The 56,978-nt window shown below is 68.2% G+C and carries 55 protein-coding genes and 2 pseudogenes (1 of these 57 running past the window's edge); 37 read left to right on the top strand and 20 right to left on the bottom strand.

Translation table 11 applies throughout. From position 1 onward, the window contains the following. The 8 genes from hemL to OG452_RS14360 form a co-directional block, all read left to right on the top strand. A protein-coding gene (gene hemL / locus OG452_RS14395) for a glutamate-1-semialdehyde 2,1-aminomutase (protein WP_327296001.1) crosses the window boundary here: on the top strand, positions 1-1,275 show its 3' portion. The gene continues 48 nt to the left of window position 1, outside the view; 1,275 of the gene's 1,323 nt are visible here — the last part of the coding sequence; its start codon lies beyond the left edge, outside the window; it ends in the stop codon at positions 1,273-1,275. Continuing rightward, a complete protein-coding gene (locus tag OG452_RS14390; protein ID WP_327296000.1) occupies positions 1,272-1,970 on the top strand; it encodes a histidine phosphatase family protein in 699 nt (232 codons plus the stop codon). The genes hemL and OG452_RS14390 overlap by 4 nt, the downstream gene beginning before the upstream one ends. Before the next feature lie 105 nt (positions 1,971-2,075). Further along, complete coding sequence (locus tag OG452_RS14385; RefSeq protein ID WP_327299627.1) at positions 2,076-3,311, top strand: hypothetical protein; 1,236 nt, start codon at positions 2,076-2,078, stop codon at positions 3,309-3,311. A gap of 67 nt (positions 3,312-3,378) precedes the next feature. After that, positions 3,379-3,999, top strand: coding sequence for a TlpA family protein disulfide reductase (locus OG452_RS14380; protein ID WP_327295999.1), 621 nt, complete (start codon positions 3,379-3,381; stop codon positions 3,997-3,999). 4 nt (positions 4,000-4,003) lie between these two features. Next, positions 4,004-4,777, top strand: coding sequence for a cytochrome c biogenesis CcdA family protein (locus tag OG452_RS14375; protein WP_327295998.1), 774 nt, complete (start codon positions 4,004-4,006; stop codon positions 4,775-4,777). A gap of 7 nt (positions 4,778-4,784) precedes the next feature. Beyond that, positions 4,785-6,536, top strand: a complete 1,752-nt coding sequence (gene resB, locus OG452_RS14370; RefSeq protein WP_327295997.1) for a cytochrome c biogenesis protein ResB — start codon at positions 4,785-4,787, stop codon at positions 6,534-6,536. Then, a complete protein-coding gene (gene ccsB / locus OG452_RS14365; RefSeq protein ID WP_327295996.1) occupies positions 6,533-7,609 on the top strand; it encodes a c-type cytochrome biogenesis protein CcsB in 1,077 nt (358 codons plus the stop codon). The genes resB and ccsB overlap by 4 nt, the downstream gene beginning before the upstream one ends. Positions 7,610-7,724: 115 nt before the next feature. Then, positions 7,725-8,243: an SRPBCC domain-containing protein gene (locus tag OG452_RS14360; RefSeq protein ID WP_327295995.1), complete on the top strand. Its 519-nt coding sequence runs from the start codon at positions 7,725-7,727 to the stop codon at positions 8,241-8,243. On the opposite strand, the gene OG452_RS14355 is transcribed toward OG452_RS14360, so the two are convergent. The 4 genes from OG452_RS14355 to OG452_RS14340 all read right to left on the bottom strand — a co-directional run bounded on the left by OG452_RS14355 (position 8,213) and on the right by OG452_RS14340 (position 12,952). Then, a complete protein-coding gene (locus OG452_RS14355) occupies positions 8,213-9,790 on the bottom strand; it encodes an ABC transporter substrate-binding protein (RefSeq protein WP_327295994.1) in 1,578 nt (525 codons plus the stop codon). The genes OG452_RS14360 and OG452_RS14355 overlap by 31 nt on opposite strands. Beyond that, the gene (locus OG452_RS14350) at positions 9,787-11,874 is read right to left on the bottom strand and encodes a hypothetical protein (protein ID WP_327295993.1); all 2,088 of its coding nucleotides are present in this window, start codon (positions 11,872-11,874) and stop codon (positions 9,787-9,789) included. The genes OG452_RS14355 and OG452_RS14350 overlap by 4 nt, the downstream gene beginning before the upstream one ends. A 109-nt stretch (positions 11,875-11,983) precedes the next feature. Then, the gene (locus tag OG452_RS14345) at positions 11,984-12,499 is read right to left on the bottom strand and encodes a nucleoside deaminase (RefSeq protein WP_327299626.1); all 516 of its coding nucleotides are present in this window, start codon (positions 12,497-12,499) and stop codon (positions 11,984-11,986) included. Between the two features lie 60 nt (positions 12,500-12,559). Further along, entirely contained in the window at positions 12,560-12,952 is a 393-nt protein-coding gene (locus tag OG452_RS14340) for a PLD nuclease N-terminal domain-containing protein (protein WP_327295992.1), read from the bottom strand. Between the two features lie 175 nt (positions 12,953-13,127). Here OG452_RS14340 and OG452_RS14335 point away from each other — a divergent pair, with 175 nt between their 5' ends. The 3 genes from OG452_RS14335 (at position 13,128) to OG452_RS14325 (ending at position 16,274) form a co-directional block, all read left to right on the top strand. After that, positions 13,128-14,585, top strand: coding sequence for a menaquinone biosynthesis decarboxylase (locus OG452_RS14335; RefSeq protein WP_327295991.1), 1,458 nt, complete (start codon positions 13,128-13,130; stop codon positions 14,583-14,585). Further along, positions 14,582-15,487, top strand: coding sequence for a menaquinone biosynthesis prenyltransferase MqnP (mqnP, locus tag OG452_RS14330; RefSeq protein ID WP_327295990.1), 906 nt, complete (start codon positions 14,582-14,584; stop codon positions 15,485-15,487). Before OG452_RS14335 ends, mqnP begins: the two co-directional genes overlap by 4 nt. 88 nt (positions 15,488-15,575) lie before the next feature. Then, on the top strand, positions 15,576-16,274 hold the full coding sequence (locus tag OG452_RS14325; protein ID WP_327295989.1) for a UbiX family flavin prenyltransferase: 699 nt from the start codon (positions 15,576-15,578) through the stop codon (positions 16,272-16,274). Positions 16,275-16,306: 32 nt separating this feature from the next. Here OG452_RS14325 and OG452_RS14320 read toward each other — a convergent pair whose 3' ends face one another. Further along, positions 16,307-16,444, bottom strand: coding sequence for a hypothetical protein (locus OG452_RS14320; protein ID WP_327299891.1), 138 nt, complete (start codon positions 16,442-16,444; stop codon positions 16,307-16,309). Between the two features lie 97 nt (positions 16,445-16,541). On the opposite strand from OG452_RS14320, the gene OG452_RS14315 reads away from it, so the two are divergent. The 6 genes from OG452_RS14315 (at position 16,542) to OG452_RS14290 (ending at position 21,888) form a co-directional block, all read left to right on the top strand. Continuing rightward, positions 16,542-16,997, top strand: coding sequence for an Lrp/AsnC family transcriptional regulator (locus OG452_RS14315; RefSeq protein ID WP_164259277.1), 456 nt, complete (start codon positions 16,542-16,544; stop codon positions 16,995-16,997). A gap of 112 nt (positions 16,998-17,109) precedes the next feature. Then, positions 17,110-18,288, top strand: coding sequence for an aminofutalosine synthase MqnE (gene mqnE, locus OG452_RS14310; protein WP_327295988.1), 1,179 nt, complete (start codon positions 17,110-17,112; stop codon positions 18,286-18,288). A gap of 76 nt (positions 18,289-18,364) precedes the next feature. Continuing rightward, the gene (locus tag OG452_RS14305; protein WP_327295987.1) at positions 18,365-18,877 is read left to right on the top strand and encodes a GNAT family N-acetyltransferase; all 513 of its coding nucleotides are present in this window, start codon (positions 18,365-18,367) and stop codon (positions 18,875-18,877) included. A gap of 116 nt (positions 18,878-18,993) precedes the next feature. Then, positions 18,994-19,290 (top strand): DUF4229 domain-containing protein, encoded by a 297-nt coding sequence (locus OG452_RS14300; RefSeq protein WP_327295986.1) that lies wholly within the window; start codon positions 18,994-18,996, stop codon positions 19,288-19,290. Between the two features lie 444 nt (positions 19,291-19,734). Further along, a complete protein-coding gene (locus tag OG452_RS14295) occupies positions 19,735-21,120 on the top strand; it encodes a dicarboxylate/amino acid:cation symporter (RefSeq protein WP_327295985.1) in 1,386 nt (461 codons plus the stop codon). Positions 21,121-21,264: 144 nt separating this feature from the next. Next, complete coding sequence (locus OG452_RS14290) at positions 21,265-21,888, top strand: TetR/AcrR family transcriptional regulator (RefSeq protein ID WP_327299625.1); 624 nt, start codon at positions 21,265-21,267, stop codon at positions 21,886-21,888. Here OG452_RS14290 and OG452_RS35440 read toward each other — a convergent pair. Beyond that, a pseudogene (locus tag OG452_RS35440) lies at positions 21,848-22,733 on the bottom strand (MaoC family dehydratase). The gene OG452_RS14290 and the pseudogene OG452_RS35440 sit on opposite strands and share 41 nt — an antisense overlap. Before the next feature lie 146 nt (positions 22,734-22,879). Between OG452_RS35440 and OG452_RS14280 the strand changes: the two are divergent. Further along, on the top strand, positions 22,880-23,137 hold the full coding sequence (locus OG452_RS14280; RefSeq protein ID WP_327295984.1) for a hypothetical protein: 258 nt from the start codon (positions 22,880-22,882) through the stop codon (positions 23,135-23,137). 70 nt (positions 23,138-23,207) lie between these two features. Here the strand turns inward: OG452_RS14280 and OG452_RS14275 are convergent, their stop codons facing one another. Further along, positions 23,208-23,852, bottom strand: a complete 645-nt coding sequence (locus OG452_RS14275; RefSeq protein WP_327295983.1) for a dihydrofolate reductase family protein — start codon at positions 23,850-23,852, stop codon at positions 23,208-23,210. Between the two features lie 191 nt (positions 23,853-24,043). On the opposite strand from OG452_RS14275, the gene OG452_RS14270 reads away from it, so the two are divergent. After that, a complete protein-coding gene (locus tag OG452_RS14270) occupies positions 24,044-24,691 on the top strand; it encodes a class I SAM-dependent DNA methyltransferase (protein WP_327295982.1) in 648 nt (215 codons plus the stop codon). 309 nt (positions 24,692-25,000) lie between these two features. Beyond that, complete coding sequence (locus tag OG452_RS14265; protein ID WP_327295981.1) at positions 25,001-26,026, top strand: C40 family peptidase; 1,026 nt, start codon at positions 25,001-25,003, stop codon at positions 26,024-26,026. Here the strand turns inward: OG452_RS14265 and OG452_RS14260 are convergent. Continuing rightward, a pseudogene (locus OG452_RS14260) lies at positions 26,027-26,378 on the bottom strand (hypothetical protein); the annotation flags it as partial. Positions 26,379-26,637: 259 nt separating this feature from the next. On the opposite strand from OG452_RS14260, the gene OG452_RS14255 reads away from it, so the two are divergent. Then, the gene (locus OG452_RS14255) at positions 26,638-28,551 is read left to right on the top strand and encodes an AMP-dependent synthetase/ligase (protein WP_405562164.1); all 1,914 of its coding nucleotides are present in this window, start codon (positions 26,638-26,640) and stop codon (positions 28,549-28,551) included. 145 nt (positions 28,552-28,696) lie between these two features. On the opposite strand, the gene OG452_RS14250 is transcribed toward OG452_RS14255, so the two are convergent. After that, a complete protein-coding gene (locus tag OG452_RS14250) occupies positions 28,697-28,900 on the bottom strand; it encodes a cold-shock protein (protein WP_008738468.1) in 204 nt (67 codons plus the stop codon). 389 nt (positions 28,901-29,289) lie between these two features. Between OG452_RS14250 and OG452_RS14245 the strand changes: the two genes are divergently transcribed. The 3 genes from OG452_RS14245 to OG452_RS14235 all read left to right on the top strand — a co-directional run bounded on the left by OG452_RS14245 (position 29,290) and on the right by OG452_RS14235 (position 33,773). Then, positions 29,290-30,102, top strand: a complete 813-nt coding sequence (locus OG452_RS14245; RefSeq protein WP_327299623.1) for a menaquinone biosynthetic enzyme MqnA/MqnD family protein — start codon at positions 29,290-29,292, stop codon at positions 30,100-30,102. 384 nt (positions 30,103-30,486) lie between these two features. Next, positions 30,487-31,218, top strand: coding sequence for a DUF4232 domain-containing protein (locus tag OG452_RS14240; protein WP_327295980.1), 732 nt, complete (start codon positions 30,487-30,489; stop codon positions 31,216-31,218). 302 nt (positions 31,219-31,520) lie between these two features. Continuing rightward, on the top strand, positions 31,521-33,773 hold the full coding sequence (locus OG452_RS14235; protein ID WP_327295979.1) for a serine/threonine-protein kinase: 2,253 nt from the start codon (positions 31,521-31,523) through the stop codon (positions 33,771-33,773). Between the two features lie 67 nt (positions 33,774-33,840). Here the strand turns inward: OG452_RS14235 and OG452_RS14230 are convergent, their stop codons facing one another. After that, positions 33,841-38,388 (bottom strand): FtsK/SpoIIIE domain-containing protein, encoded by a 4,548-nt coding sequence (locus OG452_RS14230; protein WP_327295978.1) that lies wholly within the window; start codon positions 38,386-38,388, stop codon positions 33,841-33,843. Between the two features lie 240 nt (positions 38,389-38,628). Between OG452_RS14230 and OG452_RS14225 the strand changes: the two genes are divergently transcribed. Next, the gene (locus tag OG452_RS14225) at positions 38,629-38,928 is read left to right on the top strand and encodes a WXG100 family type VII secretion target (protein WP_327295977.1); all 300 of its coding nucleotides are present in this window, start codon (positions 38,629-38,631) and stop codon (positions 38,926-38,928) included. Between the two features lie 570 nt (positions 38,929-39,498). Here the strand turns inward: OG452_RS14225 and OG452_RS14215 are convergent. The 6 genes from OG452_RS14215 to OG452_RS14190 all read right to left on the bottom strand — a co-directional run bounded on the left by OG452_RS14215 (position 39,499) and on the right by OG452_RS14190 (position 44,640). After that, on the bottom strand, positions 39,499-40,389 hold the full coding sequence (locus OG452_RS14215; RefSeq protein WP_327295976.1) for a hypothetical protein: 891 nt from the start codon (positions 40,387-40,389) through the stop codon (positions 39,499-39,501). 28 nt (positions 40,390-40,417) lie between these two features. Next, a complete protein-coding gene (locus tag OG452_RS14210) occupies positions 40,418-41,080 on the bottom strand; it encodes a hypothetical protein (RefSeq protein WP_327295975.1) in 663 nt (220 codons plus the stop codon). 11 nt (positions 41,081-41,091) lie between these two features. Then, positions 41,092-42,303 (bottom strand): putative T7SS-secreted protein, encoded by a 1,212-nt coding sequence (locus OG452_RS14205; protein WP_327295974.1) that lies wholly within the window; start codon positions 42,301-42,303, stop codon positions 41,092-41,094. Position 42,304: 1 nt separating this feature from the next. Then, entirely contained in the window at positions 42,305-42,607 is a 303-nt protein-coding gene (locus OG452_RS14200; RefSeq protein WP_327295973.1) for a hypothetical protein, read from the bottom strand. A gap of 336 nt (positions 42,608-42,943) precedes the next feature. Further along, positions 42,944-43,993, bottom strand: a complete 1,050-nt coding sequence (locus OG452_RS14195) for a hypothetical protein (protein ID WP_327299622.1) — start codon at positions 43,991-43,993, stop codon at positions 42,944-42,946. Next, the gene (locus OG452_RS14190; RefSeq protein WP_327295972.1) at positions 43,981-44,640 is read right to left on the bottom strand and encodes a hypothetical protein; all 660 of its coding nucleotides are present in this window, start codon (positions 44,638-44,640) and stop codon (positions 43,981-43,983) included. The genes OG452_RS14195 and OG452_RS14190 overlap by 13 nt, the downstream gene beginning before the upstream one ends. Positions 44,641-45,554: 914 nt before the next feature. Between OG452_RS14190 and OG452_RS14185 the strand changes: the two genes are divergently transcribed. The 12 genes from OG452_RS14185 (at position 45,555) to OG452_RS14130 (ending at position 54,910) form a co-directional block, all read left to right on the top strand. Continuing rightward, complete coding sequence (locus OG452_RS14185; protein WP_327295971.1) at positions 45,555-46,304, top strand: hypothetical protein; 750 nt, start codon at positions 45,555-45,557, stop codon at positions 46,302-46,304. Between the two features lie 40 nt (positions 46,305-46,344). Beyond that, a complete protein-coding gene (locus OG452_RS14180) occupies positions 46,345-47,172 on the top strand; it encodes a hypothetical protein (RefSeq protein ID WP_327295970.1) in 828 nt (275 codons plus the stop codon). Next, positions 47,169-48,479, top strand: coding sequence for a CpaF family protein (locus OG452_RS14175; RefSeq protein ID WP_164259316.1), 1,311 nt, complete (start codon positions 47,169-47,171; stop codon positions 48,477-48,479). The genes OG452_RS14180 and OG452_RS14175 overlap by 4 nt, the downstream gene beginning before the upstream one ends. A gap of 10 nt (positions 48,480-48,489) precedes the next feature. After that, positions 48,490-49,644, top strand: a complete 1,155-nt coding sequence (locus OG452_RS14170) for a type II secretion system F family protein (protein ID WP_327295969.1) — start codon at positions 48,490-48,492, stop codon at positions 49,642-49,644. Continuing rightward, positions 49,641-50,570 carry a type II secretion system F family protein gene (locus tag OG452_RS14165; protein WP_327295968.1) on the top strand — a complete coding sequence of 310 codons (930 nt, stop codon included), beginning with the start codon at positions 49,641-49,643 and terminating at the stop codon, positions 50,568-50,570. Before OG452_RS14170 ends, OG452_RS14165 begins: the two co-directional genes overlap by 4 nt. Positions 50,571-50,605: 35 nt before the next feature. Next, complete coding sequence (locus OG452_RS14160) at positions 50,606-50,851, top strand: hypothetical protein (RefSeq protein ID WP_164259321.1); 246 nt, start codon at positions 50,606-50,608, stop codon at positions 50,849-50,851. Between the two features lie 152 nt (positions 50,852-51,003). Beyond that, the gene (locus OG452_RS14155) at positions 51,004-51,375 is read left to right on the top strand and encodes a TadE family protein (RefSeq protein WP_405562217.1); all 372 of its coding nucleotides are present in this window, start codon (positions 51,004-51,006) and stop codon (positions 51,373-51,375) included. A 158-nt stretch (positions 51,376-51,533) separates the two neighbouring features. Beyond that, positions 51,534-51,944, top strand: coding sequence for a TadE/TadG family type IV pilus assembly protein (locus OG452_RS14150; protein WP_327299621.1), 411 nt, complete (start codon positions 51,534-51,536; stop codon positions 51,942-51,944). After that, positions 51,941-52,399 carry a pilus assembly protein TadG-related protein gene (locus OG452_RS14145; protein WP_327295966.1) on the top strand — a complete coding sequence of 153 codons (459 nt, stop codon included), beginning with the start codon at positions 51,941-51,943 and terminating at the stop codon, positions 52,397-52,399. Before OG452_RS14150 ends, OG452_RS14145 begins: the two co-directional genes overlap by 4 nt. 53 nt (positions 52,400-52,452) lie before the next feature. Beyond that, positions 52,453-53,133, top strand: coding sequence for a hypothetical protein (locus OG452_RS14140; protein ID WP_327295965.1), 681 nt, complete (start codon positions 52,453-52,455; stop codon positions 53,131-53,133). Then, positions 53,130-54,158, top strand: a complete 1,029-nt coding sequence (locus OG452_RS14135; RefSeq protein WP_327295964.1) for a hypothetical protein — start codon at positions 53,130-53,132, stop codon at positions 54,156-54,158. Before OG452_RS14140 ends, OG452_RS14135 begins: the two co-directional genes overlap by 4 nt. Before the next feature lie 32 nt (positions 54,159-54,190). After that, positions 54,191-54,910, top strand: coding sequence for a hypothetical protein (locus OG452_RS14130; protein ID WP_327295963.1), 720 nt, complete (start codon positions 54,191-54,193; stop codon positions 54,908-54,910). A 34-nt stretch (positions 54,911-54,944) separates the two neighbouring features. On the opposite strand, the gene OG452_RS14125 is transcribed toward OG452_RS14130, so the two are convergent. The 4 genes from OG452_RS14125 to OG452_RS14110 form a co-directional block, all read right to left on the bottom strand. Then, positions 54,945-55,481, bottom strand: coding sequence for an SMI1/KNR4 family protein (locus OG452_RS14125; protein WP_327295962.1), 537 nt, complete (start codon positions 55,479-55,481; stop codon positions 54,945-54,947). A gap of 84 nt (positions 55,482-55,565) precedes the next feature. Next, entirely contained in the window at positions 55,566-55,949 is a 384-nt protein-coding gene (locus tag OG452_RS35435; protein WP_442810008.1) for a DNA/RNA non-specific endonuclease, read from the bottom strand. A gap of 236 nt (positions 55,950-56,185) precedes the next feature. After that, positions 56,186-56,560: a hypothetical protein gene (locus OG452_RS14115; protein ID WP_327295960.1), complete on the bottom strand. Its 375-nt coding sequence runs from the start codon at positions 56,558-56,560 to the stop codon at positions 56,186-56,188. 104 nt (positions 56,561-56,664) lie between these two features. After that, complete coding sequence (locus tag OG452_RS14110; RefSeq protein ID WP_327299890.1) at positions 56,665-56,928, bottom strand: hypothetical protein; 264 nt, start codon at positions 56,926-56,928, stop codon at positions 56,665-56,667. Positions 56,929-56,978: the final 50 nt, after the last annotated feature.

Below are 56,978 nucleotides of genomic sequence, written 5' to 3'. Positions count from 1 at the left end.
ACGCTCTTCGACCGTGCGTCCCTTGTGACCCCCGGCGGGGTGAACTCTCCGGTACGCGCCTTCCGTGCCGTGGGCGGTACGCCCCGGTTCATGGTGTCCGGTACCGGTCCCTATCTGACCGACGCCGACGGCCGTGAGTACGTCGACCTCGTGTGCTCGTGGGGTCCGATGATCCTCGGGCACTCGCACCCCGAGGTCGTCGCCGCCGTGCAGGCCGCCGTCGCGCGCGGCACCTCCTTCGGTACGCCGGGGGAGGGCGAGGTCGCACTCGCCGAGGAGATCGTCGCCCGTATCGAGCCCGTCGAGCAGGTGCGCCTGGTGTCATCGGGCACCGAGGCGACCATGTCGGCCATCCGGCTCGCCCGCGGTTTCACCGGCCGGGCCAAGGTGGTGAAGTTCGCCGGCTGTTACCACGGACATGTGGACGCGCTGCTGGCCGCCGCCGGATCGGGTGTGGCGACCTTCGGGCTTCCCGACACGCCGGGGGTGACCGGCGCGCAGACCGGCGACACCATCGTCCTGCCGTACAACGACCTCGAAGCCGTACGCCAGGCCTTCGCCGCCCACCCCGGTGAGATCGCCTGTGTGATCACCGAGGCGTCCGCGGGGAACATGGGAGTGGTGCCGCCCGTCGACGGGTTCAACGCCGGGCTCAAGGAGCTCTGCTCCGCCGACGGCGCGCTGTACATCTCCGACGAGGTGATGACCGGTTTCCGTACCTCGAAGGCCGGCTGGTACGGCGTCGACGGGGTCCGCCCCGACCTGATGACCTTCGGCAAGGTCATGGGCGGCGGCTTCCCGGCCGCCGCGTTCGGCGGACGCGCGGACGTCATGGCGTATCTGGCGCCCGTCGGCCCCGTCTACCAGGCGGGCACGCTCTCCGGGAACCCGGTCGCCACCGCCGCCGGGCTCGCCCAGCTGCGGCTGCTCGACGACGCCGCGTACGAGAAGGTCGACGCGGTCTCCCGGGAGATCCAGGGCCTGGTCACCGCGGCGCTCAGCAAGGAGGGTGTCGCGCACACGGTCCAGACGGCGAGCAACATGTTCTCTGTCTTCTTCAGCGACAGCCCCGTCCGCGACTACGAGGACGCCAAGGCCCAGGAAGCCTTCCGCTTCACCCCGTTCTTCCACTCGATGCTGGAACAGGGTGTCTACCTCCCGCCGTCGGCCTTCGAGTCCTGGTTCGTTTCGACCACGCACGACGAGCGGGCGGTCGAGCGCATCGCCGCCGCGCTGCCCGCCGCCGCCCGAGCCGCCGCCGAGGTGTCCGCATGAACGACAGCAGCAGTGTCAGAAGCAACGAGATCACCGTCGTGCATCTGATGCGCCACGGTGAGGTGCACAACCCGGACGGTGTGCTGTACGGGCGCCGCCCCGGCTACCACCTCTCCGAGCTGGGCCGGCAGATGGCCGACCGGGTCGCCGAGCACCTCGCGGGCCGGGACGTCACCCATGTCGTGGCCTCCCCGCTGGAGCGTGCGCAGGAGACCGCGGCCCCGGTCGCCACCTCGCACGGCCTCGAACTCGCCACCGACGCGCGGCTCATCGAGGCCGAGAACATCTTCGAGGGCAAGACGTTCGGCGTCGGGGACGGCGCCCTGAGCAGGCCCGCGAACTGGAAGTACCTCACCAACCCGTTCCGGCCGTCCTGGGGCGAGCCGTACGTGGACCAGGTCGTCCGGATGATGGGCGCGCTGAACTCCGCGCGGGACGCCGCCCGCGGGCACGAGGCGGTCTGCATCAGCCACCAGTTGCCGATCTGGACCGTGCGGAGCTTCGTCGAGCGGCGGCGCCTGTGGCACGACCCGCGCAAGCGGCAGTGCACGCTCGCCTCGCTGACGACCTTCACGTACCAGGGTGACCGGATCGTCTCCGTCGGTTACACGGAACCGGCGAGGGACCTGGTGCCGTCCCATCTCCTGGCCGGTGCAAAGCCCGCCAAAGGAAAAGCAAAAGCGTTCGGCGCATAGGGTGAAAAATAGTACCGGTTAGTCGGAACCATCACGTTAATCCCATCATCTGACCGGTTGCCCGATTGTATGGGCCGTCGGACGACGCAACAGATGGGTGACGCGATGCGCAACATGAGCAGGAGGGGCCTGCTGGGACTGGGGGCCGGGGCTGCGGCCGCGGCCGGCCTGGCAGGCTGCGGAGCCGGCGGAAAGTCCACAGTCGGCAGCACGGAAAAGGGCAGCCGGGGTGCGGGCGCCGGCCCGCAGAAGGGTCCGCTCCGGCTGATCGGAGACGGGTCCACCGCCGACACCGGTCTCCAGCCGAACCAGCCGGAGAAGCCGGTGCGCCTGGAGCCGGGGCAGACCCCGCCGCAGTTCGTGATTTTCTCCTGGGACGGCGCAGGCGAGGTCGGCAACGGCCTTTTCCCGCGATTCCTGAAACTCGCGAAAGAGCACCAGGCCGGGATGACGTTCTTCCTCTCCGGGCTGTACCTGCTGCCCGAGTCGAAGAAATCTCTCTACCGCCCGCCGAACAACCCGGTCGGCGCATCCGCCATCGGTTATCTCAATGATGACCACATCAAGGCGACCATGAAGTACACCCGCCAGGCCTGGCTCGACGGCCACGAGATCGGGACGCACTTCAACGGGCATTTCTGCGGCACCACTTCGGGTTCGGTCGGGAACTGGACCCCCGAGCAGTGGCAGAGCGAGATCGACCAGGCCGTCTCGTTCGTCACCGAATGGCGGACGAACACGGGCTGGCACGACGAGCCCCCGCTGCCTTTCGACTACCGCAAGGAACTCGTCGGCAGCCGCACCCCGTGCCTGCTCGGCCAGGACAATCTGTTGCCCACGGCGAAGAAGCTCGGCTGGCGCTATGACGCCAGTTCGCCCGGCGGTATGCAGACCTGGCCGGTCAAGCGCGGCGGACTCTGGGACCTCCCGCTGCAGCAGATCCCGTTCCCTGGGCACAACTTCGAGGTGCTCTCGATGGACTACAACATGCTGGCCAACCAGTCCAAGAATTCGACAAAAGGCATGACGTCGCACTATCCCTACTGGCGTAGGCAGGCGGCCGACTCGTATTTCGCCGGATTTCAGCGGGCGTACGAAACGAACCGCGCACCCATGTACATCGGCAACCACTTCGAGGAGTGGAACGGCGGCATCTACATGGACGCAGTCGAGGAAGCGATGAAGAAGATCGCGGGCCGTCCCGACGTACGGCTCGTCTCCTTCCGGCAGTTCTGCGACTGGCTCGATGTGCAGGACCCCGCTGTGCTCGACAAGCTGCGTTCCCTCGAAGTCGGGCAGCGGCCGGCCGGTGGTTGGAACAGTTTCCTTAAGGCTGCTTGACATCGGGCTTTCCGGGCAGTGAGGGGGGTGCCCGAGATCCGGGAACCGGCCATGCGAAACTTTTCACATGGCTCTTACGCGCCCTCTCCGTCGCCGCACCGATGTCCGCCGCGCCGCCCAGCTGGGCGCAGTGGTCGCGGTTTCCGCGCTCGCTCTGTCGGCGTGCGGATCCGGCGCCAAGGTGAGCAGTTCCCAGGGCTCCCGCTACGTCACCAGCAGCAGTGGCATCGTCACCGCGGCGAAGAGCGGGCGCCAGACCGCGCCCCAACTGTCCGGCAAGACCGTCGACGGCAAGACCCTCGACGTGGCGGGCGCCTACAAGGGCAAGATCGTGGTGTTCAACGTCTGGGGCTCCTGGTGCCCGCCGTGCCGCGCGGAGGCGGGGAACCTGGCGAAGGTCTCCAGGGACCTCAAGTCCAAGGGCGTCGAGTTCGTCGGGATCAACACCCGTGACACCTCCACCGGCCCGGCCAAGGCGTTCGAGAAGAACTACGACGTCCCGTACCCGAGCCTCTACGACCCGAGCGGCAAGCTGCTGCTCCGCTTCCCCGCGGGCAGCCTGAACCCGCAGGCCATTCCCTCCACGGTCGTTGTCGACCGCGACGGGAAGATCGCTGCCCGCAAGGCGGGCGGGGTCGAAGAGGACACACTGCGCAAGATGATCGACCCGCTGATCGCGGAGAAGTGATCCGGTGAGCGCGCTCGTCACTCTGGCCGCCGAATCCGGGATCAGCGGGACCGTCACCGATGGCGCCCTGCTGGTCGCCCTGCCGATCGCCGTACTGGGCGGGCTGATCTCCTTCTTCTCGCCGTGCGTCCTGCCGCTGGTCCCCGGTTATCTGAGTTACGTCACCGGGGTCAGCGGTTCGGATCTCGCGCAGGCCAGACGCGGCCGGATGGCGGCGGGCGCCGCGCTGTTCGTGGTCGGTTTCACCGCCGTCTTCGTCTCGGGCGGTGCGCTCTTCGGTTTCTTCGGGAGCAAGCTCCTCGCGTACCAGGACATCCTCAGCAAGGTGCTGGGCGGGCTGATGATCCTGCTCGGGATCTTCTTCATGGGCATGATGCCCTGGCTCACCCAGCGTGAATTCCGGCTGCACAAACGTCCGGTGACCGGTCTGGCCGGGGCCCCGCTGCTCGGTGCGCTCTTCGGTATCGGCTGGACGCCGTGCCTGGGGCCGACGCTGTCCTCCGTGGAGCTGCTCGCCTCGCAGCAGGGCACCGCCGGCCGCGGCGCCATACTGACCGTCGCTTACTGCCTCGGTCTCGGAGTGCCGTTCGTGCTCGCGGCCGTGGCCTTCCGCAAGGCGCTCGGCGCCTTCGGCTGGGTCAAGAAGCACTACGCCTGGGTCATGCGCATCGGCGGGATCATGATGATCGTGACCGGACTGCTGCTCGTCACCGGCGCCTGGGACCGCATCATCCAGGAGATGCAGGTCTGGTCATCCGGCTACACGGTGGGGATCTGAGTTCCACATGAGCAAGACGACTGAAACGACGGACGCCACGAATCCGGAGGACACCACTTCGGAAGAGGCCGCGGGCGCCGCCGGAAGCGACGCCGCCGAGAGCGAGACCGACCTCGGCGCAGCCGGGTCGCAGCTCTCCACCGCGCCCAGGGAAGACCCGGTCTCCAGCCTCCCCGCCATGGGTGTCATCGGCTGGATCCGCTGGTTCTGGCGGCAGCTGACCTCGATGCGGGTCGCGCTGCTCCTGCTGCTTCTGCTGTCGCTGGGTGCCATCCCCGGCTCGCTGATCCCGCAGACGAGCATCGACGAGCTGAAGGTCACCGACTTCAAGGCCAAGCACGATGTGCTCGCGCCGATCTACGACAAGCTGGGACTTTTCCACGTCTACAGCTCGGTCTGGTTCTCGGCGATCTACATCCTGCTGTTCATCTCCCTCATCGGCTGCATCGTGCCCCGCACCTGGCAGTTCGTCGGACAGCTGCGCGGCCGCCCGCCGGGCGCGCCCAAGCGGCTGACCCGGTTGCCCGCGTACACGACCTGGCGTACGGAGTCCGAGCCCGAGGCCGTCCGGGACGCCGCGCTCGCGATGCTGAAGAAGCGCCGCTTCCGCGCCCACATCACCGAGGGTGCGGTCGCGTCCGAGAAGGGCTTCCTGCGCGAGACCGGGAATCTGCTCTTCCACATCGCCCTGATCGTGCTCCTGGTCTCCTTCGCCAGCGGCCAGCTGTGGAAGTCCGAGGGCGGCAAGCTGGTCGTCGACGGCGACGGCTTCTCCAACACGCTCACGCAGTACGACGACTTCAAGGCCGGCACGCTCTTCGACCCCGACAAACTGGCGCCGTTCAGCTTCACGCTGGACAAGTTCATCGGGACGTACGAGAAGAACGGGCCCAACCGCGGCACGCCCCGCAAGTACGAAGCCCATGTGACGTACTCCGAGGGCGCCGAGGGCAAGGACAAGAAGGGCGTCATCAAGGTCAACACACCCCTTGAGGTCGACGGCTCGAAGGTCTACCTGGTCTCGCACGGCTACGCCCCGATCGTCTCGGTCAAGGACCCCAAGGGCAAGGAGATCTACCGGGACGCGGTGCCGCTGCTGCCCCTCGACTCCAACGCCACGTCGACCGGCGCCATCAAGGTGATGGACGGCTACCGCAACGCCGCCGGCAAGAAGGAGCAGCTCGGCTTCCAGACGATGTTCGTGCCGACCTACGCCGGCAAGGGCAAGGGCACGATGTTCTCCACCTTCCCGGGGCTCGACTTCCCGGTGATGGCAGTCTCCGGCTTCCACGGTGACCTCGGGGTGAACTCGGGGCTGCCGCAGAGCGTGTACCAGCTCAACTCGAAGCACATGACGCAGTACAAGGACAGCAAGGGCAACAAGCTCGCCAAGCTCCTGCTGCCCGGCGAGACGATGAAGCTGCCGCACGGCGAGGGATCGATCCAGTTCGTCGGCGTCAAGCAGTGGGCCAGCTTCAAGATCTCGCACCAGCCCGGCACCGACTTCGCGCTCGTCGGCGCGCTGGCGGCCATCGCGGGTCTCGCCGGATCGCTGTTCATCCAGCGCCGCCGCATCTGGGTCCGCGCCGTACGGGGAGAGGACGGTGTGACCGTCGTGGAGATGGCCGGGCTCGGCCGGAGCGAATCCGCGAAGCTCCCCGAGGAGCTGGCCGACCTGGCCGCAACGCTCCATTCAGTGGCGCCGTCGGCGCCTGATTCCGCTGCATCCGCAGAGACTCCCGAAGGGGCCGAGAAGTGAATCTCGCCGCCGCAACCAACGAGCACCTGGCGAACGTCAGCAATGTGCTCATCTATTCGTCGATGGCCGTCTACACCCTGGCCTTCTTCGCGCACATCGCGGAGTGGACGTTCGGCGCCCGCAGCAAGGTGGGCCGTACCGCCGCCGCGCTGACCGCGACCACGGCCGCGGCCCCCGCGGTACAGGTCAAGAAGCAGGGCGGCGGCACCGCTGTACTGGACCGGCCGAAGATCATCACCCGCTCCGCCGCCGGCTCCCGCGACGTCCCCGACGGCCCCGGCGCCGCCGGCGGCACCGAGAAGGGCGACCTGTACGGGCGGATGGCGATCTCGCTGACCGTCCTGGGGTTCCTGGTGGAGGCGGGCGGTGTGGTGGCCCGCGCCATGTCGGTGCAGCGGGCGCCGTGGGGCAACATGTACGAGTTCTCGATCACCTTCTCCTCGGTGGCGGTCGCGGCGTACCTGATCCTGCTCATCGTCAAGAAGAACGTCCGCTGGCTGGGGCTCGCCCTGGTCACCACGGTCCTGCTCGACCTCGGTGTGGCCACCACGGTTCTCTACACCAAGAGCGACCAGCTCGTCCCGGCGCTGCACTCGTACTGGCTGTGGATCCACGTCTCGACCGCGATCATCTGCGGCGCCATGTTCTACATGGGCTTCGTCGGCACCGCGCTCTACCTCTTCCGGGACCGCTACGAGGCCAAGCTCGCGCGGGGTGAGCAGCCGGGCGCCTTCGCCGAGTCGGTTCTCTCGCGGCTGCCGTCCGCCGCGTCGCTCGACAAGTTCGCGTACCGCATCAATGCCGCGGTCTTCCCGCTCTGGACGTTCACGATCATCGCGGGCGCCATCTGGGCCGGTGACGCCTGGGGCACCTACTGGGGCTGGGACCCCAAGGAGACCTGGTCGTTCATCACCTGGGTCGTGTACGCCTGTTACCTGCACGCCCGCGCCACCGCGGGCTGGAAGGGCCGCAAGGCCGCCTATCTGGCGCTCTTCGCCTTCGCCTGCTGGATCTGGAACTACTACGGCGTGAACATCTTCATCAACGGCATGCACTCCTACGCCGGAGTCTGAGCGAGCCCGTTCAGCCCTGCCGCACATGGTCACCCGGAGGGCCGGTTCCCGACACGCGTCGGTGAACCGGCCCTCTTCCGGTGTGGAACACGCCGTGCTGGGCGAGGCTTGAACCATGACCGAGCCGATCGCACAGGGCACCAGCACCAGTCACGGGGACACCCACACCCTGCGGTTCGCCCTCTTCCTGCCGTACGCGATGACCCGGGTGTGGGGGGCGGTGGCCACCCCGGTGGGCCTGCGGCAGTGGCTCGCCGCCGCCGAGGTCTTCGAGTCGCGGCTCGGCGGCCGGGTCGCCCTGCGCGGACCTGACATGCCGGAGGCGGCCGCCGGGACTCTCACCGCCTGGGACGGTGAGCGGGTCGCCGAGTACACCTTCGCCGGGCACGGCCGGGTCCGGTTCCATCTGGAATCCGTCGGGGCCGAGGCGACCGTGGTGCGCTTCACCCACGAGTTCACCGGCCCCGGCGACCGGCGGCCCGACGCGCTGGCCTGCTGGCACGAGCACTTCGAGCTGCTGCACGACGCCCTGGAGGGCCACCCCCGGTTCCCGCCGGACGGACCGGCAGGCAACCGGGAACGGCGCCAGGAGTTGCGGGCCGCCTACCGGCCGCGCGGCGGCAGACACTCCTGAGCCGGCGGCTTCTTCGTCTTGTCGGGCCAGGCGAGCTTCACGAACTCCTGGGTGCCCGACTGCGTCAACTGCACTATTGCCACAGCCTTGTCGTACGGGTTCCCGTAGTTGTCCAGGCAGATCCAGCCGCTCGCGCCGTTCACCCGCAGCGGCCCCTGCAGCTTCGACCAGACCGCGCCGACGTCCTCGATGTCCGGCAGGGCGCTGCTGCTCGCCCTGGCCCTGCGGATCCCGGTCACCGCGGTCGCCATCCCGTCGTACGCGATGATCGCCTGACCGTCGGCCAGTGAGGCGCTGTCGATGGGGCCGATCGGTCCGACGCCCTTGCCCGAGGCCGCGGCCACCGCGTTGGTGAAGGCCGTGTAGTCGGCCGGGCTGCCGCCGGTCGCGGGCATGTCCGGGTCGGTCGCCTTCGACCAGGCGCCGGGGTGCGCGAGCGCCGCGTACTGGACGATGACCGGCTCCGCGCCCTTCTTGGGCTTCAGCGCCTTCTTGTTGAGCTTGGTGTCGTAGCCGAGGTACGAACCCTCGTCACCGGTGAGGATGGTGAACTTCGTCCGTACGCAGATCCGGTTGCCCAGCGCGTTCACGAACTGCCGCAGCTGGGTGTGGCGGCCGGCGAACAGGATGGTGTTCACCTGGCGGGCCGAGCAGATCGCGTCGGTGATCTGCGCGAAGGTGTTGGCGGTCGAGCCGTCCTCGGACTGGTCGGGCGGCGAGGTGTACACCCGGTCCTCGTACGGCGCGCCCTCCAGCATTCCGTTGAAGGCGGCCCGCAGCGTCTCCGTGTAGTGGTCGCCGGGGTGGGTGTCGCGTACCAGGAGCGTCTTCTGGGGGTCGATGTCCGCGAAGTTCTTCAGCGCGTCGGCCTCGTCCTTGTTGGTCGGCGAGACCCGGGCGAGCCCCGGGAACGGGATGCCCTTGGCGCTGTTGGAGATGTCGTCGGCCGTGATGGTGGTGCCGATCACCGGAATGTGGCTGCGGGTCAGCTCCCTGACCGCGTCGCGGGTGGCGTCGCTGCTGGTCGCCACACCGGAGACGGCGCGCAGCTGGTCCGGGGCGCCGGTCATGCCCTTGAGCTCGCGCACCGTCGTGGCCCACTGGCCGCTGCCGACACCGGTGTTGGCGAGGACCAGCCGGATCTTCGGCACCTGGTCGTTGTCGTCGTGGTTGGCGCGGTACTGCTCCACGAACGCGCCCTGCGCCTCGTGCAGCACCTTGTTCGCCATGTCGCTGTCCGTCGAGGTCAGCGGCAGCAGCAGCGCCACCGTCGCGTACTGGCCCTTCTTGAGCGTCCTGTTCTCGCGGGCGATGGCCTGCGCCACGTCGTGCAGTGGGGGCCGCCCGAAGTCGTAACCGTCGCCGTTGACCCCTATGCACTCCGCCCCCTGCTCGGGGCGGTCGACGCCCTTCGCGCAGTGCAGGTCAGGGGTGTAGACGGCGTACGCGGCGATGCCCGCACCGGCGAGCAGGACCAGGGCGACCGCCGATGTGATGATGCGGCGCAGCCCCGTGTACCAGAAGAACTCGCGGAACCTGTTGCTCACGGCGTGACGCCCCCTGGGTCGCTAGCGGTACGGTCCGGGCTCCGCCACTCCCGGACGGCCGACGGCCAAGTCCTGGAGGCGTGCCAGAGCACTTCGTTGCCGGTCGGATGCAGCGCCGACAGCTGGGCCAGCTCGTCACCCATCTTCTCCGTGAGCCCCCCGTCGGGCAGCGCCAGCAGGTCGGTCAACTGCCAGACGCAGTACAGCAGTCGGCGGATGCGCAGATGGAACATGCGGTCGGTGCCGGCCGGAGGCTGCTGCTCGGCGTCGGTCCGCCCCAGCGCCACCGCGCGCCGTACGTCGTGCTCCGCGAAGTGCGGAGCCGACGCGATGAAGCGCAGCTCGTCGAGCCAGCCGGCGGCGTCTGCTTCGCGGAAGGTGTCCCGCAGATGCGCGACGGCGTTCTCGGTGGTGCCGAGCGCCAGCTCGTGGTGGAGGCGGCGCGGGGCCAGCCCCGCGCAGTGGTCCCGCATCGTCTCCTGGACCTCGCGCCAGAGCCCCGAGGCCGAGGAGGACTCCCCGGCGGGGTGGCGCAGCCGGTGCAGCAGCAGGGTGCGCAGGAACGGGTCGCCGACGAAGTGGTCGGGCGCGGCCGGCCAGCACTCGTCGGCCAGCAGATCGCGCATCGGCAGGACGCCGGCCCGGCCGCCGTCGTGGTCGAGCCGGGCGGTTGCGAGCACTTCGGCGTCCGCCGTGCTGTGCGCTGCGGCCAGCACGGCGAGCCGGTCGAGCCTGGCCGGAGGCACCAGCTGCTGGAGCAGCTCGGTCACGGTCGGGCGGCCCGGCTCGTCCTCGCGCAGCGCGACGGGCAGCGAGAGCAGCACGCCCGGGGTGAGGTCGTCGAGGCCGTCGTCGGCCGGCACGGTGAGCCGGGCGGCCGCCTGTCCGGCGGCCTTCGTCAGCAGCGCCACCCCGAGCGGGCGCCCGCCGGTCAGCCGGTGGATGGAGCGGGCCAGCAGCGGCGGGGTGCGCATCCCCGGGTCCTCGTGGTCGAGCAGCTGGCTCACATGCTCCGGGCCCAGCTCCGTCAGCTGCACGGTGAGCGCGCCCGACGCGACCTCGGTCCCCCGCGTCCAGGGGGTGGAGTGGGTCACCTCGGGCAGCAGGCACCGCTCGGCCGAGTGCAGCGCCGGATGGTCGTCACCGCGCAGCGTGCCGATGAAGACGACCTGGTCAAGACGGCCCGCCGCCCGGTCGCGCAGCACCGGCTCAAGGAGCCTGCGGCCCAGCGGCGCCTGCACGTTGTCGAGCAGGACCAGCGGCCTGCCGACCCGGCGCAGCCGCCCCATCCCCTGGTAGGCGGCCCGCAGATCGGCGCGGAGCGCCCCGACGAGATGCCGCTCGGCGAGCGCACGGGCGTCGCTGTCTCGCTGCCGGTGGAACTGCAGGGCCAGCAGATTCAGCCCGCGCTTGGCGTGGCCTCCGGCGCCCGGGTAGTCCCCGTACCAGTTGGCCGCGGCGCGCTGGCCCCGGTCGAAGAGGTCTTCGAGCAGGGTCTCGACGGTGGTCTCCACGATGACGTCGAGACCGGGCGGCGCGCCCGTCCACAGCGCGGCGAACTTCGCGGTGAGCTTGACGAGCCAGCCCTTGCCCAGGCCCTTGAGCCGGGCCCCCGACTCGACGAGGAGGCCGAGCCGCAGCGCCTCGTCGTGCACCTGCTGGCTGTTGTTCGGGTCCCACCCGGTGGAGGCGATGGCCATCAGACCGGCGGCCAGCCGGGGGAACTCTATGGCTCCGGCGCCCCGTACGGCCGGGCCCAGCTGCTCCCCGAGTACGGAGAGCGCCTCGGTGGCCGGGGACCAGAAGGGGGCGCGCCGGTGTCCTGACGGGAGCGCCGCGAAGTCCGGGTGCTCGCAGTCGATGAGCGCTACGGGGGTGCGGCCGCGGTAGTTGGTGCGGAGCTGTTTGAGTACGACGGTCTTGCCCATGCCGCGTCCACCGGTGAGGACGGTCACCGGCAGGTCGTCCCGGCGGCCACCGAACGCCTCGACGGGTGTCTGCTGGAAGCCGTGCGGCGGCAGGCCGATGAGCCGTGGTGCGAGACCGTGGAGGAGACCGCCCCGTGCGTACAACTCCCTTTCCACAGCACCTCCCACGCCGGTGTGCGCAGATGTCACTGCGTCAACATCAGCTTACCGAGGGTGGGTTGGGAGGGGCATAGGCTTTCGGACGCCGGGAAGCGGAGGGCGCCCCTCACTCCGCGACGACGTCCTCGCCGGTGCCGGTGCTGCTGTCCTCGCCGATGTCCTCGCTCCAGAGCTCCGGGCTGCGGGCGATGAAGTCCCGCATGAGCCCCGTGCATTCGGCGTCGTCGAGCACGACGACCCGCACCCCGTGCTCCGCCAGCCAGTCGTGGCCGCCGTGGAAGGTGGCGGCTTCGCCGACCACCAGCCGGGAGATCCCGAACTGCCGGACCAGACCGCTGCAGTACCAGCAGGGCGAGAGGGTGGTGACCATGGTCGTGCCCCGGTACGACCGCTGCCGCCCCGCCGCTCGGAAGGCGGACGTCTCAGCGTGCGTCGAGGGATCGCCGTCCTGGACCCGCCGGTTGTGCCCGCGGCCAAGCAGCGTGCCGTCCGCCCCGTACAGCGCGGCCCCGATCGGAATGCCGCCCTCCGCGAGCCCGGCCCGCGCCTCGGCGACCGCCGTGGCCAGCCACCGCTGCGCCAGAGCGCGGTCCGGGAAGCCCTGGTCTCCGTACTGCCGCACCGTGTTCACCCGCTCTGTCCTGTCCACCCGCACCACCCTCTCCGGCCGTCCGCCCGGCGGTCAGGTCACGTCCTCGCCGCTCTCGCGGCGGCGCAGCTCGTTCTCACGGCGGCGCAGGTCCGCCTCCCAGTCCTTGAGCAGCGACTCGTCCTTCTTGTTCCCCTCGCGCAGGCTGTTGAGGAACTCCGGATTGTCGTCCGGCGCCGTCCAGGCGGCCCGCCCGCCGCGCTGCCGTCCGGCGGGCGCGCCACCGGCGGCGCTCGCCCCGCGCCGGGTCCGGCCCGCCACGATCCAGGCGATGGGGCCGACGAGCACCTCGCCGAAGATCAGGATGATGAGGACCCACACGACCTTGGGCAGACCGCGGACCTCCTCCTCCGGCGTGTTCAGGCAGTCGATGAAGGCGTAGACCCACAGCGCCAGGACCAGCAGGAAGGGCAGATACCTGAGCATGGTCGAACGTTCCCCCCGGGAATGGCTGCGAGACGTCCGCAACGCCCCGATGACGGCCACAGGGTAACGGTCGGACACCGGCCGCCGCGCCGCTCGCCGCCGCCCGCCGGTCCTCCGTCCCGCCCGGCACATGGCGGGCTCCGGCTTCACCGCTGGGGATGACAGACTGGACCGCATGGCTTACGACGATCTTCGCTCGCTGCTCAGGGCGCTGGAGCGCGACGGCGACCTCAAGCGCATCAAGGTCGAGGTCGACCCCCACCTGGAGGTCGGGGAGATCGTCGACCGCGTCAACAAGGCGGGCGGCCCGGCCCTGCTCTTCGAGAACGTCAAGGGTGCGTCGATGCCCCTGGCGATGAACGTGTTCGGCACCGACCGGCGGCTGCTCAAGGCTCTCGGCCTCAGCTCGTACGACGAGATCAGCGACCGGATCGGCGGCCTGCTCAAGCCCCAGCTGCCGCAGGGCTTCGTCGGCGTACGGGAGGCCTTCGGCAAGCTGGGCACGATGGTCCACGTACCGCCGAAGAAGGTGAAGACGGAGGCCGCCCCGGTCCAGGAAGTGGTCCTGACCGGCGACGACGTGGACCTCGACCGGCTCCCGGCGCTCTTCACCTGGCCCGAGGACGGCGGCTCCTTCTTCAACCTGGGGCTCACGCACACCAGGCATCCCGAGACCGGGGTCCGCAATCTCGGCCTCTACCGGCTCCAGCGCCACGACAAGCGCACCATCGGGATGCACTGGCAGATCCACAAGGACAGCCGCAACCACTACGCGGTGGCCGCCAGGAAGGGCGAGCGGCTGCCCGTCGCCATCGCCTTCGGCGCGCCGCCCGCCGTGACCTACGCCTCCACGGCCCCGCTCCCCGAGGACATCGACGAGTACCTCTTCGCCGGCTTCGTGCAGGGCAAGCGGATCGAGATGGTCGACTGCAGGACGGTCCCGCTCCAGGTCCCCGCCCAGGCCGAAGTCGTCCTGGAGGGCTGGCTGGAGCCGGGCGAGACGCTGCCCGAGGGCCCCTTCGGCGACCACACCGGCTTCTACACCCCGCAGGAACCGTTCCCCGCACTGACGATCGACTGCGTCACCATGCGCCGGCGTCCGCTGCTCCAGTCGATCGTCGTCGGCCGTCCGCCGACCGAGGACGGCCCGCTGGGCAGGGCGACGGAACGCTTCTTCCTGCCGCTGCTCAAGATCATCATTCCGGACATCGTGGACTACCACCTGCCCGAGTCGGGCGGCTTCCACAACTGCGCGATCGTCTCGATCGACAAGAAGTACCCGAAGCACGCCCAGAAGGTGATGCACGCCGTCTGGGGCGCGCACATGATGTCGCTCACCAAACTGATCGTCGTGGTGGACGCGGACTGCGATGTGCACGATCTGCACGAGGTGTCCTGGCGGGCCCTCGGCAACACGGACTACGCACGTGACCTGACCGTCGCCGAAGGCCCGGTCGACCATCTCGACCACGCTTCCTACCAGCAGTTCTGGGGCGGCAAGGCCGGTATCGACGCCACCAGGAAATGGCCCGAGGAGGGCTACACCCGGGACGGCGGCTGGCCCGAGATGGTGCGGTCCGACCCTGCTGTCGCCGACCGGGTGACGAAGCGCTGGAAGGAGTACGGCCTGTGAGCGCATCCGCCGCCGCGCTGCCGCAACAACCGGGCAGGACCAAGGCGTTCCTCCGCCTGGTGATGATCGAGCACTCGGTCTTCGCGCTGCCTTTCGCATACATCGCCGCGCTGACCGCGATGTACCGGCTTGACGGCAACATCCACTGGGGGCGGCTGCTCCTGGTGACGATCGCGATGGTCGGTCTCCGTACTTTCGCGATGGCCTGCAACCGCATCATCGACCGCGAGATCGACGCCCGGAACCCGCGCACCGCATCCCGCGAACTGGTCACCGGCGCGGTCTCGGTGAAGTCGGCCTGGACGGGCGCGCTGGTCGCGGTCGTCGTCTTCCTCGGTGCGGCGGCGGCGCTGAACCCGCTCTGCCTGGCGCTCGCGCCCATCGCGGTCATCCCGATGGTGGTCTATCCGTACGGGAAGCGCTTCACCAACTTCCCGCACGCGATCCTCGGCCTCGCCCAGGCCATCGGCCCGGTCGGCGCCTGGCTGGCGATCACCGGCCAGTGGTCCTGGGACGCGGTCATCCTCGGCCTCGCGGTCGGTATCTGGATCGGCGGCTTCGACCTGATCTTCGGCTGCCAGGACGTCCAGGCGGACCGGGCCCACGGAGTGAAGTCGGTGCCGGCCCGCTTCGGCATCCCGGCGGCCCTGTACGGCGCCCGCGCCTGCCACGCGGTGACCACGGCCCTGCTGGTCTGGTACGGGGTGGCGACGGACGCCGGGGCGTTCTTCTGGGCCGGCCTGGTGATCGTCGCGGTGGCCTTCGTCTACGAGCACAACGTCGTGAAGCCGCACGACCTGTCCCGGCTGAACCGGGCCTTCTTCTCGGTCAACGGCTTCATCGGGATCGCCCTGTTCGTGTGCGCCCTGCTCGATCTGCTGGTGCGGGGCCTGACGGTGTGACACCCGTCCGGCCTGCCCCCCGTCGGCGACCCGCCTCCCGTCTCCGGCCTGCCGGACGGGCCCGGATAGGCTCGGACACGTGGAGCGCGTGAATGTACACAATCAGCAGCCGCGGCGGCCGTGGATCGTCGGGGTCTCCGGGGCGTCCGGTACGCCCTATGCGGCGTCCGTGCTCCGCGGGCTGCTCGACGCGGGCGAGGCCGTGGACCTGGTGGTCAGCCGCTCGTCGCGGCTGACCCTGCTGGACGAGACCGGGATCGCCTTCCGCGACGCGCACTGGCCGGAGGACCTGCGGGCCTGGCTGGCCAGGGGCGCGGACGGGAAGCCGGACACCTTCGCGGTGGACCCGGGCCTCTTCGCGGAGGGGACCGGAGCGGTACGGCACTGGGCCGCCGGGGATCTGGCCGCCGGGCCGTCCTCCGGTTCGTACCCGGTCAAGGGCATGATCATCGTCCCGGCGTCCACCGCCTGCGTGGCCGGGGTCGCGCTCGGGCTCTCGAAGGACCTGCTCCAGCGGGCGGCGAGCGTGACGCTCAAGGAGCGGCGCCCGCTGGTGGTGGCGGTGCGGGAGACCCCGCTCAACGGTCAGACGCTGCGCCACCTGGTGTCCCTGGACGAGGCGGGCGCCGTGGTGCTGCCCGCCTCTCCGGCGTTCTACGCGGGTGCGACGCACATCCAGGACCTGGTGGACTTCGTCGCGGGCCGGGCGCTCGACGCGGCAGGGGTGCCGCACCGGCTGTACCGCCGCTGGGAGGGAGAGCTCGGTGGCTCCCGCAAGGACAGCTGATGCACTGTGCCGGGCCAGGTCCCGGCGGCCGGTCAGCGCTTCTTGGCGTGCCGCTTCGTACGGCGGGCCGGGGCTGCGGCGGCGAGCCGCTGGTCACGTGAACGGTTGGCCTGGTCCTGCAGCTCACGCATGCGGGCGTAGGCCATCTCGATCGTGTACACGGTGAACATCACTCCTGATGGAAGATTCGCAGGGCGTTTTCCCTGCGCGCCTTAGATTCTAGACGTAAACTCGCGATATTGCTGAACAATGGAAGGCTTCAACAGTATGGACGCGGTGGACAGGCAGCTCATCCAGGCGCTGCGGGAGAACGGCAGGGCCTCCTACGCCGAGCTCGGCCGGCTCGTGGGGCTCTCCGGGCCCAGCGTCACCGACCGCATCAACCGCCTTGAGGCAGCCGGCGTGATCACCGGTTACCGCGCCACCGTCGACGCCAAGTCCCTCGGCCTCGGGGTGACCGCGCTCATCGGTATCTCGCTCTCGGACGCCGCCGACCACGAGGACGTCGCCCACCGGCTCAAGGACCTGGCCGAGATCGAGGACGCCTGGTTCATCGCGGGCGACGACTCGTACATGCTCAAGGTCAGGGTCGACGACGTGGACGGCCTGGAGCGCACGATCCGCCGGCTCAGCGGCACCCGCGGCGTCTCCCGGACCCGCACCACGATCGTCCTCTCCACCAAGTGGGAGAACCGCGTCGGAGAGCTGCCCGAGCCGAGCTGACCCGGCCCCCGCTGCCGGGTGCGAGCCGGTTGCCAGCCGGGTCCCGGCGCCGCGCGGACGGGGGAGTACGGTTGGCTGGTTGTTTACGTACGCATATGGGAGGCGGCCGCACATGACTGCGTCGATCAACGATGTAGGCCTCAAGCGCGAGATCGAGGCGAAGGTCCGGGCCGGTGAGCGGCTGACCCGTGAGGACGGCGTCGCGCTCTACGAGACGGACGACCTGGCCTGGCTCGGCGGCCTCGCCCACGAGGTGCGTACGCGCAAGAACGGCGACGTTGTCCACTTCAACGTCAACCGGCACCTCAACATGACCAATGTGTGCACTGCCTCGTGCGCCTACTGCTCGTTCCAGCGCAAGCCGGGCGAGAAGGACGCGTACACGATGCGCATCGAGGAGGCCGTCCGCCTCGCCAAGGCGATGGAGGGCGACAACCTCACCGAGCTGCACATCGTCAACGGGCTCCACCCGACGCTGCCGTGGCGTTACTACCCGCGCTCGCTCAGCGCGCTGAAGGAAGCCCTCCCGCAGGTCGCCCTCAAGGCGTTCACCGCGACGGAGATCCACCACTTCGAGACAATCTCAGGGCTCTCCGCTTCGGAGATCCTGGACGAGCTGATCGAGGCCGGCCTCGAATCGCTCACCGGTGGCGGCGCAGAGATCTTCGACTGGGAGGTCCGGCAGCACATCGTCGACCACTCGACCCACTGGGAGGACTGGTCGCGCATCCACCGCCTCGCCCACGAGAAGGGTCTCAAGACCCCGGCGACGATGCTGTACGGCCACATCGAGGAGCCGCGCCACCGCGTGGACCACGTACTGCGGCTGCGTGAACTCCAGGACGAGACCGGCGGCTTCCAGGTCTTCATCCCGCTGCGCTACCAGCACGACTTCGTGGACATGAAGGACGGCAAGGTCCGCAACAAGCTCCAGGCGCGCACCACGATGGCGACCGGCGCCGAGGCGCTGAAGACCTTCGCGGTCTCCCGGCTGCTCTTCGACAACGTCCCGCACGTGAAGGTCTTCTGGCCCATGCACGGCGTCCAGACCTCGCAGCTCGCGCTGCAGCACGGCGCCGACGACATGGACGGCTCGGTGGTCGAGTACAAGATCACCCACGACGCCGACAACTACGGCACGCCGAACAAGCTCGGCCGCGAGGACCTGCTCGAACTCATCCGTGACGCGGGCTTCCGCCCGGTCGAGCGCAACACGCAGTACGAGATCGTCCGCGAGTTCGACGGCCCGGACCCGGCCCGACGCGACGCCCCGCAGCCCATGCGCTTCTGAACGGGTCTCGCTCTCCCTGCCTCGACGACGGAACCCCGGCCACGGCCGGGGTTCCGTGCTTTCCTACGCTGGTCGTATGAGTCTCACGTTTGAACTGGACCCGCGGATGGACGCCAGGCTCCGGGACGAAGTGGCCGCGCTCTGGGCGGATGTGTCGAACGCCGGCGGCGCCGTCGGCTTCGTCCCGCCGGTCACGTCCGACGACGTCCGCCCGGAACTGATCAAGCATCTGACCGCGATGACCGAGGGCCGCGTCCGGCTGCTGGTCGGCCGCGACGGGAGCGGCGCGGTCGCCGCCACCGCATTCCTCACGCTCAACACGCACCGCCTGATGCGCCACTGGATCTGGCTGTACACCGTGATGGTCCACCCCTCCCACCAGGGCAAGGGGTACGGCCGCGACCTGATGACAGCGGCGGCGGACGCCGCCCGCACCCTCGACGGCATCGAGGCGATCCGCCTCACCTGCCGGGGCGGCACGGGGGTGGACCGGTTCTACGAGTCCTGCGGCTACAAGGAAGTGGGCCGGGTGCCGGACGCGATCCGGGTCGCCCCCGGCGACATCATGATGTACCTGCCGCTGTTCTGACCCCGGCGCGGCGCATCCGTACCCCGGCCGGGGTGATCGCAAGTCGGGCGTGCTTCACTTGTCGGGCAGGCCCTGAAGCACCAGCGATCATCGGTACGAAGAGAGAGGCCCCAGCCGTGTCTGTAGCCAACCCGGGCGCCACGATTCGCTACACCGCGATGCGGATCGTCATCTTCATGGGATCCCTGGTCTTCTGCGCGGTCCTCGTCCACTTCGGCATCATCCCCAAGGGGCTCGGCGGCTCCAACTTCATCTGGACGATCCTGCTGGCGCTGGTCATCTCCGCGCCGCTCAGCTTCGTCCTGCTGCGCAAGCAGCGCGACAAGATGTCCGAGCAGCTGATCAACAAGGTCGAGCAGACCAAGGCCAAGCTGGAGGCCAACCGTACGCAGGAGGACGGCCTCACCCAGTAGGCCGTCGGCTTCCGTTCCACTCGCGCCCCCGCAGCCGTCCCAAGGCGCGGGCAAGCACCGTAAGTTACGTCACACACGCCGGGAACCCCGGGCAGGAGCGAGTCGCTCCAGCACCGGGGTCCCGGCGTTTTCGCGTACTGCCGCGCTCCCTGCCCCAAAGAACGGCTTTGAGGCACTCAAAGTTCAAGTGTTAACGTGTTCGACATGAAGACAGCCGTGCGCCCGCATCCCAGGAGCCCTGCGCTCGTGGAGCGCCTGCATGTCGATCTCTGCCTCCCCCAAGCTCTCGGCTGCGCTCGACCAGGGGGGACCCCCTCCATGTCCGCGGCCTGTCGCCGCTTCTGATCGGCCTCATGCGGCGGCGCCCCTCCTGTTGGGCGCCGCACCCCCGTCCTCCCGTGCTCCGTACCGAGCACACAGCCGCGTCCTCACCGGAGTGTCCCCATGTCCGCAGGTTTCGAGAGTCCTGAGGCTCCCGCGAATTCCACCGACAGCCCCAGCGCGGGCGCCGGCCCCGCGAAGACCCGAATATTCGACAAGTTCCCGTTCTGGGCCCAGATCATCACCGGTCTGATCCTGGGTGTCCTGCTCGGCTGGCTGGCCCGCAGCCAGGACATCAGCTGGCTCAAGTCCACGCTGGAGCACGTCGGCGGCATCTTCATCCAGCTGCTCAAGCTGGCGGTCGCCCCGCTCGTCTTCTTCGCGATCCTGGTGTCGATCACCAACCTGCGCAAGGTCAACAACGCGGCCCGGCTGGCAACCCGTACGGTCATGTGGTTCATGATCACGTCGCTGATCGCCGTCGTCATCGGCCTCGCGATCGCCCTGATCACCAACCCCGGCGCGGGCACCGGCCTCACGCCGAAGGACGGCAAGGCGCCCGACGGTTCCGGCTCCTGGATCGACTTCCTGACCGGCATCGTTCCGACGGACGTCGTCACGCCGTTCACTCAGCTGAACGTCCTGCAGATCGTCTTCATGGCCGCCGTCGCCGGTATCGCCGCGCTCCAGCTCGGTACGAAGGCGGAGCCGATCCTCAAGATCAGCGAGGCCGTACTCGAACTGCTCCAGAAGGCCCTGTGGTGGGTCATCCGCCTCGCGCCGCTGGGCACCATCGGCCTGATCGGCTTCGCCATCGCCGACTACGGCTGGGACCTGATCGGCAAGTACGCGACGTTCACCGCCGACATCTACGTCGGCTGCGCGCTGGTGATGTTCGTCGTCTACCCGGTGCTGCTCGCGACGGTCGCCAAGGTCAACCCGCTGCAGTTCTTCAAGGGCGCCTGGCCCGCGATCCAGCTGGCGTTCGTCTCCCGCTCCTCGGTCGGCACCATGCCGGTCACCCAGCGGGTCACCGAGCGCCTCGGTGTGCCGAAGGAGTACGCCTCGTTCGCGGTGCCGTTCGGCTCGACCACCAAGATGGACGGCTGCGCCTCGATCTACCCGGCGATCGCCGCGATCTTCATCGCGCAGATCTTCGACGTGCACCTCGGCATCCAGGACTACGTGCTGATCGCCTTCGTCTCGGTCATCGGCTCGGCGGCCACCGCCGGACTGACCGGCGCGACCGTGATGCTGACGCTGACCCTCTCCACGCTGGGACTCCCGCTGGAGGGTGTGGGCCTGCTGATGGCGATCGATCCGATCCTGGACATGATGCGCACCGCGACGAACGTCGCCGGCCAGGCGATGATCCCGGTCATCGTCTCGGCGCGCGAGAAGATCCTGGACCTCGACGCGTTCAACTCCGCTTCGTCCTCGCCGGTCGACGAGCGCGAGGTGCGCGCCGCCGACGCCGAGGAGAAGCAGTCGGTTCCGGTCGCGGCCTGACAGCTGCTTGATCGTTCACTTCACGCCACCCGGCCCCTCTCCGTACCACGGGAGAGGGGCCGGACCCGTACTCTTGCCTGGTGTGGACCAACTGGCTGGAGGGGCTCTGAGGTGAGTGCGGTCAAGGCGGCCAAGGCCAAGCGGATGCCGAGGGCGGTGCGCGAGCAGCAGATGATGGACGCTGCCGTGCGGACGTTCGGGCAGCGCGGCTACCGGGCCGCCTCGATGGACGAGATCGCCGAACTGGCGGGCGTTTCCAAGCCGTTGGTCTATCTGTACCTGAACTCCAAGGAAGAACTCTTCACCGCGTGCATCCGCCGCGAGGCCCAGGCCCTGGTCGCCGCGGTACGGGCCGGGGTGGATCCCGCGGACCCCGCCGACCGGCAGCTCTGGCACGGCGTCGGCGCCTTCTTCGAGCACACCGCGCGCCACCCGGACGGCTGGAACATCCTGCACCACCAGGCCTGTACGCACGGGGAGCCGTTCGTCGTCGAAGTCACCGCGATGCGCGACGAGATCACGAGCTTCGCGACGGGCCTGATCGCGGCGGCGGCCCGCGAGGCGCACCGCGACCCGGCCCTTCCGGACGGCGATGTGGCGGGCCTCGCGCAGGCATTGGTGGGCGCGGCGGAATCCCTCGCCGGATGGGCGAACGGAATGCCCGGGGTCTCGGCCAAGGAGGCCGCGTCGACGCTGATGAACTTCGCCTGGTCGGGCCTGGAGAACCTTATGAACGGGGACCGCTGGGCGCCGTCACCACGCCCGTGAGGTGAATGCGCTCCGCCCCGTCGGGCCCCCTGGCTCAGAACTTGGAAGGCCCCTGCTCCGCCGACGTACGTCACGGTCCCGGGCAGCAGCACCGGCGCCCTGAACTCGACGCGTACGTGGACGACTTCGGGGGCTTCGGCGGCGGCCAGACAGCGGGCGGCGGTCCACATGCCGTGCGCGATGGCACGCGGGAAGCCGAAGAGCCTCGCGGTGAGGGGGTGGAGGTGGATCGGGTTACGGTCCCCGGAGGCGGCACCGTAGCGGCGGCCGAGATCGGCGGGCAGGTCCCAGGTGTGGATGGCGGCGGGGGCTCCTGCCGCGGGGTGCGGCTGGGCGTTGTCCGTACGGGGCATCGCCTCGGACCCGGCCGACATGGGGTGCCGGGCCAGATACCTGCTCCGGGACTCCCAGACCAGCTCACCCGCCAGCCGGGCCTCGGTCACCATGACGGCTTCGGTACCGCGCCGGTGGGGCCTCAACTCATTGGCGTATACGGTGAGTTCTGGCTCATCGCGCGGGTCCAGGGCCCGCCGCTGGGTAATCTCGATGCCGGTATGGACGAGCCCGAGAACCGGCAGCGGGAAAGCGCGGGCCGTCATCAGCCGCATGGCCAGCGGAAAGCCGAGTACATGCGGATAGGCGAGGGGGAGCGGTCCGCCCGGATCGAAGCCACAGACCCGGGAGTACGAGGCGAGACGACCGGGATCGATGCGCGCCCCGCCCCGAACCAGCCGGGTGGCGGGCAACGGCGCCTCGGCCGAGACCACACGCTTGAACGGCGAAGCCACGGCACCGCGCACCATGGAGAGCAGCAGGCCGGGGGAGTGCGTGGGGCGGTCACTCATGATCCGGGCTCCGTGATCTGTAAGGTATTTACTCGAAAGTAAGGTTACCTGGGGGTCAGGTGCTGGTCGTGGTGGCTGGGTTGCTGCCGCTGCGGGGCGCCACGTGGCCGTCTCTGGCCGACGGTCGCTTTCGCCTCAGGTGGCACGTGCCGAACAACGAGTACAGCGGGCAGTACAGCGCGGTGGTGACGGAGGTCAACCCGGGTCCGCGCGCCGATATCGGTATCGCGAGCCGCGACGGCGGGGACGCCGCCTACCGGGACGCCCGCGTGGGCGACACTCTCGAATTCGCCGGCCGCCTGTGGAAGGTGGCGGACATCAACGTCGGCGACGCCGGCCCCGCCGAGAGCAAGCCACACTCCGGGTACAAGGACCTCCAGCTCCTCGGGCCGGCCGGGGGCTGATGCTACGAACTGGCCGGGTCGCAGGAGGCTCCGGTGGGCCGCAGCGGTCTTCCCGAGGGGGCTCGGCCTGTCACTTCCGCCAGAACAAGTGGTGTGTCATCCCGCTCGGGCTGGGCACGACGTCCAGGTGGAACCGGTCGAGCAGTTCATCGGGGGACTCCCACAGTCGTAGTCCGGTCCCCAGCTTCACCGGTGAGACCGCCACATGCAGGGTGTCGACGAGGTCGGCGTCGAGGAACTCCCGGATGGTGGTGACCCCGCCGCCGAGCCGGACGTCCTTGCCCTGCGCCGCCTGCCGTGCCTGCTCCAGGACCGTGGCCGGGTCGCCGTCGACGAAGTGGAAGGTGGTGTCGGAGAGCGTGAACGACGGGCGGTCATGATGCGTCATGACGAACACGGGGGTGTGGAACGGGGGCTCGTCACCCCACCAGCCGCGCCACTCAAGGTCGGGCCAGGGCCCGCGCTGGGGGCCGAACTTGTTGCGGCCCATGATCTCGGCACCGATGTTGTGTGCGAAGTCGCGCGTGAGGTAGTCGTCCAGGCCCCGGCTCCCCCCGGAGTCGGTACGCATGGGCCAGCTCGCGGTGGCGCCGGCCCAGCTGAACAGCCTCCCGGGGTCGACGTGGCCGAAGGGACGCTCAAGGGTCTGATCCTCACCGGCAGCGATTCCGTCACTGGAGACGGTGAAGTTCTGCACTCTCAGTAGCTGAGGCATTTGTTTCTCCTATGTTGTCGACAGCGGTGGTGAGAGTGGGACTCTCCCGTGTGGAAAAACTCATCGCTTGGTCCGTGACCGGCCAGGAAGCGGACAGACCAGGAACCGGCCGGCCGGCCAGGCGCCGGCCCCGCCGGGCGGATGCGGATATTACTCAAACGCAAGCCCTCTCCTCCCGTTACGGTCCTCAGGTGACCGAACTCGACACCTTGCGCACCACCCGCGAGGCCTACGACGCCATCGCCGCCACCTACGCGGAGCTGTTCCACGACTCCATGCGCGACCGTCCTCTGGAGCGCGCCCTCCTGAGTGCCTTCGCGGAGCAGGTGCGGACGAATGGTGACGGCGTGGTCGCTGACCTCGGTTGCGGACCCGGCCACATCACGGCTCACCTCCAGGGGCTGGGCCTGAACGCCTTCGGAGTCGACGCCTCCCCCGTAATGGTCGGGCTCGCCCGCGAAGCCAACCCCGGGGTGCGGTTCGAGGTCGGATCGATGGCCGCGCTGGACATCGAGGACGGTGCGCTCGGCGGGGTGCTCTCGCGGTGGTCCGTCATCCACACCCCGCCGAAGGACCTGCCCGCCATCCTGGCTGAGATCGCCCGCGTCCTGGCTCCCGGGGGGCACATGTTGATCGGGTTCTCTGCCACTGACGGCCCCCACCACGAGACGCAGGCCTACGACCACGCGGTGGTGACGGCCTACCGCTGGTTCCCTGATCGCTTCGCCGAGCTCCTGCGCGATCACGGACTGGCGGCGTCGGCCCGTGTGGTGATCGAGCCGAAGCCCACTGACAAGCGGCAGTTCCAGGAAGTCCTGCTCCTCGCACACAAGGTGTAGACCGACGAGCCGCCCATGAGACCCGGTGCCATGCGGGGGCGTATCGGAAGGTATGCAACGGGCCGTCAAGTCGCCGCTACGCGCCGTGCGTTGTCAGTAAAGAAGTGCGTCGTACGTCGAGTTTCTTCCTGTGAAGATTGTAATGGTCACAAGAAGGTCACTAGGGTTGGGCCTCGAACCTTCGCGCGATTGATCGCCCACCCGGGGTGTCAGCGAAGGCACCGCCGAGTCCGTGATGTGTACGGAGCCGGGGATTCACTTCCCCCCACAGCCCGGTAGGCGGCTCTGAGGAAGAAGGAGCTCGCCTTCGTGGCGTCCCACCGTCGTCCCAAGCAGCCGAGCCGTGCCCGCGTGACCGTGCTCACCGCGACCGCCGCTGCCGCCGTGGCCCTGACCTCCCAGGCCGCTCAGGCCGATCCCAAGCCGACCAGGAGCGAGGTGAAGGCGAAGGTCGACAAGCTCTACGACGAGGCAGAGGTGGCCACCGAGCAGTACAACGGGGCCAAGGAGCAGCAGGACAAGCTGGAGAAGCAGACCGGCGAGCTGCAGGACAGGGTGGCCCGTGGCCAGCAGGAGCTCAACACACTCCGCGCCGGCCTCGGTTCGATCGCCGCATCGCAGTACCGCGACGGCGGGATCGACCCCTCGGTGCAGCTCTTCCTCGCCTCGGACCCGGACACCTTCCTCGACCGGGCCTCCGCACTCGATCAGTTGACGGCCAGGCAGGCCGAGTCGCTGGCGAAGATCCAGAAGAAGCAGCGGGTCCTCGCGCAGGAGCGCACGGAGGCCCAGGGCAAACTGCGCGACCTCGCGGACGTCCGCAAGACGCTCGGTGAGCGGAAGAAGAAGCAGCAGGACAAGCTCGCCGAGGCGCGGAAGGTGCTCAACACCCTGACCGTCGCCGAGCGCGCGAAGATGCACGACGACGATGTGCGCGCCAGCCGCGACGCGGGTGACCGGGTCGAACTCGGCCATGAGGCCCCCGCCTCCGCCCTCGGCGCCGCCGCCCTCCAGGCCGCCGCCACCCGGGTGGGCAAGCCGTACGTGCGCAGCGCCACCGGCCCCAATGCCTTCGACTGCTCGGGTCTGACCCAGTGGTCCTACGCCCAGGCCGGTGCCCAGATCACCCGTACCACGTACACCCAGATCAACGAGGGCACCCGTATCTCGCGCAGTCAGCTGAAACCGGGTGACCTGGTCTTCTTCAACAACACCCAGCACGTGGGGCTCTACGCGGGCAACAACACCGTGCTGCACGCGCCGTACCCGGGTGCCTACGTCCGCTACGAGTCGATGAACACCATCGGCAGCTTCCAGGCCGCGGTGCGCATCTGATCACGCCCCCGACGGGCTCTGCCCGCAGACCCGTACGGTCTGGCCGTTGACGCCGCCCGGCGCGGGGTTGGCGAACCACGCCACCGGTCCGGCTCTCCCGGCGCGGGTGGGCGAACCACACCGCCGGTCCGCTCTCCCGGCGCCGGTGGGCGAACCATGCCAACGTTCCGCCCGCGTCGGCCGGGAGGCCGCTCCGCCCGAGTGAGTTCATCCGGCGGCCCGCCTCGCGGATGAAGAGCGGGACGGCGGCCGTCATCTTGGTCTCGATGAAGCCGGGTGCCACGGCGTTCAGGGTGATGCCCCGAAGATGCCCTGTGCCGTGAGCTTTGGGGGCGAGGGCCCCGACCCGGCCGCCCGGCGCGAGCCACCGTACGACGGGATACGGCGCGCTGTGCACCTTCGCGAGACCCGGGCCTGCCGGTCAGGAAACAGCCGGGTGCTGTGGCGGTGAAGTGCAGATAGCGACCGGCCTCTGTCCGGACTCCTTGCGGCGCCGTAGATTTACTCCTGAGTAAGGTTACTCATGGGTCAGGACCGGGACGAGTTCGTCTCGGGCGCCTTCCTCAAGCACAGCCGCGATCTCAGCCTCGCCCGGACATGAGGAGCCGCAAGTGACCGTGTCAGTGCACCAGTTGAAACCGCACAAGCGGAGCGTGGGCGGCACGGTACGGGAGGTCTCCGTACCGCTGCTGGTCCGGCCCGTCGAGCAGGGTTCGCTCGCCGACATCCCGTTCGACAACGCCTACCAGGCACCCGACGAGCCGGTCCTCAGCCGGAAGCAGCCGGACGGCCGCTGGGCCGACGTCTCGTGCATGGAGTTCGCCCTCGAAGTACATGCCGTCGCCAAGGGGCTGATCGCGGCGGGTCTGGCGGCGGGCGACCGTATCGCGATCATGGCCAGGACCACCTACGAGTGGACTCTCCTCGACTTCGCATCCTGGGCGGCGGGCCTGGTCACCGTCCCGGTCTACCCGACGTCCTCCGCCTTCCAGGTCCGCTGGATCCTCCAGGACTCCGGCGCGGTCGCCTGCGCCGTCGAGAACAAGGAGCAGGCCCGGCTGGTCAGTGTGGAGCGCCGCCAGCTGCCCGCCCTGGCGGAGCTCTGGGAGTTCGACACCGGCGCGATCGGCATCCTGAAGGACGCGGGCCGGAACGTACCCGACGAGGCGGTGGCCGAACGCAGGGCCGGGCGCTCGCCGGCCTCCGTGGCCACCCTGATCTACACCTCGGGCACCACGGGCCGCCCCAAGGGCTGCGTCCTCACCCACGCCAACTTCTTCGCCGAGGTGGACAACGCGGTCGAGCTGCTCCACCCGGTCTTCAGGTCGGTGAGCAAGGACCCGCCGTCGACGCTGCTCTTCCTCCCGCTCTCCCATGTCTTCGGCCGGATGGTGGCGATCGGCTGTATGCGGGCCCGGGTGCGTCTCGGGCACGCGCCCAGCATCAGTACGGAGGACCTGCTGGCAGACCTCGCCGGGTTCCGTCCGACGTTCCTGCTGGCGATCCCGTACGTCCTGGAGAAGGTCTACAACACCGGTCGCGCCACCGCCGAGAAGATGGGCCGGGCCTCGTCCTTCGACCGGGCGGCGAAGATCGCGCAGCGGTACGCGGAGGCGCTGGAGGCCGCCGAGCACGGCACCGGGGCCGGGCCGGGGCGGGGGCTGCGGCTGGCCCACGCCGTGTACGACCCGCTGGTCTACCGGCGGATACGGGCGGCGCTCGGCGGCCGGGTGAAGTACGCGATCTGCGGCGGTTCCCCGCTCGGCCACCGGCTCGCGGCGTTCTACGCGGGCGCCGGGATCCAGATCTTCGAGGGGTACGGCCTCACCGAGACGACGGCCGCCGCTACGGTCACCCCGCCGATGAAGCCGCGGCTCGGCACGGTCGGCTGGCCGCTGCCCGGCACGGCGGTCCGGATCGCCGATGACGGTGAGGTGCTGCTCAGCGGCGGCCAGGTCTTCGCCGGCTACTGGGACGGGCAGCGCGGCGAGAACGCGGGGACCGGGCAGTACGCGGGCAGCGCCGGGCTGGGATCCGGCCGGTGGTTCGCCACGGGCGACGTGGGCGCGCTGGACGAGGACGGCTACCTCACGATCACCGGACGCAAGAAGGACCTCATCATCACGTCGGGCGGCAAGAACGTGGCGCCCGCGCCCCTGGAGGACTGGCTGCGGGCGCACCCGCTGGTCGGCCAGTGCATGGTCGTCGGCGACAACCGCAGCTACGTCACCGCCCTGATCACCCTGGAGCCGGACGGCCTCGCGCACTGGCGGCTGATGCGGAAGAAGGCGGGTGTCCCGATGGCGGAACTGGTCCATGACGAGGAGCTGAGGGGAGCCCTGCAGCGGGCGGTCGACGAGGCGAACCGGCTGGTGTCGCGGGCCGAGTCGATCCGGAAGTTCGCGGTGCTCCCGGTGGACTTCACGGAGGAGAGCGGGCATCTGACACCGTCGCTGAAGCTGAAGCGGGCGGCGATCGCCAAGGACTTCGGCGAGCAGATCGAGGAGCTGTACCGGCGGCGGTAGGCAGGGCCGAGGCCGGACGCCGGAGGCGGCGGACGGCAGGAGGCAGCCGGGAGGGAAAGGCAGGAGCCCCTTTCCGTACGCGAACGTACGGAGAGGGGCTCCTTGGGTGGTGCTATCCCGACCGCGATCCGATCGGCCCGGGCAACTAGGCCGGGGTGACGTTCTCCGCCTGCGGACCCTTCGGGCCCTGCGTGACGTCGAAGTTCACGAGCTGGTTCTCCTCAAGCGAGCGGAAACCAGACGCGTTGATCGCGGAATAGTGGACGAAGACATCCGGGCCGCCGCCGTCCTGGGCGATGAAGCCGAAGCCCTTTTCAGCGTTGAACCACTTGACGGTTCCGGTAGCCATAAGCCCTCCTTGGGCCAAAGGGTTGCCCTGCTCCAGAACCTGCTAAGAAGTCTGAAAACTACAAAAGCCTGCGGGTCACATGCTCCGCAGGCTCTGTACTGCAAGGGAAACCAAACTGCAACTTGCGGGCGAGCCTAGCACGCACCCGCGCGCCCACGATAGAGGCGAAGATCACTTCACCCGGACGTTTGGCCGCGGCGCGTCAGGCTGACGGACCACCCTGCGTTTTCCAGCCTACAACGCGGGTCTAGCCTCACGATGTGGACAATTCATACGCCGAAGAGGCCGCCGAACCCGTCACCGGACACGCCACCGGGACCGCCCCCGCGCACACCGCGGAACACGCCGCCGGAGCCGACCACCGTCGCAGCCGGCCCCGCGTCGGGCACATCCAGTTCCTGAACTGTCTCCCGCTCTACTGGGGGCTGGCGCGTACCGGCACCCTGCTCGATCTGGAGCTGACGAAGGACACCCCCGAGAAGCTCAGCGAACAGCTGGTCCGGGGCGACCTCGACATCGCGCCCGTCACTCTCGTCGAGTTCCTCAAGAACGCCGACGACCTCGTGGCCTTCCCCGATCTGGCGGTCGGCTGCGACGGTCCCGTGATGTCCTGCGTGATCGTCTCCAAGAAGCCGCTGGAGCAGCTCGACGGGGCGCGGGTGGCGCTCGGCTCCACCTCGCGCACCTCCGTACGCCTGGCGCAGCTCCTGCTGGCCGAGCGGTACGAGGTCGCGCCCGACTACTACCGGTGCCCGCCCGACCTCGGCGTGATGATGCAGGAGGCCGACGCGGCGGTCCTGATCGGCGACGCGGCGCTGCGTGCCGCACTGCACGACGCCCCGAAGCTCGGCCTCCAGGTCCATGACCTGGGCCAGATGTGGAAGGAGTGGACGGGGCTGCCGTTCGTCTTCGCGGTCTGGGCCGCCCGCAAGGACTACGCCGCGCGCGAGCCCGAGGTCGTGAAGGCGGTCCACGAGGCGTTCCTGTCCTCCCGCGACGTGTCGCTTGAGGAGGTCGCCAAGGTCGCCGAGCAGGCATCGCACTGGGAGGTCTTCGACGCGGAGCTGCTGGAGCGCTACTTCACGACGCTGGACTTCCGCTTCGGCGCCGACCAGCTGGAGGGCGTCAAGGAGTTCGCCCGGCGGGTCGGCTCCACGACGGGCTTCCCCGCGGACGTGCATGTCGAACTGCTCGGTTCCTGACGGCTGAACCCCGAACCCCGAACCCCGAACTCCGGACCGTGGGCGCCGCTGTTGGGCGCCCACGATCGCCCCTGACGGCCCCCGGCTGCCCCCGGCCGCTCCCGTTACATGCCGTTCGGGCCGCTTTCCACTACGGGCCGATACGGACCGATGAGCGTTCCGGCCCGTACCGCCGTCCCGGGCGACCGTTCCAGCGGTACGGCGTTCCCGCAGGTCAGAGGCCGTTTCGCCGTTCCAGTGTCCCTCCTTTCCGGTAGATCATTGCGGGTATGCCCGGCTCCCACGAAGCTCGTTGTCGTCGGCAGGGCGCGAGCCTGGCGCCGCGTCCGGCTGAAGCAGTCCGATCTCTGCTGAAGCAGTCCGATCACTACGGGGAGCCCACCCATGCGTAAGAACCTCATCCGCACGTCCACCCTGGCCGCCATGGCGGTAGCCGCCGTCCTGTCGCTGACCGCCTGCCAGGGCGGGTCCGACTCGGCCGCCGTGGCACACTCCGCGGACCAGGCCCAGGACACCGCAGGCAAGGCCGGGAGCTCAGGCGGCAAGGACGTCTCGGCTGAGGCGGAGAAGAGCAAGTCGGCGGATGGCGCCACGTCCGGCGACGACAGCAGCGCATCCGGCAACAGCGGCACCTCGTCGAACGGCGCCGCAGCCAAGAGCAAGGGCAGCGGAAGCAGCAGCGGGGACAAGAGCGGCTACGGGCAGACCTGCGGTGCCAACGATCTGAAGTGGGGCGCCAAGTCCGAGACGCAGGCAGGTGGTTACATCCTCATCTCGGTGAGGGCGAACCCCGGTATCACCTGCACGCTCCCGTCCGCGCTCCCGATGGTGGCGTTCGGCTCCGACGGTACGGAAGCGGGACCGGCCGAGCAGTCCGTCGGCGCCCCGGTGAAGCTGAGCGGCGCCACCACCGCCTATGCAGGGGTGAACCCCAAGACCACCAACACCGACGGCGGCAAGGAACTGAACGAGATCATCACCGCCGTGAGCCAGGACGACCACACCGACCCGGTCAGCGTGCCCACCGGCAAGATCATCGTCGACAGGCCGATCGTCACCAACTGGCACGTGTCGCCCCAGGACGCCGTCCCCGGCGACGGCCTGGACAGCGACTGACGACGACCCGGTGCCCTGGAGCGGGGGCAAACGCGTGCGGCCGTGTCCGTCGAGACCCGCGATGTCCCGTATTCCCTGAGCCCTCAGGGAATACGGGACAATTCCGTTTGTAGGAGAGCCCCTTCCGTACCGGCGGAGTCGGCGGCGGACAATCCGAGGGGGACACTCCGGCGCTCGTGAACCCACGATCGTGGCGGGAATCCGTCCCGCATACCGCCCCTTCGGCGTACCCCGTCGCGCAGCACTCTCTATGGTGTCGGAGGCACCGAGCCTGACGAGCAGACACCCTAAGGATCACTGACATGGACCCGCTGCAGCCGGACGACCCCCGAACGCTGGGAAATTACCGACTGCTGGGACGGCTCGGTGCGGGCGGAATGGGCCGGGTGTACCTGGCTCGCTCACCCGGCGGGCGCACGGTCGCAGTGAAGGTGGTACGCCAGGACCTCGCCACGGACCCGGCGTTCAGGGAACGGTTCCGTCACGAGGTGGACGTGGCCCGGCGGGTATCGGGCCGCTATACCGCACCGGTGGTCGACGCCGCCCCCGACGAGCCACTGCCCTGGCTCGCAACGGCGTACGTACTCGGTCCGGATCTCACGGATGTCGTCGACACTCATGGGGCCCTGCCCGAGCACACCGTCCGGGCGCTCGGTGCCGGCCTTGCCGCGGCGCTGCAGGAGGTCCACGCGGCCGGCCTTATACACCGCGACCTCAAGCCGTCCAACGTGCTGCTCGCCGCTGACGGCCCGCGTGTCATCGACTTCGGTATCGCCCGCGCGGTGGACGGAAACCGTATAACCCAGACGGGAGTTGTGGTCGGCTCGCCCGGTTTCATGCCGCCGGAGCAGGCGATGGGACAGGACGTGGGTACGGCAGGAGACGTGTTCTCGCTCGGTGTGGTCCTCGCCTTCGCGGCGACCGGGCGCAACGTTTTCGGCGACGCGGTGGCCCCGGCGACGATGCTCTACCAGGTGGTGCACGCCCAGCCGGATCTGACGGGTGTTCCCCAGATGCTGACCGGCCTGATCCGCGCCTGCTTGTCCAAGGAACCGGCGCAGCGTCCCACCCCGGCGGAAATCCTCCAGTCGCTCGATCCGGGAAACACGGGCGAGGTATTCAGGGACTGGCTCCCCTCGGCAGTCTCGTCGACGATCGCCACCCACGCCTCGCGCATCCTGGACCTCGAAACCCCGGCGGGGGGCAACACTCCGCTGTCGGAGCTCCCGGCGCATTCCCAGGTCTCTTCGGTGTCCGGTACGTACGGCCCGGCGCCGACCACTCTGGACACCCCGGGCGCCACGCCTGCGGCCACCCCTACCAACGCAGCGGTCAAGCCGTCGCGCCGCCGTTTCCTGGGCCTGGCGGCGGGCGGCGTCGCGGGCGTCGCGGTCGTGGGAGGTGCCGGCGCGTGGCTGCTCGCACGAAGTGGCGGCGATTCAGCCGATGCGTCGGACTCGAAGACGAAGAAGAAGCAGGCGAAGCCGGAGGTCTTCAAGACGCCGCCGAACGGGATGGCCCCACGGCCGCTCTGGCATGTGAAGGCGGCCCACCTCACGCGCAACTACGGTGAGCCGCCCACGGCCTTCGGCGATGTCTTCGTGGTCGTCGGCACCACTACGGCCGGCTACGACGTCAAGACGGGCAAGCAGCGGTGGGCGAGGAAAAACCTGGCCGGGGCCGGCGACAAGGCGACGGCTTCGGGCCACACGCTCTACCTCCCGGGGCAGGAATACGACGGCACGATCATCGGCTACGACATCCGGACGGGCAAGGAGAACTGGCGTACCCGCCTGGGCGGGAGGATGCACTCGTCCGTCTACGTGACGGCCGTTGACGACACCCGGATCTACGCCATCGCCGACTTGGCCGGAGGCGCCGCGGACGAGGAACTCAACAACATCGTCGCCATCGATATCCGCACACGCAAGGTCCTCTGGAGCGAGCAACGGGACGCAGGCACACAGCAGTACGTCGATCTGAACGTGGGCGGCGGATGTCTGGCGTACACGCACGGTTCGAAGGACGACGCCAAGTACAACCTCACCGTCCGGGACGCCAAGGGCGGCCATCAGCTGTGGAATCGCAAGATCGCCGACGACCAGGTGAAGCCCACCGTCTTCGGCGGCATGGTCTACGTAGGGGGCCCCGGCGATCTGCGCGCGGTGGACCTGAGGACGGGCGATGACAAGTGGGCCCTCCCGGCCGGAGGCCGCCGGGGTTTCCGCAGGCCGTCGGTGCTCGGCGGGGTCCTGTACGTCATGGACTACGACGGGGGAGTCTGGGCGGTCGATCCCAGGACGGGCAAGAAGCGCTGGATGGAGGACCTCGGCAGCCGCCCCTTCGGCGACCAGATGGTGCGCGCGGGCGACTCGCTGTACATCGCCTCGGTCTTCGACAAGGGCGGGATCTACGCGCTGAACGCCAAGACCGGCAAGTACCGCTGGGACTACAACGACGGTGTCTCGGACAACGGCGAGTGGGAGATCACCCAGGCGGGCAACCGGCTGCTCGTGGCGCACACGGACGAGCTGTACGCGCTGCCCGCTGTCTGACGGGCGAGGGCATCCGGCAACCCGGCGGAAGCGGAGCGGGAGACATGGCGCTCCCGCTCCGTCCTGCTTACATGGGAGTGACCACCGTCCACACCTCGCCGTCCCCGAGATGCATGAGCCCCTTTCCGGGGGCGATGGGCCCGCCGACCATGCTGCGCGTCGTACGAATGCCGATCAGCTCACCACTGGAGGAGTCCTGGGGCGAAAGCAGCACGCCCCGGCGCCCCTTCTTCGCGTCGACCTGCCAGCCGCTGAACCCGCTGCAGACCTCCTCCTCGTCCCCCGCGATGACCAATGCCAGACCTTGTTCGGCGCCCCGCTGGATGATTCGCTTGAAGACGGAGGATGCGTCGCAGTCCTCCAGGGACTCACCGTCGTCGACCAGGACCGCCACCGGAGCCTCGGGCGTGGCCGTGGAGATGGCCTCCGTGAGATCGTCGCTGTCGATGTCGTCGTCCGTGAAGACCTTCAGGACGCCTTCTTGGCCTTCCAGTTGGCGTATCGGCGACTGACGCGGTGCTGCGATCAGCAGGCGTACGCCCTTGCTCATGAACGAGCGGGCCAGGTTCAGCAGGACCGTACTGCGGCCCGACTTGGCGGGGCCCGCGATGACGAACGTCGGGACCCCCTGGGACAGATCGGGGCCGAAGGCGATCAGATCGTCGCCGCCGACACCCACCAGGCCCCAGAGTGGGGACTGCGACACAGCCGGGTCGCGCATCTCCCACGCGTCCGCGAAGGAGATACGGCTCGGCAGGGTGTCGACCCGGAACGGCCGCAGCCCGCGCGGTACCGCTCCGTCCCGGGCGGTCGCCAGCTCGCCGATGGCGCTCAGTGCGGCCGCCTGGCCCTGACCAGTGGAGTCCCCGGCGAGCAGCGCGAACTGCGTTTCCGTGGCCGACTCGTTCTTGAAGGCGCGGCCGGGCGGAATCTCGTCCGGCACCTTCTTGGCGTTGATGCCCAGCATCGAGAAGTCCGTGCGGTCCGCGAGCCTCAAGCCGTACTTGTCCTCGGTCAGCGAGGCGATCCGCCCGATGAGCAGCTGGCGGTCACCGGCGATCACCATGTGCACGCCGAGGCTTGCGCCTTCCCGCATGATCAGTGCCACCTGGTCGGTCAGCTCACCGTGATCGACCTCGCCCAGAGTGGGCAGCCAGCCCTCCCAGCGGTCGAGGAGGATCACGATGTGCGGCAGCCGCTCCTCCGCCGGGACGACGGAGCGCTGTTCGCCGATGTCGGCGAAGCCCTTCTCGGCGAGGAGTTCCTGCCGCCGGGTGATCTCGCCCTTCAGCCGGTTCACCAGCCGCACGGCGCGCTCCGTCTGCGCTCGGCCGACGACCGCGCCGCAATGGGGCAGCCGGGTGAGCGCGTTGAGGGCGCCGTTGCCGCAGTCGACCCCGTACAGATGGACATCGGCGACCGAGTGCGTACGGGCGAGCGAGCCCGCGATCGTACGTAGCACCTGAGAGCGGCCACTGCGGGGCGCGCCCCCGATCAGCAGGTGACCGAAGGTGCTGAAGTCGATGGAGACCGGTCGCCGTGCCTGGTCGCTGGGGATGTCCTCGACACCGTACGGAGCGGGCGGCAGCGAGCCCGTGCTGCGGGCCTCCGGGACCTCGTCGAGCAGCAATGTCTCGGCGAGCGCGGGCAGCCACGGGCTGTGCTGAGGCGGGATGCCGAGGCGTTCGTTGGCCTCCCGGACGGCGTCCACCAGGACCTTGAGGTCGGTGATCTCCTCTTCCTCGCGCGCCTCGGACTTGGGCTTCTTGAGGGCGGCGCGCCCCAGCTCCTGCCAGTCGAGCAGACCCGCCCACGGGGCCACGGCCGCAGGGTCGGCTGCGCCCGGCCGCCGGCCGCCGACGCGCCCCGACTGGAACGGCACGAGGGAGGATGCGCCGAGACGTACGTAAGCGCGCCCCGGCGTGTTCTTGGAGATGTTGCCTGCCTCGGGGGAGTCGATGACGTCGCTGGACTCGATGGCGTCCGTCACCCGAAGCGCGATACGGAGGTTGGTGTTGGCGCGGATCTCGGGTGAGACCACCCCGCTCGGCCGCTGCGTGGCGAGCAGAAGGTGGATGCCGAGCGAACGGCCCCGCTGGGCGATGTTCACCAGGCCGGTCACGAAGTCCGGCAGGTCCCGCACCATGGAGGCGAACTCGTCGATGACGATGAGGAGTCGGGGCACCGGTGCGTGCGAGGGATCACGGCGCACCAGGTCCTGGTAGTCCTCGATGTCCTTGGCGTCGGACGCCGCCAGAATGTGTTCGCGCCGCTTGAGCTCGGCGCCCAGGGATTCCAGGGCCCGCTCGACCAGGTGCGCGTCGAGGTCGGTCACCATGCCGACCGTGTGCGGTAGCTTCACGCAGTCCTTGAACGCCGAACCGCCCTTGTAGTCGACGAGTACGAACGTCATGGACTCGGGCGTATTGGCGACCGCGAGCGCGGCGACGATGGTCTGCAGCAGCTCCGACTTACCGGAACCGGTGGTACCGGCGATCAGCCCGTGCGGACCGTCGCGGCGGATGTCGATTCCGAAGGGCCCGTCATACGACTCACCGACGACGGCCATCGTCGACTGCCCGCCGGTACGCCAGCGTCCCGCGACAGCTTCGCCGGTCGGCGGCTCAAGCTGGAGCACATCGAGCAGTCGGCTGGCGCCCGGCAGCGCCGAGTCCTCGGCCTCACCGCTGATGTCCCGTAGGGGCGAAAGCGAACGGGCAAGCCGGGCGCTCCAGGCGGGAGACACGAAGTCCGGACGGACGTCGGCGATCCGCGCGGAGTCGGTCTGCTCGACGCGCAGCCGGAGCTGCGGCACACCCTGGGCGGCCTCGGTCGCCGTGGCCTCGGTAGCGTGCCAGGCCTGGAACGAGGGGAAGCCGCCCGAGGCCTGGGGTGCGGGCGCCGCTCCGGCCGGTGTCTTCACGGTGCGGTGCTCCTCGGGGCGCGGCTCGGCGACCACGATGGCCTGGCACTCGCCCGGCAGGAACCGATCCTCGGAATCGAGACACAGGGCGTACATCGCCATCGCGGGGCCTTCGCGGAGCAGCCGGACCACACCCGGCATCGACCGCAGCCGCCGCGAGCCGTCCCAGATGACGACGATGTCCGGATCCGAGAAGGACGCCACCTTGTTCCCGGTCTCCTTGGCCGCCTTCTGCCGGGCGTCGAGGAGCTGAGTGAGTTCGCCGATACGGGCGCCGACGGTCTCGGCATCCGTACCTATCAGTACGTTTGTGTCGTGCGCTCCTGAGGGCCGCGCGTGCGGCAGCCAGCGGACCCAGTCCCAGCTTTCCTGCGCCGCGCCCTCGGTCAGTACGTACACCTGCACGTCCACCGGACTGTGCAGTACGGCAGTCTGCGCCACCGCCCACCGGGCGAGCGAACGCGCCGAATCCCCGGGGCCGGCGAACCCGATCACGCCGAGTTCGGCCAGCGGCAGGGTGACGGGGGCATCCTCGATCTCCCAGGTGACCTGCCGGCGGTGGTCGTCCTGCTCGGGGTCGTCGAGGACGACCTCGGACGGCAGCTTTCCGGTCCCCACGCGCAGCAGCAGATGGTCGCGGTCGGTGCGCCGCCGCTCCCAGAGCCGGGTGCGGGGGCCGGTGCTGAGGGAGAGCACCAGGGCCGGGTCGGGGTTGAAGCGGCGGCGGTCGAGCCGCTCGGCGACCAGCGCGTCCTGCGCCTCGCCATCGATCCTGGCCTTGTGTTCCTTGTACTCCTTGACCTGCTTCGCATGGGATTTCCGGCCCTGCTTCTTGTCCATGAAGTAGTTGCCGACCAGCATGATCGGGCTCATCACGGCCATGACCAGGTAGTACCAGCGTCCGAAGAGGAACGCCATGACGACGGCGGAGACCAGTGGAAAAATGGCCATCAGCCAGGGGAGCGGACGGGTCTCGCGATCGCGGGGCGGAGTCGGGAGCCGGAAGCGTGTCTCCCGCTCCGGGGGCCGCAGCCGCGGCGGCCGGTTGTAATCGAGGCCGGCGCCGTCATCGGACCACTTGAGCGCGGCGTCGGGGGGAGAGTAACGCCCGATCTCCAGCAGCGAATTCCCGACGGCCAGCTGGCTGCCGAGCGGCCAGTCGTCGCCTTCCAGTGCCTCACCGTCGAGGCGTACACCGCTCTTTTCGGCGTGGACCGTGACTTGGCAGGTGCCATCGGTTGCAATCGACAAGGTGACGGCGCGCGGGGGCAGTTCGGGGTCGTCGATCCGGATGTACGAGGCGGGGCCGTTACCTATCTCGTAACGCCCGACTCCCAGCCGGTGCACGGCGCCGGCGGCGGGCCCGCCGGCAACGCGCAGCTCAACGAGTCCGGTCGGTTCGCCGGGCAGGCATCCCGCCGGATCGTGCAGACTCACGACCGCACCTTCGCGCAACGGCGAGGTGACGATCGTGGCCGTGGGATCTACGGCATACCCGTCGACGTAGACGAGGGGCGAACCGTCCCTGGTGGCGCGGCCACCCAGAGGGATGATCTGCGCGCCACCGCCCTGACCGACATGGTGCGCCAATTCGCGCGAGATGTCCCCGACCGAGGACTCGGGATCGATATCGAGCACGACATCGGCGCTGGAACCGCCGAGCGGATCGACGACGGTCAGAGTCAGGCGCACGTTTGTCCTCCCCATGGACCTGAGGCTGCTCCGGAACGCAGGCAACAGTGCCAGTGACGATAGCGGCTGGACCCTTCCCGTCGGCAACGGGCTGTGCACCGGTTCACGGATCCGGTGGCCTCAACGAGGGTGTGCTCCCACTGGGCCCACCCGTAAGCTTCCCTTCGAGCGGACAGTCGAATGATCCGTGTCGGGAGCCACGGGGGTTGGCCCTGCGGCGAGTTAGGAAGTGGGTGCCTCATGGGCAAAGACGCCGATATCACTTATGACGAGATGGAAAAGGCCGCCGGCCACTTGACCAAGTCGAAGACCAAGCTCGACGAGACGCTGGACCACCTTGAGAAGTACATCGAGGGTCTGGTCAAGGACGGCTACACCACTCGCAAGGGCTCGCAGGCATTCGAGGACTCCTTCAAGGAGTTCACGAAGGGCGCGAAGGACACGATTGACGGCCTGACGGGCATGTCCAAGTTCCTCACGAACGCCGCCAAGGCGTACGGGGACCTGGACGAGCAGCTGGCCAAGGGCACCAAGGGCTAGAACACCGGCCGTCTCGCCGGCGTTCAGGGTCCCCGGTGCGAAGGGCATGCCCACCGCACCGGGGACTCCTGCTGTCCAGAAGATCCCTGCCCCCCCGCGGGATTCCTGTCCGTGGCTTCGTCGCGGTGTCGACCGGGGTGAGCGCTTCCCGGACTGCGGAGCGCTCACGACCGCCCAGCAGCCCGCGAGAACTCCCCGCAGCCCACCCGCGCCGCCATCCCATCCTCATCCGACCGGACCAGCGAGCCGTAGCCCGTGGCCGCCCATACGCTCCGCTCCGCCGGGATCTCGAAGTACGGCACGCTCCTCCCGCTCCTCGATTCGGGGCAGTCGGCACCTCCGGCGGCCGCTGGGACGCCTGCGTACCGTTGTGCGAACTCTAGCGAGTCGTGTGTTGCGGTCGTAAGGAGAACCAACGCGGGGCGAGTGGCATAGAAGCAGGACTCTTGGGGAGCGCCTCTGCATTGATCAAGCGGTTCTTCTTCGGGAGTGGGGGCCCGGGTCCCCCGAGTCCCAGCCCCAGAGCTGGGGCTGGGACTCGGGAGGCCCGGAGAAGCCCGATGGGCGGGTCTACAGGTCGCCCGGCTTAGGCTTTGCCGGACCGCCCGATGGGCTCATCAGGATTGAGTGCGTCTCGAAGAGCCCCTGTCCGGCCTTCGCCGGGACGCGGCAGTCGACCTGGACGATGCCGCTTTTGAGCAGGGTGAAGGTGGGCGGCTCGGCGTTCTTCGGGAGCTCCTGCCGGAAGTCCCGTACGCGGTACCGCTGGCCCTCGGTGAGATCGGCTTCGGTGAGGGCGTGGATCGATCCGTTGATGAGCTGGGCCAGATGCCCGGAGCTGTCCGGTGATCCCGTGAACAGGCGGATCCAGGACCCGTCCCGGAAGAGGATGCGGATGTCCCCACTGATCTCACTGAACTTCATCTGCCGGGCCTCTGCGATGTCCTTCCTGGGAACTTCCCAGAGCTCGTCGGCCTTGCTCAAGGTTCCTTGCTGGTTACCCAGGAAGACGAGTCGGCGATCGGTGAGCACGGCATCCGTGATGTAACCATCCGGGCGACGCGAGGGGTCCAACTGCCAAGGGACGGTACGTGCGAGCGTCCCGGGTGCCGCCCACATGACGGGGAAGTCCTCGACCTCGTTCTCGGGCTCTTCCGGATTGCCCCGCACTGGCACGTCCCCGAACGGCGAACCGAGCGCCCCACCGAAGCCGGCGACAAGGTTCGCGATGAGCGGGATGCCGACGAGGAAGGCACGGCCGGTACGGCGTGCGGCACGGTCTGCTGTCGACCGGGGAGTGAAGGCCGGACCGGCTGGCCACTGGGGCAGTTCGCCTTGGATGTCGGCGCGCTCGGGGTTCCGGAACCAACGGCAACCGGCGACAGCCGGCGCCATGCCGGTGGCGAATTTGGCCGCTGTACGGATCCGCAGGTCTTCGTCCGGGGCGGGGTACCAATCCATTGGCTCAACTCTCAGAGACTCATTCGGTTCACTCGGACTGTCCGTCTTGTGGAGGAATGGCGTTAAAGTCCACTGAGCGGACGATATCCGCCATGGCGCGGGAGAAGTCGTCCCACTGGTCCATGGATGCGGTGTCCAGGGTGAATACCGCAGTGTAGGGCCCGGTGGAGAATGGCACGTGCACCTGGATCTGGCCCATGAGCAATTCCTGGTCTGTGCCGTCGCGTGTGAATTTTCCATCCACCAAAAGACTGCGCAGGGAGATGGCAGAAACAGCTGGCCCGCATGGCAGGTCTAGCCAGCGGACATCGCGCACCCGGTCCTGGCTCAGGATTTTTAGAGTGCCGTGCGCGACTACGTCCTGGTCGGTCTGGTCGGACTCGAAGACAGCCACGGTCAGAGCGCAGTGGGCGACACCGCGGTTGCCAATGTCGTACAGGCCGATACCGAAGAAGGAGACGCCATTGCTGAGCATCTCGTCCGCCATGGCACTGTAGGTAGCGCTCATAACGTCCCATAGAGGTTCTTCGCCTAGCGGGTAGATGTCCCGGACAAGCTGGGTAACAGCCGTCGCGCGCTCTTCTGCATCGAGCGACACTTCAACCGTGTGCAATCCGACAGGGAGCTGGAAGCCCATCGGCGGGAGCGTGCCGCTGTCGACTCCGAGGAGCTGGAGACTTTCGGTGGTCACAGGGGGCTCTCTCACGGGTTGGAGGCGGCTGCGTGAAAGTTGTCTCCGAAGCCGAGATCGTCCTTTGCATACGTGTATGCCTTATGTGCTGTGGTCCCCGTCTTGATGGCAGCATCAACTGCCCGGCTGCCGACGCTCATGGGGTTCACTTCCTTGATGAACGGCAGCTTAGAAGAGAGTAGATTTACTCCCTGGCTCCCGAGCCACTGCCCCTTGCGGACGTTCTGTAGGCCGGCCTCAGTAGCCAGCGCCAGGCGGCTTCCACCTTCCCCGAGTTTGACCATGGGGACGGCCTTCAGCGGGCCGAACAGGACCAACGACTTACTGATGCTGGTCACCCCGCGGTATCCCTCGCCCAGTTTCGCTGCACGCACGGTGGCGCTCGCGCCCTTGGCGAGTTCAGCGCTTCCGGTCAGTCCCTTGATGCCGGGGAGAACGCCGAGCGCATCGAACCCGATGTCTACCCAGCTGACGTCCGCTCCGGCGGCTTTGGCTACCAGATGTGTCAGGAGAGCGGCCCCGCTTGTGATCATTGCGGCAGCGGCGAAAATGGCTCCAACCGGCTCGAAGGGCGCGGTAATGATGGCGAGAATGCCGAGGACGCTGCTGATCAAGCTGAGCGCATCACCGATGGCCTTGATGACATCAGCGTGATCCTTGATCCACTTTCCGGTGGCGTTCCAGGCGTCTTCGACGCCGTGTACGAGTTTGTCCCAGAAGCCGGGTTCGTCGGGTGCGATGTCGCCGGCTTTGTCGAGTTCCTTGCTGATGGCTCCGGCGGCCTTGTTGTAGCGGGACTGGAGATCGTCGACCTTGCCTTCGGCGTCGTTGACGGCCTGGCCTGCTTTTCCGTCCTTGTCAGGATGCTTCTCGTCGACTTTGGACAGGTCGTCGAGTGCCTTTCCGGCGGCCTTCTCCAGGCGATCTGCTTCGTCCTGGAAGTCCTGGAGCTCGCCTGCCCACCGGTGAAGTGCCCGGGATGCCTTGTCGAAGGAGTCATGACTCTTCTTGATCAGCGGTGTGACGTCTGTTGAGATGTGCTCAGTGAAGGCAACGGCGGTCTTGCCCTTCCAGGCGCCGCACTCGATGCGCTGCAGTTCGCTCAGTGACGTACCCAGTTCGCTGGCCAGCTTGCCGAGTTGCTTGGCGAGGTCCCTGGTCTGTTCCACATCGCCGGGGGTGGGATCCCAGCCTATGTGGGGGAAGGCGGGGCGCTTGGTCACGTCACTTGCCCTTCGGCTTCTGGGGCTTCATGGACTCTGCGAGATCCAGGTCCAACTTGTCGAAAGACTTACCGATTTTGTCGATCATCTTGACCGCGTTGTGCGTGTGCTTGCCGAGCTGCTTGACGCCGTAGCCCCAGTCGCCGGCGAAGTCGTGGACGTCGTCTACCAGCTTGTGCGCGCCGACGACGGAGCCGTCCGTACCTCGCAAGGTCTTTCGCACATCGGACATCCGGTCTGACACCGTCGAAAACGTCTTCCGGAGGTCATCGAAGATCGTGCCGTCGAGTCGTAGGTCAGTCATGCCGTATCCCGTGTTCGCGTCATCGATTGATGGCCTGAAATCTCTCGGACGGTGCTGTCTTGTGCGTGGTGCTGATGATATGCCACCGGGGGGCCAGGATTCGGGGCGTCACGCGCCCGGTTGCTCGCTGCTCGGGCGGCCACGGTCGCCTGAGCCCGCGTATGGGAGACGCCACAGCCGGTCGAGCAGATAGCGAACACATTCTCACCGTGGCCGATACGGATGTGGAAACCGTGGAGATCTCGCAGGGGTGACGCCACGCCCCCCACTCCACACGTCTTTGCAGGGGTGATCTTCCAAACCACCAAGCCGAGGGCCACGGAGTCGTCGTGGCGGTCAGCGGTTGATGGTCTGGATCTCGTCGACTGTCACGTCCTGGGTGGTGCCGAAGGTGCCGTCGGGGAGGCTCTTCGGGGCGGGTTGGCCGGTGCCGGTCCAGCTGATCTTCCAGGTGATGGTGGCCTTCAGCTTGTACGGGCCGTCGGAGCCGGAGGCGCGGAGGTAAGTGAGCCCGCAGGGTGGGGTCTTGTCCGCGTCGCCCTTTACGTACGGAGTACCGATCGAACCGTCCCCGTTGAAGGTGCACTCGCCGGAGCCGGGGTAGGTCTCGGCGTCTGAAGTGCCGGGATCGAGCTTCAAGGAGACTGGCTTGGCGACTGTTGTGGCCTCAATGCCAAGGACTGGTACGGAAGCTGTTACGGATACAGGCTTGAAGTCCGTTTTGTTCAGCCAGGCCCAAGTTGGAAGGTTCACTTTAGTGTTGCCGTTGGGGGCGAGCGTGACTTTGGTGCCCGGAACTCGGACCTCGGCATAGGCGAGGTGCGCAAGAATCTCCGGCGTTACTGCCTGGGCATCGGGTGGTGGGGCGCCCTTGTCCACCCAGAAATCCGGCTTGTCGCAGGCATCCCAACCAGGGGGAAAGTTCTCATTGGGGAACGACGTCCACCAGTAACCATCATCTGCTTTACTCAAGTTGAAGTTCTTGTACGGGGAACCGTCCACGTATCGCTTGCGTTGCTGAGCATCCCATTCGGGGCCAGTTGATTCGGCTTCCCAAATGGGCTCTTCATACGCCTTGAATTGGGCCGCAGTGTATTTCGGCGCATACCAGCAGGCGGGTGGCGTCCAATTTCCGGCTGCCGCCACCGGGCCGGCTGCCGGGCCGCTGCCGTTCTTGGAACGGTCGAATGAGACACCGCTGGCGGACGCTGCGATGGTCCCGTGGCTGCCTTCGTTCTTGGAGCTGCCACCCGTAGGGCTGGGGCTGGTACTTTCTCGGCCTCCACCCGGCACGGTGACTCCGGCCCAGGCATTGGGTGCCCCTGCAATCAAAAGGAGTCCGGACACTACACAGGTTGCGAGTACCGGCCTGCTCATTTCACGCATGAAGCAGCCCCCGCCGTGGAAACAATCTGGCTGGTCTGCCACACGCCATCACTGTTCTTCACGAGTCCAGTCCGGTAAAGGATGAAGTCGTTCTTCGACGGCGCTGTGGTGATGACCTTCCCGGTTTTGATCTTCTTTGAGTAAGCCTTGCTCTCATCCGCGCAGAAGGTGAGGGACGCGGACTTGCTGGATTCGATGGTCGCCTGGCGATTGAAGTAGGTGATGGAGCCCGTGATGGAGACTCCCGCCTGCTTGAACTTCTCGACCCAGCTCGACGCCTCTACCAGCGCTTTTCCGGTGTCGTAGAAGTTCAGAGCCGCATACTTTGGGTCCGTACCGCCAACTGCCCCATTGATTGCGCGCATGCGCTCAGCGCCGTCCGACAGAACGGCATCCTTGGCGGGATCGCCTGTGGCCGACCCTTCGAAGGTCATTTTCAGATCGGACGGCAGGACGACCTTTGGGCGTCCGGGGGCGCCATTTGAAGCCGAAGCGCTCGGCGAAGCCGGCTTCGAGGCCCCCTGGTCCGCCCCCGCGATCTTGCCCGAGTCCTTCGGCTTGCTGTCACCGCCCCCGCCGCACGCGGTCAGGAGGAGTGCCGCTGCGGTCGCGATGGCTGCGGCAGCGGGCAAGGATCGGCGGTTCACTGGCGACTCCCGGTGGGGCGGTTGTGGACTGGAGGTAATTGACGCTATCCGGGCGGTACTTGGTTTCACCAGGCTGAATTCGGTGAGCAGGGCGCGACCCGGGTGATGATTCGGGGTGAATGGTGCGTGTGTGGACGCGTGGGGGCCGGTGCTCGATGGCTGTCGCCTGGGGTTCCTGGGGGATCCGAGGGGCTCGGGTGCTGCCGGGCGGGGTCAAGGTTCCGTCTTGATTACGCTTTGTTCACGCTTCACATATTGCTGGGCGGCTGAGCCGCTGGGCGGTAGGACCATGGGCCGTCGCCGTCGCTGTCATCTCGCAACCCCCCGCGCTTCGGGCTCTGTCCAGCGCCGCTTCGGGCTCGGTGCGCCCCCGGAGCGCGCCGAGTTCGCGCCGGTGACCCCAGGTGTGGCTTGACGTTCGTGCCGGGTGCCTCCCCAGCGTTGAGCGGGGCCCGCGCGGGGGCCCCGCCCGTGTCCTCGTCGCGCCGCCGCCCCTCCCTCCGTGCCCCCAACTGCCCAGTTGTGAGGGCGATGCGGATGCCACGGGCGCCAGAATTTGCGTGTGCATCGTGGGTCTCCGGGGTGGCTGCGGGCTGGAGGGCCCCGATCGGCGATCCCGGTGAAGGGTTGGCGGATGCAACGGTCGACCCCCTGTCGTGCAGCGGCTACGGGGAAATCTCGTGAATCTTTGGGCGGCCCTCAAGGCCCGTCGTTTCTGACCGGTTTGGACCGATCCTGGCGATGGGCGTGAAGTTCGCGATCCTTATCTCGTCTTGAGGCGCTTATGTGCTGCTGCTACGGTGCGATGACTTGACAGCCTCCGGTGGCCTGGGAATCGGAACCGGATAAATGGCGGCGAAGTCGACTCGCTATATGTCGCAGAGAAACATTTCGGGGATTCGGGGAGAAGCGGCGTGAAGGTCCAGGAGCGCACGGGTGCAGGCAACCACAGGGTTCCCTCACCCGCCCAGTCGGCCGGTGAGCGGCTTCCCACCGTCGCCCGTGAACGTAAGCCCGCCCTCGCCGCGCTCGCCGTCCTGCTGATCCTCGTCGGCGCGCTGGGAGCCACGGTGCTGGTACTCCGGGCCGGCAACCGGGTCGAGGTCGCCAAACTGACGCACAACGTCGAGGCCGGGCAGGCCATCACGGACAGCGACGTCACGTCGGTGATGGTCGCCAACGACAGCTCCATCAACTACATCAAGTGGGACCAGCTCGGCACGGTCGAGAAGACCCTCACCGCCAGGAGCGCCCTCTACTCCGGGTCCCTGCTGGTGGGCGAGATGTTCACCGGCGAAAAGGGCACCCCCGCGGGCAAGGCCGTCGTCGGACTCTCCCTCAAGGACGGCCAGTACCCCGTCGGGATCAAGGCCGGCGACACCGTCACCGTCTACCGGGTGGGCGACCGGAACGGCTCCAGCGGTTCCAGCTCCAGCAGCAGCGGCAGCCAGTCCGGCTCGTCCAGCACCTCCGGGGCCTCCGGTGGCGGGATCATCGTGAATCGGGCCACCGTCAACTACGCGGCCAAGCCCAACGACTCCACCATCAGCAGCGGCAACCTCGCGGTCACCCTCCTGGTCGACAACGCCGAGGCCGCAGCCCTGTCGCAGGCCGCATCCGCCGGCGAAGCCGCCGTGGTCGCGGTGCCCTCCCACAACGGCTGACCGACGGACCCCCAGAGGAACACAGAGGAACGCAGAAGACATGGCGCTCATCGCCCTCGCCGCAGACAAGGGTTCGCCCGGAGTCACCACGGCCGCCCTCGCCCTCGCCGCCGTCTGGCCCCGGCGGGCGCTGCTCGCCGAAGCCGACCCGGCCGGCGGGGACCTCGTCTACCGCACCACCGCCTCCAACGGCGGCCCGCTCAACCCGAACACCGGCCTGCTCTCCATCGCCGCCGCCGCCCGTCGCGGGCTCGCCGCCGACCAGCTCTGGGACCACGCCCAGCCGATGGCCGGCGGCCTGGAGCTACTCGTCGGGATCGGCTCTGCCGAGCAGGCCGCCGGCCTCGCCGGTGTCTGGCCCACCCTCGGACACGCCTTCTCCACCCTCGGCGACTCACCGCACGCCCCCGCCGACGTGATCGCCGACATCGGCCGCATCGCCGGTGGTTCGCCCGCGCTCGACCTGCTGCCGCAGGCGAGCCTCGTGCTGCTCGTCGCCCGTACGGAACCGGAGCACATCGCCCGCGTACGGGACCGGGCCGCCGCCCTCGCCGCCCAGCTCCACGGCGGGCAGCGCGGAATGTCGCAGCTGGCCACCCCGCTCATCGGCGTCCTGCTGGTCGTCGAGTCGAGTGCGTCCGCCAAGGTCGCCCACCAGGTCAACGACATGCTCGTCGCCGCCCAGACCGGCGCCCGGGTCATCGGCACGCTCGCGCACGACACCTCGGGTGCCGCGCTGCTCTCCGGGCGGGGCCGCGGCCGGCTCGACAAGTCGCTGCTGATCCGCAGCGCCCGCAAGGTCGCCGCCGACGTCCACCAGCAGTTCGGCGCCGCCTGGTCGCAGCCGGGCGCCGGGGCCGGTCGATGAGCGACGTCGTCGATCACAGCCTGGTCAAGCGGTACCGGCAGGAGGCCGGCGACCGGATCGCGGAGCAGCGCCGTATCGACCAGGTCAGCAACACGCCGCCGATGTCCGGGGAGGATGAGCGGCAGTACGCGCGCGCCGTCATCGCCCAGATACTCGAGGAGTACGCGCGCGCGGAGATCAACGCCGGGCGTACCCCGTTCGACGCGGAGACCGAGGAGCAGTACGCGGCGGCCGTACACGCGGCACTCTTCGGAGTCGGGCGCCTCCAGCCGTTGCTGGACGACCCCGAGGTCGAGAACATCGACATCAACGGCTGCGACCAGGTCTTCGTCGGTTACGCCGACGGGCGCGAGGCCCGCGTCGACCCGGTGGCCGACACCGACGAGGAACTCGTCGAACTCATCCAGGTGCTCGGCGCGTACTCGGGACTCTCGTCCCGCCCCTTCGACTCCGCCAACCCCCAGCTCGACCTGCGGCTCCCCGACGGCTCGCGGCTCTCGGCCGTGATGGAGGTCGCCCGCAGGCCCGCGCTCTCCATCCGTCGCGCCCGGATGGGCAAGGTCTTCATGGCGGACCTCGTCGGCAACGGCACGCTCACCCCCGAACTGGCCCACTTCCTCGCCTGCGCGGTCCGCGCCCGTAAGAACATCATGATCGCGGGCGCCACCAACGCCGGCAAGACCACACTCCTGCGGGCCCTCGCCAATGAGATCCCGCCGGTCGAGCGGCTCGTCACGGTGGAGCGCGCGCTGGAGCTTGGGCTCGACCAGTTCCCCGAACTCCACCCGAACGTCGTGGCGTTCGAGGAACGGCTGCCCAACTCCGAGGGGCTCGGCCAGATCTCGATGGGCGAGCTGGTACGCCGTTCGCTCCGTATGAACCCCTCGCGCGTCATCGTCGGTGAGGTGCTCGGCGACGAGATCGTGACCATGCTCAACGCGATGTCGCAGGGCAACGACGGCTCGCTCTCCACGATCCACGCCAACAGTTCGAGTGAGGTCTTCAACCGTATTTCCACCTACGCGCTCCAGGCCAACGAGCGGCTGCCCATCGAGGCCAGCCAGATGCTCATCGCCGGAGCCGTCAACTTCGTCGTCTTCGTGCAGCGCCGCAACAACTTCGAGAGCGGCGGCCGCCTCCAGCGTGCCGTCACCTCGGTCCGTGAGGTCAACGGCGTCGACGGCCGCGTCCTCTCCAGTGAGGTCTTCGCCGAGACGCCCGACGGGCGTGTCCTGCCGCACGCCCCGGTGGCGTGCCTCGACGACCTCGCCGTACACGGCTACCGCCCCTCAGGGGCCTGGGGGTGAAGGAGACCGTATGAATGGCATCTCCTCGTTGGGCGGGTTCTTCGATCCGCAGCTGCTGCTCGGACTCGGGTGCGGAGTCGCGGCGGGCGGCGGTCTCGCGCTGCTGATCGTCGCGATCCGCGGCTTCGAGCCCAAGCCCGGCCATGTGAAAGCCGAGAGCGGCGAACGGGCCAGGGAACTGCTCCAGTTCATCGGCCGGCGCGGCTCAATCGCCGTCGGCGTCGGACTCGTCGTCCTGCTGCTGACCCGCTGGACCGTGGCCGGAGTCGCCGCCGGGCTGCTCGTCTTCTTCTGGGACCGCCTCTTCGGCGGCGCCGCCCAGGAGAAGGTCGCCATGCGCCGGGTGGAGGCGCTCGCGGGCTGGACCGAGTCGCTCCGTGACACCATCGCGGGCGCGGTCGGCCTGGAACAGGCCATCCCTGCCTCCGCACGCGCCGCGGCCCCCGCCCTGCGCCCGCACCTGGACGCGCTGGTCGACCGGCTGCGCGCCCGGATGCCGCTGCCGGAGGCCCTCCAGTACCTCGCCGACGAGATCAACGACGCCTCCGCCGACATCATCGTGGCCGCGCTCATCCTCAACGCCAAGCTGCGCGGCCCCGGTCTGCGCCAGGTGCTCGGCGCGCTCTCCAAATCGGCGCGCGAGGAGATCGACATGCGCCACCGGGTGATGGCGCAGCGCTCGTCGACCCGGCGCAGTGTGCAGATCGTGGTCGTGGTCTCGGTGGCGTTCGTACTCGGACTCGCCGTGTTCAACCGGGACTTCGTCTCCCCGTACGGTTCACCGATCGGTCAGCTGGTGCTGGCCGGGGTGTGCGGTCTGTTCGCGCTCGGTTTCTGGTGGCTGCGCAAGCTGTCGGTGATCGAGACGCCGGAGCGCTTCCTGGTCCGCGCGGAACCCGAGGTCCGGTTCGTACGGCCCGACGCGACCCAGCACGCGTCCCATCAGCAGGGCGCCCAGCAGGCTCCCGTCGGACACCAGGCTCCCGTCGGACACCAGGCTCCTGTCGGGCACCAGGCCCCGGGCGGCCAGCAGGCTCCCGGTGGCCAGTATTCCGGTGGCCAGCAGGCTCCCGGTGGCCAGTACCAGGGCGGACCGAATCAGGGCGGACAGCAGCAGCCTCCGCAGGGCTCGCCGTTCAACCATGGCCAGGGGGCGCCGCGATGATCGACATCCTCACCGCACCGGTACTGATCGGGGCCGTACTGGGCCTCGGCGTCTTCGTCCTCGTACGGGCCCTGTCGCGTACGAAGCGCTCCGCGGTCTCGCAGGTGCAGCGCATCGATGCACTGCGGGCGGCCGGTTCGGGGTATGAGCGGCCGGGCGACCACGAATCGCACGACGGCCGGCTCGGCTCGCTGCGCGCCCGGGTGGGGGTGCGGATCGCCGACCTCTACTTGCAGCAGGGCTGGGAGCAGCGCTCGCTCCGCTCCGACCTCGCGGTCCTCGACCGCGGCTGGGAAGGGTTCCTGGCCACCAAGGTGCTGCTCGGCGTGGTCGGCCTGATCTTCGGCCCGATGCTCTTCGCCATCGTCGTGGTGGTCGGCTTCAGCAAGAGCCCGATCATCCCGGTCTGGCTCGCGCTGGTCTGCGGTCTGCTCTTCTTCTTCCTGCCCGACCTGGAAGTACGCCGGGACGCCGCGGACAAGCGCAAGGACCTGCGCCGCGTCATCGGGGCGTATCTGGACCTCGTCTCGATGAACCTCGCCGGCGGGCGCGGTCTGCCCGAGGCGCTGATGGCCGCCGCCGAGGTGAGCGAGGGCTGGGCGCTGCGCCGGATCCGCAACGCGCTCGCGGACGCCCGGATCACCGGCACCAGCCAGTGGCTCGCGCTCGGCAGGCTCGGCGAGGACCTGGGTATCGAGGAACTGAAGGACTTGTCGTCGTCGCTGGCGCTCGTCGCCGACGACGGGGCGAAGGTACGTGAGTCGCTGGCCTCCAGGGCCGAGACGATGCGGCACCGCGAAATGGCCGAGATCGAGGGGGCGGCGGGTGAGAAGTCGCAGTCGATGCTTGTCGCACAGCTGCTTCTCTGCGCCGGGTTCCTGGTCTTCCTCATCTATCCGGCCGCGATGCGCGTCTTCCAGGTCTGATCCCGCTTCCCCTTCTCTTGAGAGGATTTCATCCCATGTTCGGACGCCGCTTCAGTCACCCGACTGTCGACTTCCTGATCACGTTCCTGCAGGCACGCGTCGAGCGCGCCCGCTCCGAGGACACCGACCGCGGCGCGTCAGCCGTGGAGTGGGTCATCATCTCGGCGGTCGTCGTGGCGATCGTCGGTGTGGTCGCCGCGATCATCAACTCCGCGCTGAGTGACGGCGCCAACAAGGTCGGCAACTGCATCAAGGGAGCGAGCGCGAGCGGCACCTGCTGAGGCCGGGGCCTTCCGTGAACCTTCCGGGGTGACTGTTCATTTCCGAGTCCGATCGATCGAGTCGAGTCACTGAGTCGGTGCTGGTGCGTCAGAGGATCAGAGCGTTCGTACGCCGCAGGGTGGAGGCAGCCTCCGCCCGCGGTGACTCCGGCATGACCGCGATCGAGTTCGTCTTCCTGACGCCGGTCCTGTTCTTCATGATCTTCGCGACGGTGCAGTTCGCGCTGTACTTCTTCGCCGACCACGTGGCCCAGGCGGCCGCGCAGGCCGGCGCGCGCAAGGCGCGGGCCGAGGCCGACGCGAACCCCGGGGGCTGGCGCGGGGACGCGGGTGACGTCGTGCAGAGCTACATCCACCAGCTCGGCTCGAAGCTGGTGCTGGGCCCGAACGTGACGATGCTCCAGCCGGACAAGGACACGGTGGGTGTGGAGATCACGGCGAAGGTCCCGAATGTCTTCCCCGGGCTGGGCCTCACGGTGCACGCGCAGTCGCGGGGGCCCGTCGAGCGGTTCGTGCGGGACTGATGAGAGGCCAACGGGTGGCGGGGCGAAGGGCGTTCGATACGGGCGCGGCTGCGGGGCGTGGGCGGCGGAGCGCTGTACGTACTCGGGCTATCGGTGTACGTACGCGGGCTTTCGACATACGTACGCGGGCTTTCGGCGTACGTACGCGGGGTCACGCCCTGCGTACGCGACTGAGGCTCGGGGGCGCCGACCGCGGGCTGTCGACCATCGAAGTGGTCATCCTCGCCCCCATCATGATCCTCTTTATTCTGGTGCTCGTGGGCTTCGGGCAGCTGGTCGAGGGACGCGGCGCCGTGGACAGCGCCGCGCGGGACGCCGCCCGTGCGGGTTCGATCCAGAAGGACGGCGGCGTCGCGATGTCCGAGGCGCGCAGAGCCGCCGACGCGGATCTGACCGACGTCTGCTCCGGCCCGGTGTCCGTCACGGCCAAGGGGTTCGTCAAGGGCGGCTTCTTCACCGTCGACGTGAGCTGCCAGATCCGTGGACTCGCGATGCTCGGCCTGAACATCCCCACCACCCTGAGCGGGCACTCGACCTCGCCGATCGACCCGTACCGGAGGACGCAGTGAACGCGCTCACCGGATGGATCGAGTCCCGCCGGGCCCAGCTGGACGACCGGGGGTCGGGCGCCGCCGCGGTCATCATCTTCGCGTTCCTGTTCCTGGCCCTGGCCGCGTTCGTGGTGGACGGCGGGCTGTCGATCTCGCAGCGTGAACGTGCCGCGGACATCGCGGAACAGGCCGCGCGGTACGCGGCACAGGACATAGACCGGGAGGCCCTGTACAACAACCGGGGCGGGCCCGCGCCGATCAACTACCAGAACTGCAACGCGCGCGTGCACGCCTTCGCGGTCGAGATGGGGATGTCCGGCCAGGACATCGGCGCATCGCACTGCACGGCCGCCAACACGCAACGGGTGGAGGTGACGGTGCAGTTGACCTACCAGCCGGTGCTGACGGGCCTGTTCTACAGCCACTCGATAACCGTCCACGGTTCTTCGGTCGCCGAGTCCGTCACGGGCTGATGGTGACCCGTTCGCTGGGTATCCCCGGTTCAGATGGAAAGGCACACACCCTCATGCAGCACACATCCCACTCACGTTCCGTGCGCCGCGGGGCCGGCGCGGCGTCGCTGGCGGTCGCCGCCGCGCTGCTGCTGTCGGCGTGCGGCGGCGGTGACTCGTCGTCCTCCGACAAGGCGGACAAGGTGCCGGGAGCGGACACCGGTACGAAGGCGGCGGCCCCTTCCGCCTCGGCTTCCGGGGACGGGATCAAGCGGCCGAAGGTCGTGCTGCCGAAGGGCGTGAGCAACGTCTTCGAGGGCGGGAAGACGGGGGACCCGAAGCAGGACGCGGTCCTTGCGGATAACGCCCGGAACCTCGACGCCATCAATGCGGCGATCACCACGGATGCCAAGAAGTTGACACCTGCGCTGCAGTTCTACAACAAGGGCGATGCGCTCACCGCAGCATTGGCGTTTATCCAGGGGTTCTATGACGACGGCAGGTCGTACGTGGGAACCACTCGTTATTACAACCGTAAGGTCACCCCTCTCAAGGGCGGGGCCGTAGCGTTGACCTACTGCCAGGACGCGACGAAGACGTACCCCAAGGACCGCAAGACCGGCAAGGTGACGCACTCTCCTGGCTCGGCGGACGACTACGCATTCTTCAACGAGCGCCTGGAGAAGAACGACAAGGGCGTCTGGCAGTCGACCAGCGTCATTTCGGGTGCGGGGGCCGACAAGTGCGCAGGTTGAGCCCGGCAGCGTCGAAATTCCTCATGGTCTCGGGGCTGACGCTGACCATCCTGGCCGTACCGACCTCCGCGTTTGCCGGCGGCGGGTATGAACACGACGGCCATCTGCGAGGCAGCTCCAAGGGTGGCTCGGGCAATGGCAAGATCACCGTCCAGACCCGCATCCGGACCACCACCAACGGCAACCCCAGCACCGCGAAGACCGGCTCGCTCTCCTCCACGGACAGCAACTGGACTCCGCCGGCCTGCTGGTACGAGCCGGCCTTCTCGCCGAAGGAGATCCAGGCCACGGTCAAGTCCTGGCGGAGGGTGGGCATCTTCGGTATCGGCGACATCGTGGGCGGCCTCCTCGACAGTTACTACAAGGACGGCAAGTACAAGAACTACAACCTTGACCAGCAGGGCAAGGGAATGTTCTGGGCAGCTGCCATCAACCCGAAGCGCAAGGATGACCCCGAAGCGAACTCCTGCGACAAGCCGCCGTTCTGGGTGCCGAACAACACCACCCCGCACGAGCCACTCGCAGTGAGCCCGAAGATCCTCGCCGAGTACGCCTACGACGAACTCCCCGTCCCCGAAACGCAGATCGAGGCAGCCCCGGCCGGTAAATCCACGGTCAACCTGCCCACCTGGGTCTGGCTGGACAAGGCCCGCTTCAAGCCGGTCTCGGTGACCGCCTCGCTGCCCGGAACCGGGCTCTCCGCGACCACGACCGCCACCCCTGTCGCCCTCCACCTGGACCCCGGCACGGACGACGCGGAGGTCTATCCGGCGAGCGGCGACTGCCCGCTCAACGCGGACAAGTCGATCGGCACCCCGTACACCAAGGGCTCCGCCGACCGGACCCCGTCCTGCGGAGTGACGTACGAGCGCTCGTCCGGCGGAGGCACGTATCCGCTGCGGGCGACGCTCACCTGGGAGATCAACTGGACCAGCACCACGGGCGAGGGCGACAGCCTGCCCAACGGAACCTACGGGGACACGAAGGACGTCGCCGTTCAGGAGATCCAGTCGGTCAACCGCTGAACACCCGCGCCACCTGAGGAGGGAAACGAACGATGGCATTCGGAAGACAGCGGCGTGCCCCGGAGCCGCCGGTCGAGCCGGTGCCCTGGCAGGGCATCGAAAAGTTCGTGGTCAGTGATGTGGAGCAGCCGGCCACGTTCCGCCGTAAAGCGGTGACCGGACCGCGGGCGATCCGTGTGCCGTTGCCCGGTCCAAAGGGGCAGCGATTCATCCCCGCCGCTCTGGTCGTCCAGGCCGACGTGGAAGTCAAGGCGTACGAGATCCGCGATGCCCGGTCTCCAGGAGCCCCGATCTGCGCACTGGCGCCCTTGATCGTCGGCGGGCGGGGCGGTGAGCGGTACCGGGTGACGGACGCGCAGGGCCAGGAGATCGGCACAGTCCACAGGACCGGTGCCACGAAGCGCACCATCCAGCACACCTGGTGGTTCCGGCAACCGGACTACCCGGATATCGTCGCCCGCTACCACTGGGCGAAGGGCAGCGCCAAGGATGTCGCGACCCGTGGCAAGGCGGCCGCAGCGCGTCAGGCGGAGAGCCTCGTCGACAGCGTCGTGGACTCCCTGCTCCTCGGCGGCGACGACAGCGGGGGCGGCGGGAACTATGTCCACAAGCCGGTGACGTGGCGGGCGGGCGAGGAAGAAGTGGCACTGGAGTCGGGCCACACGGATCAAGGCGTAAAAACCTATATGCCGAAAGCGGATTGGCTCGACCTGAGGTTGGTGTTTGCACTGGCGGTACTCCGGGCGGGCTGACCTTATCAGCCTGACCGTACGGATGCCATGACGTTCAACTGGTTCCGAAGGGGCGAAACTCATGTTCCGGTGTAGGGAGCCGAGATGACAGGATTTTGGAACGCACACGGCCCGAAAGGACGGAGGAGAGAAACTCCGTGCAGTTCAATTCGAGGTGTTCCCAGCGCGGTCCACGGGACTCGTTGATCATGACCGTCCAAGTCTCGGGATCCTGATGCGGGCGCACGAGCCAGAATAGAACCTCGCCGCTGGGCGTACCACCCCAGGAGATCAGTTTGCTCCCGAACTCATCCAACTCGGCTGGCTTCTCTTCACCCATCTCCCAGAAGTCTTCGAGGTCATCCATGCTACCGTCATTGTCGAATTCGAGGTCATGCGACTGATTCTCGCATTGAGGTTCCAGGAGCCAGATGTGCGAGTCGAAGAGGCCGGCGCCGAAGGCTTCGATCAAGTCCTTGTAGTCGCGGGGCAACTCGGTGCCGAGCCGATGCTCGACGCTGTCCCAGTCCTTCCCGGTTGCCTCCCGGGAGGGAGCGTACAAGTCGACCAGTTCCCTAAGCGGTGCGTTCATGGATCATTCCTCCACGAGATGGCGCACACCTCATCCTGGTGTCGCACCAATACCAACTACAACGAGCTTGGCATGGTCTGAGGATCAGGAACACTTGGGGACATTGAGGATCGTAACCGAATTCAAGGTTCCGCCCTGAGCTCTGTTGGCACGTCTTTCCTTCGGGTCCTTAGAATATGCATGGAACTTGAAGCCATTTTCGCTGTGTGCTTCAAGGGTAAATCCGACGAGGATCGTGTCGCTATCGCTGTGGTAATGCGGAGTTACGCGGAGGCGGACGGTGTCGCCGTGCCGTACGGCTTGCTGGACCTGCAGCTCGCAGTGGCGCATTACGGGCGAGTTTGCGAACTGGTGCGTGGTGACGAAGTTTCTGGGGTCCTCGTTCGATCCACCAAGCAGGGCGCCGAGCAAGTGGCCCCTGTTGTGTCTCTTCTCTGAATCCCATCCGGCGGATTCGTCGCCCCTCATGCAAGATCGAGGCTAGAAGGTCCATTGGATTTCCGAAGGAAATCTCCATACGGACTCGGTACCGTCAGGAAATCGCGATCTACAATCCCATGCCCCTGAGCGGACGGTCCCTTCAACGACTCGACGATCGAGTTCTGTCATCCTTCGTGCCGGGGCTGCAGGGGCAAAGGATCAAGAGATCCACCCAGGTAAAAGGGTTTACGACATAGCCCGCGGGATCAACGACAGTGGCCGCGTCACCCCAGCGACACACTCCACACATCCCCGTGTCCGGGCCAGTCGTCCCGCTCCTCGTCGTTGTTGACCACATGTACCGACACCTTCGTTCCGGCTGCCCGGTATTCGAGGAACTCCCTCTGTGAAGAGATCTTCAACATGGGGATACCGGCCGTCTCCTCCAGTTCCTGAGCGAGTTCGGTCCAGCGTGTGTACTCGGGGAAGTCGACCTTCAGTTCCTGACAGGCGTCGGCCCGGGTGTCGGAGTCACCGGAGAGACGGTGCACCTCGACCACAATGCCGGTCACCACTCCGTCGGGCTCTCCGGAAAAGGTCACCTCAAGGGCGCCGTAGTCTCTCCGGAGCGATACACCGTCCTCGTCGGTCTCCTCCATGAAGCCTTCACCGAGGGCTTCATGGACTTCGGAGACGGACGAGCCGATGCCCACACCGTTCGTTTTGCCCGTGGCGATGAGCAGGGCAAGAAACCGAAGTCCTGTCACGGCATGCTCTCCAGTTTGTCGATGAGCTTCTTCATCTCATCCGCGCGGTTCTGCTTGTTGCCCCAGTTGTGATCGAGCATGTGCTCCCGCGCCGACGTCGCCTTGACGATGAGATCCGCACGAAGTTTGGGATCCTTCGCCACCGCGTCGACGGCCTGCTTCACGCTCTTGTTGGTGGCCAGACCCCCCTTGAGCCGGATCGGGGTGCCAACGAGTTCACCCTCCTTGTTGACGGCGATGCTCACCTCGTCCTTGCCCACATGGATATGAGCTCCCTTTGTCGGCCAGTCCGACGCCACCGGCGAGACGT

The sequence above is a fragment of the Streptomyces sp. NBC_01197 genome (genome assembly GCF_036010505.1).
In the GTDB taxonomy this organism is placed as follows: Bacteria; Actinomycetota; Actinomycetes; order Streptomycetales; family Streptomycetaceae; genus Streptomyces.
This window is presented reverse-complemented; position numbering and strand designations above follow the sequence as displayed.

Excerpts from the sequence above, each read along its gene's own strand:
- OG452_RS14390 (WP_327296000.1), top strand. The coding sequence starts at position 1,272 with ATGAACGACAGCAGCAGTGTCAGAAGCAACGAGATCACCGTCGTGCAT.
- OG452_RS14385 (WP_327299627.1), top strand. The coding sequence starts at position 2,076 with ATGCGCAACATGAGCAGGAGGGGCCTGCTGGGACTGGGGGCCGGGGCT.
- OG452_RS14380 (WP_327295999.1), top strand. The coding sequence starts at position 3,379 with ATGGCTCTTACGCGCCCTCTCCGTCGCCGCACCGATGTCCGCCGCGCC.
- resB (WP_327295997.1), top strand. The coding sequence starts at position 4,785 with ATGAGCAAGACGACTGAAACGACGGACGCCACGAATCCGGAGGACACC.
- OG452_RS14360 (WP_327295995.1), top strand. The coding sequence starts at position 7,725 with ATGACCGAGCCGATCGCACAGGGCACCAGCACCAGTCACGGGGACACC.
- OG452_RS14340 (WP_327295992.1), bottom strand. The coding sequence starts at position 12,952 with ATGCTCAGGTATCTGCCCTTCCTGCTGGTCCTGGCGCTGTGGGTCTAC.
- OG452_RS14335 (WP_327295991.1), top strand. The coding sequence starts at position 13,128 with ATGGCTTACGACGATCTTCGCTCGCTGCTCAGGGCGCTGGAGCGCGAC.
- OG452_RS14320 (WP_327299891.1), bottom strand. The coding sequence starts at position 16,444 with ATGTTCACCGTGTACACGATCGAGATGGCCTACGCCCGCATGCGTGAG.
- OG452_RS14315 (WP_164259277.1), top strand. The coding sequence starts at position 16,542 with ATGGACGCGGTGGACAGGCAGCTCATCCAGGCGCTGCGGGAGAACGGC.
- mqnE (WP_327295988.1), top strand. The coding sequence starts at position 17,110 with ATGACTGCGTCGATCAACGATGTAGGCCTCAAGCGCGAGATCGAGGCG.
- OG452_RS14305 (WP_327295987.1), top strand. The coding sequence starts at position 18,365 with ATGAGTCTCACGTTTGAACTGGACCCGCGGATGGACGCCAGGCTCCGG.
- OG452_RS14295 (WP_327295985.1), top strand. The coding sequence starts at position 19,735 with ATGTCCGCAGGTTTCGAGAGTCCTGAGGCTCCCGCGAATTCCACCGAC.
- OG452_RS14290 (WP_327299625.1), top strand. The coding sequence starts at position 21,265 with ATGCCGAGGGCGGTGCGCGAGCAGCAGATGATGGACGCTGCCGTGCGG.
- OG452_RS14275 (WP_327295983.1), bottom strand. The coding sequence starts at position 23,852 with ATGCCTCAGCTACTGAGAGTGCAGAACTTCACCGTCTCCAGTGACGGA.
- OG452_RS14250 (WP_008738468.1), bottom strand. The coding sequence starts at position 28,900 with ATGGCTACCGGAACCGTCAAGTGGTTCAACGCTGAAAAGGGCTTCGGC.
- OG452_RS14240 (WP_327295980.1), top strand. The coding sequence starts at position 30,487 with ATGCGTAAGAACCTCATCCGCACGTCCACCCTGGCCGCCATGGCGGTA.
- OG452_RS14235 (WP_327295979.1), top strand. The coding sequence starts at position 31,521 with ATGGACCCGCTGCAGCCGGACGACCCCCGAACGCTGGGAAATTACCGA.
- OG452_RS14225 (WP_327295977.1), top strand. The coding sequence starts at position 38,629 with ATGGGCAAAGACGCCGATATCACTTATGACGAGATGGAAAAGGCCGCC.
- OG452_RS14215 (WP_327295976.1), bottom strand. The coding sequence starts at position 40,389 with ATGGATTGGTACCCCGCCCCGGACGAAGACCTGCGGATCCGTACAGCG.
- OG452_RS14200 (WP_327295973.1), bottom strand. The coding sequence starts at position 42,607 with ATGACTGACCTACGACTCGACGGCACGATCTTCGATGACCTCCGGAAG.
- OG452_RS14195 (WP_327299622.1), bottom strand. The coding sequence starts at position 43,993 with ATGCGTGAAATGAGCAGGCCGGTACTCGCAACCTGTGTAGTGTCCGGA.
- OG452_RS14180 (WP_327295970.1), top strand. The coding sequence starts at position 46,345 with ATGGCGCTCATCGCCCTCGCCGCAGACAAGGGTTCGCCCGGAGTCACC.
- OG452_RS14175 (WP_164259316.1), top strand. The coding sequence starts at position 47,169 with ATGAGCGACGTCGTCGATCACAGCCTGGTCAAGCGGTACCGGCAGGAG.
- OG452_RS14170 (WP_327295969.1), top strand. The coding sequence starts at position 48,490 with ATGAATGGCATCTCCTCGTTGGGCGGGTTCTTCGATCCGCAGCTGCTG.
- OG452_RS14165 (WP_327295968.1), top strand. The coding sequence starts at position 49,641 with ATGATCGACATCCTCACCGCACCGGTACTGATCGGGGCCGTACTGGGC.
- OG452_RS14160 (WP_164259321.1), top strand. The coding sequence starts at position 50,606 with ATGTTCGGACGCCGCTTCAGTCACCCGACTGTCGACTTCCTGATCACG.
- OG452_RS14155 (WP_405562217.1), top strand. The coding sequence starts at position 51,004 with ATGACCGCGATCGAGTTCGTCTTCCTGACGCCGGTCCTGTTCTTCATG.
- OG452_RS14140 (WP_327295965.1), top strand. The coding sequence starts at position 52,453 with ATGCAGCACACATCCCACTCACGTTCCGTGCGCCGCGGGGCCGGCGCG.
- OG452_RS14130 (WP_327295963.1), top strand. The coding sequence starts at position 54,191 with ATGGCATTCGGAAGACAGCGGCGTGCCCCGGAGCCGCCGGTCGAGCCG.
- OG452_RS14125 (WP_327295962.1), bottom strand. The coding sequence starts at position 55,481 with ATGAACGCACCGCTTAGGGAACTGGTCGACTTGTACGCTCCCTCCCGG.
- OG452_RS35435 (WP_442810008.1), bottom strand. The coding sequence starts at position 55,949 with ATGAGGGGCGACGAATCCGCCGGATGGGATTCAGAGAAGAGACACAAC.
- OG452_RS14115 (WP_327295960.1), bottom strand. The coding sequence starts at position 56,560 with ATGGAGGAGACCGACGAGGACGGTGTATCGCTCCGGAGAGACTACGGC.